General features: G+C 66.3%; 43 protein-coding genes (1 of these 43 running past the window's edge). 20 read left to right on the forward strand and 23 right to left on the reverse strand.

Annotation, left to right across the window (positions count from 1 at the left end; translation table 11 throughout):
* The first annotated feature begins 64 nt into the window (after positions 1–64).
* A protein-coding gene (locus ASE90_RS17970; RefSeq protein WP_156361648.1) for an IS3 family transposase occupies positions 65–1,236 on the forward strand; the annotation gives its coding sequence in 2 pieces (ribosomal slippage) (positions 65–317 and positions 317–1,236; 1,173 coding nt in all).
* Between the two features lie 128 nt (positions 1,237–1,364).
* Here ASE90_RS17970 and ASE90_RS17975 read toward each other — a convergent pair.
* Both ASE90_RS17975 and ASE90_RS17980 read right to left on the reverse strand, forming a co-directional pair.
* A complete protein-coding gene (locus ASE90_RS17975) occupies positions 1,365–2,204 on the reverse strand; it encodes an SUMF1/EgtB/PvdO family nonheme iron enzyme (protein ID WP_056004214.1) in 840 nt (279 codons plus the stop codon).
* Entirely contained in the window at positions 2,201–3,988 is a 1,788-nt protein-coding gene (locus ASE90_RS17980) for an arylsulfatase (protein ID WP_056004217.1), read from the reverse strand. The genes ASE90_RS17975 and ASE90_RS17980 overlap by 4 nt, the downstream gene beginning before the upstream one ends.
* 176 nt (positions 3,989–4,164) lie before the next feature.
* Here ASE90_RS17980 and ASE90_RS17985 point away from each other — a divergent pair, with 176 nt between their 5' ends.
* The 7 genes from ASE90_RS17985 (at position 4,165) to ASE90_RS18015 (ending at position 13,070) form a co-directional block, all read left to right on the forward strand.
* A complete protein-coding gene (locus ASE90_RS17985) occupies positions 4,165–6,549 on the forward strand; it encodes a TonB-dependent receptor (protein ID WP_056004220.1) in 2,385 nt (794 codons plus the stop codon).
* A gap of 442 nt (positions 6,550–6,991) precedes the next feature.
* Positions 6,992–9,391 carry a TonB-dependent receptor gene (locus tag ASE90_RS17990; RefSeq protein WP_200910940.1) on the forward strand — a complete coding sequence of 800 codons (2,400 nt, stop codon included), beginning with the start codon at positions 6,992–6,994 and terminating at the stop codon, positions 9,389–9,391.
* Between the two features lie 19 nt (positions 9,392–9,410).
* The gene (locus ASE90_RS17995; protein ID WP_056004223.1) at positions 9,411–10,094 is read left to right on the forward strand and encodes a Fe2+-dependent dioxygenase; all 684 of its coding nucleotides are present in this window, start codon (positions 9,411–9,413) and stop codon (positions 10,092–10,094) included.
* A complete protein-coding gene (locus tag ASE90_RS18000) occupies positions 10,091–10,720 on the forward strand; it encodes a PepSY-associated TM helix domain-containing protein (protein ID WP_056004226.1) in 630 nt (209 codons plus the stop codon). Before ASE90_RS17995 ends, ASE90_RS18000 begins: the two co-directional genes overlap by 4 nt.
* 21 nt (positions 10,721–10,741) lie before the next feature.
* Positions 10,742–11,230 carry a DUF2271 domain-containing protein gene (locus ASE90_RS18005; protein WP_056004229.1) on the forward strand — a complete coding sequence of 163 codons (489 nt, stop codon included), beginning with the start codon at positions 10,742–10,744 and terminating at the stop codon, positions 11,228–11,230.
* 20 nt (positions 11,231–11,250) lie between these two features.
* A complete protein-coding gene (locus tag ASE90_RS18010) occupies positions 11,251–12,096 on the forward strand; it encodes a DUF4198 domain-containing protein (RefSeq protein ID WP_056004231.1) in 846 nt (281 codons plus the stop codon).
* Positions 12,097–12,113: 17 nt separating this feature from the next.
* A complete protein-coding gene (locus tag ASE90_RS18015; RefSeq protein WP_235531947.1) occupies positions 12,114–13,070 on the forward strand; it encodes an FAD:protein FMN transferase in 957 nt (318 codons plus the stop codon).
* A 349-nt stretch (positions 13,071–13,419) separates the two neighbouring features.
* Here the strand turns inward: ASE90_RS18015 and ASE90_RS18020 are convergent, their stop codons facing one another.
* The 5 genes from ASE90_RS18020 to ASE90_RS18040 form a co-directional block, all read right to left on the reverse strand.
* The gene (locus ASE90_RS18020) at positions 13,420–13,740 is read right to left on the reverse strand and encodes an I78 family peptidase inhibitor (protein ID WP_056004234.1); all 321 of its coding nucleotides are present in this window, start codon (positions 13,738–13,740) and stop codon (positions 13,420–13,422) included.
* 38 nt (positions 13,741–13,778) lie between these two features.
* A complete protein-coding gene (locus tag ASE90_RS18025) occupies positions 13,779–16,238 on the reverse strand; it encodes a S8 family serine peptidase (RefSeq protein WP_162235113.1) in 2,460 nt (819 codons plus the stop codon).
* 983 nt (positions 16,239–17,221) lie between these two features.
* Positions 17,222–19,684, reverse strand: a complete 2,463-nt coding sequence (locus ASE90_RS18030) for a glycosyl hydrolase family 95 catalytic domain-containing protein (protein ID WP_056004240.1) — start codon at positions 19,682–19,684, stop codon at positions 17,222–17,224.
* 177 nt (positions 19,685–19,861) lie between these two features.
* The gene (locus ASE90_RS18035) at positions 19,862–22,486 is read right to left on the reverse strand and encodes a TIM-barrel domain-containing protein (RefSeq protein WP_056004243.1); all 2,625 of its coding nucleotides are present in this window, start codon (positions 22,484–22,486) and stop codon (positions 19,862–19,864) included.
* A gap of 463 nt (positions 22,487–22,949) precedes the next feature.
* The gene (locus ASE90_RS18040) at positions 22,950–23,348 is read right to left on the reverse strand and encodes a VOC family protein (protein ID WP_056004247.1); all 399 of its coding nucleotides are present in this window, start codon (positions 23,346–23,348) and stop codon (positions 22,950–22,952) included.
* Between ASE90_RS18040 and ASE90_RS20390 the strand changes: the two genes are divergently transcribed.
* The 3 genes from ASE90_RS20390 (at position 23,337) to ASE90_RS18055 (ending at position 24,380) form a co-directional block, all read left to right on the forward strand.
* Positions 23,337–23,606: a hypothetical protein gene (locus ASE90_RS20390; RefSeq protein WP_200910941.1), complete on the forward strand. Its 270-nt coding sequence runs from the start codon at positions 23,337–23,339 to the stop codon at positions 23,604–23,606. The genes ASE90_RS18040 and ASE90_RS20390 overlap by 12 nt on opposite strands.
* 96 nt (positions 23,607–23,702) lie before the next feature.
* On the forward strand, positions 23,703–24,023 hold the full coding sequence (locus tag ASE90_RS18050; protein ID WP_056004253.1) for a hypothetical protein: 321 nt from the start codon (positions 23,703–23,705) through the stop codon (positions 24,021–24,023).
* Between the two features lie 84 nt (positions 24,024–24,107).
* Entirely contained in the window at positions 24,108–24,380 is a 273-nt protein-coding gene (locus ASE90_RS18055) for a hypothetical protein (protein WP_235530552.1), read from the forward strand.
* 74 nt (positions 24,381–24,454) lie between these two features.
* Here ASE90_RS18055 and ASE90_RS18060 read toward each other — a convergent pair whose 3' ends face one another.
* Positions 24,455–27,451, reverse strand: coding sequence for a glycosyl hydrolase family 28-related protein (locus tag ASE90_RS18060; protein WP_056004256.1), 2,997 nt, complete (start codon positions 27,449–27,451; stop codon positions 24,455–24,457).
* Between the two features lie 51 nt (positions 27,452–27,502).
* Complete coding sequence (locus ASE90_RS18065; protein WP_056004259.1) at positions 27,503–27,751, reverse strand: response regulator transcription factor; 249 nt, start codon at positions 27,749–27,751, stop codon at positions 27,503–27,505.
* A gap of 262 nt (positions 27,752–28,013) precedes the next feature.
* Between ASE90_RS18065 and ASE90_RS18070 the strand changes: the two genes are divergently transcribed.
* The gene (locus ASE90_RS18070) at positions 28,014–29,366 is read left to right on the forward strand and encodes a gluconate:H+ symporter (RefSeq protein ID WP_056004262.1); all 1,353 of its coding nucleotides are present in this window, start codon (positions 28,014–28,016) and stop codon (positions 29,364–29,366) included.
* 32 nt (positions 29,367–29,398) lie between these two features.
* The gene (locus ASE90_RS18075) at positions 29,399–30,076 is read left to right on the forward strand and encodes a FadR/GntR family transcriptional regulator (protein WP_056004265.1); all 678 of its coding nucleotides are present in this window, start codon (positions 29,399–29,401) and stop codon (positions 30,074–30,076) included.
* A gap of 52 nt (positions 30,077–30,128) precedes the next feature.
* Here the strand turns inward: ASE90_RS18075 and ASE90_RS18080 are convergent, their stop codons facing one another.
* Positions 30,129–30,611 (reverse strand): gluconokinase, encoded by a 483-nt coding sequence (locus ASE90_RS18080; RefSeq protein ID WP_056004268.1) that lies wholly within the window; start codon positions 30,609–30,611, stop codon positions 30,129–30,131.
* A gap of 273 nt (positions 30,612–30,884) precedes the next feature.
* Here ASE90_RS18080 and ASE90_RS18085 point away from each other — a divergent pair, with 273 nt between their 5' ends.
* A complete protein-coding gene (locus tag ASE90_RS18085) occupies positions 30,885–33,848 on the forward strand; it encodes a TonB-dependent receptor plug domain-containing protein (RefSeq protein WP_056004271.1) in 2,964 nt (987 codons plus the stop codon).
* A gap of 40 nt (positions 33,849–33,888) precedes the next feature.
* Here the strand turns inward: ASE90_RS18085 and cobA are convergent, their stop codons facing one another.
* The 9 genes from cobA to ASE90_RS18130 all read right to left on the reverse strand — a co-directional run bounded on the left by cobA (position 33,889) and on the right by ASE90_RS18130 (position 48,093).
* Complete coding sequence (cobA, locus tag ASE90_RS18090) at positions 33,889–34,683, reverse strand: uroporphyrinogen-III C-methyltransferase (protein WP_056004275.1); 795 nt, start codon at positions 34,681–34,683, stop codon at positions 33,889–33,891.
* Positions 34,673–37,261, reverse strand: a complete 2,589-nt coding sequence (locus tag ASE90_RS18095) for a nitrate reductase (RefSeq protein ID WP_056004278.1) — start codon at positions 37,259–37,261, stop codon at positions 34,673–34,675. Before ASE90_RS18095 ends, cobA begins: the two co-directional genes overlap by 11 nt.
* Before the next feature lie 109 nt (positions 37,262–37,370).
* Positions 37,371–37,709 carry a nitrite reductase small subunit NirD gene (gene nirD / locus ASE90_RS18100; protein WP_200910942.1) on the reverse strand — a complete coding sequence of 113 codons (339 nt, stop codon included), beginning with the start codon at positions 37,707–37,709 and terminating at the stop codon, positions 37,371–37,373.
* Complete coding sequence (nirB, locus tag ASE90_RS18105) at positions 37,706–40,207, reverse strand: nitrite reductase large subunit NirB (RefSeq protein ID WP_056004281.1); 2,502 nt, start codon at positions 40,205–40,207, stop codon at positions 37,706–37,708. The genes nirD and nirB overlap by 4 nt, the downstream gene beginning before the upstream one ends.
* A gap of 29 nt (positions 40,208–40,236) precedes the next feature.
* Entirely contained in the window at positions 40,237–41,475 is a 1,239-nt protein-coding gene (locus ASE90_RS18110; RefSeq protein WP_056004284.1) for a nitrate/nitrite transporter, read from the reverse strand.
* 340 nt (positions 41,476–41,815) lie between these two features.
* Positions 41,816–43,027, reverse strand: coding sequence for a CmpA/NrtA family ABC transporter substrate-binding protein (locus ASE90_RS18115; protein WP_056004286.1), 1,212 nt, complete (start codon positions 43,025–43,027; stop codon positions 41,816–41,818).
* Positions 43,027–43,605 (reverse strand): ANTAR domain-containing response regulator, encoded by a 579-nt coding sequence (locus ASE90_RS18120; protein WP_056004606.1) that lies wholly within the window; start codon positions 43,603–43,605, stop codon positions 43,027–43,029. Before ASE90_RS18120 ends, ASE90_RS18115 begins: the two co-directional genes overlap by 1 nt.
* Before the next feature lie 61 nt (positions 43,606–43,666).
* Complete coding sequence (locus ASE90_RS18125) at positions 43,667–45,226, reverse strand: family 43 glycosylhydrolase (protein ID WP_056004289.1); 1,560 nt, start codon at positions 45,224–45,226, stop codon at positions 43,667–43,669.
* Between the two features lie 23 nt (positions 45,227–45,249).
* Positions 45,250–48,093, reverse strand: a complete 2,844-nt coding sequence (locus tag ASE90_RS18130; RefSeq protein WP_056004291.1) for a TonB-dependent receptor — start codon at positions 48,091–48,093, stop codon at positions 45,250–45,252.
* A 230-nt stretch (positions 48,094–48,323) separates the two neighbouring features.
* On the opposite strand from ASE90_RS18130, the gene ASE90_RS18135 reads away from it, so the two are divergent.
* Together ASE90_RS18135 and ASE90_RS20945 are read left to right on the forward strand one after the other, a co-directional pair.
* Entirely contained in the window at positions 48,324–49,703 is a 1,380-nt protein-coding gene (locus tag ASE90_RS18135; protein WP_056004294.1) for a polysaccharide lyase family 1 protein, read from the forward strand.
* Positions 49,700–50,788 (forward strand): ThuA domain-containing protein, encoded by a 1,089-nt coding sequence (locus ASE90_RS20945; RefSeq protein ID WP_056004297.1) that lies wholly within the window; start codon positions 49,700–49,702, stop codon positions 50,786–50,788. Before ASE90_RS18135 ends, ASE90_RS20945 begins: the two co-directional genes overlap by 4 nt.
* On the opposite strand, the gene ASE90_RS18145 is transcribed toward ASE90_RS20945, so the two are convergent.
* Together ASE90_RS18145 and ASE90_RS18150 are read right to left on the reverse strand one after the other, a co-directional pair.
* Positions 50,785–52,317, reverse strand: a complete 1,533-nt coding sequence (locus tag ASE90_RS18145) for a carboxylesterase/lipase family protein (RefSeq protein ID WP_056004300.1) — start codon at positions 52,315–52,317, stop codon at positions 50,785–50,787. The two genes, ASE90_RS20945 and ASE90_RS18145, sit on opposite strands and share 4 nt — an antisense overlap.
* Before the next feature lie 139 nt (positions 52,318–52,456).
* Positions 52,457–53,494, reverse strand: coding sequence for a LacI family DNA-binding transcriptional regulator (locus tag ASE90_RS18150; protein WP_056004303.1), 1,038 nt, complete (start codon positions 53,492–53,494; stop codon positions 52,457–52,459).
* A 118-nt stretch (positions 53,495–53,612) separates the two neighbouring features.
* Between ASE90_RS18150 and ASE90_RS18155 the strand changes: the two genes are divergently transcribed.
* Positions 53,613–54,407, forward strand: a complete 795-nt coding sequence (locus ASE90_RS18155; protein WP_056004306.1) for a 2-keto-4-pentenoate hydratase — start codon at positions 53,613–53,615, stop codon at positions 54,405–54,407.
* Positions 54,408–54,650: 243 nt separating this feature from the next.
* Positions 54,651–55,928 (forward strand): MFS transporter, encoded by a 1,278-nt coding sequence (locus ASE90_RS18160; RefSeq protein ID WP_056004309.1) that lies wholly within the window; start codon positions 54,651–54,653, stop codon positions 55,926–55,928.
* Positions 55,929–56,082: 154 nt separating this feature from the next.
* Here the strand turns inward: ASE90_RS18160 and ASE90_RS18165 are convergent, their stop codons facing one another.
* Complete coding sequence (locus ASE90_RS18165) at positions 56,083–56,481, reverse strand: EVE domain-containing protein (protein ID WP_056004312.1); 399 nt, start codon at positions 56,479–56,481, stop codon at positions 56,083–56,085.
* Between the two features lie 139 nt (positions 56,482–56,620).
* Between ASE90_RS18165 and ASE90_RS18170 the strand changes: the two genes are divergently transcribed.
* Both ASE90_RS18170 and ASE90_RS18175 read left to right on the forward strand, forming a co-directional pair.
* Positions 56,621–57,079 carry a hypothetical protein gene (locus ASE90_RS18170; RefSeq protein ID WP_056004315.1) on the forward strand — a complete coding sequence of 153 codons (459 nt, stop codon included), beginning with the start codon at positions 56,621–56,623 and terminating at the stop codon, positions 57,077–57,079.
* A gap of 83 nt (positions 57,080–57,162) precedes the next feature.
* A complete protein-coding gene (locus ASE90_RS18175; RefSeq protein WP_056004318.1) occupies positions 57,163–57,468 on the forward strand; it encodes a DUF3297 family protein in 306 nt (101 codons plus the stop codon).
* Between the two features lie 37 nt (positions 57,469–57,505).
* Here ASE90_RS18175 and ASE90_RS18180 read toward each other — a convergent pair whose 3' ends face one another.
* Positions 57,506–57,671, reverse strand: partial view of a rhodanese-related sulfurtransferase gene (locus ASE90_RS18180; protein ID WP_056004321.1) — the 3' portion only. It continues 767 nt past the right edge of the window; the window shows 166 of its 933 coding nt (coding positions 768–933); its start codon lies beyond the right edge, outside the window; it ends in the stop codon at positions 57,506–57,508.

Genomic DNA, 57,671 nt, shown 5'->3' on the forward strand with positions numbered 1-57,671 from the left:
ATGACGTGACCCCCTGATTTTCCTCCACGAACGATTAGAGTCTGGCCTGAAGGAAGGACAGACGATGAAGCGTGCGAGGTTTTCAGAAGAGCAGATCATTGGGGTGCTGAAGGAGGCAGAAGCGGGCGCGAAGACCGCTGATCTTGCCCGGCGGCACGGGGTGTCTGAAGCGACGATCTACAACTGGAAGGCCAAGTATGGCGGGCTGGAGGTATCCGAGGCCCGGCGACTGCGAGAGCTCGAGAGCGAGAACGCCAGGCTCAAGCGGCTTCTGGCCGATGCGATGCTGGATCAGGCTGCGTTGAAGGATCTTCTGGCAAAAAAGTTTTGACGCCCGCCGCGAAGCGGGAAGCTGTCGCTCATCTGCAGGCGTGCCACGGGATGAGCGAACGGCGGGCGTGTCGTGTCATCGATGCCGATCGCAAGAGCGTGCGCTATCGTTCCACCCGGGACGATGACACTGCTCTGCGCGAGAAGCTGCGCGGGCTAGCCAACCAGCGTCGCCGGTTCGGCTATCGTCGTTTGCACATCCTGCTGCGCCGGGAGGGCGTGATGATCAACCGCAAGAAGACCCAGCGGCTCTACAAGGAGGAAGGTCTGGCGGTGAGGCGGCGACGCAGCCGCAAGCGTGCAGTCGGCACCAGGGCACCTGCTCCGGTGCTGGCCATGCCGAACCAGCGCTGGAGCCTGGACTTCGTTCATGACCAGATGACTTCTGGCAGGCGGTTCCGGGTGCTCAATGTGGTCGATGACGTGACCAGGGAGTGCCTGGCGGCGGTGCCGGACACATCGATCTCGGGGCATCGTGTCGTGCGCGAGCTGACCCAGCTGATCGCACAGCACGGCAAGCCGGGGATGATCGTCAGCGATAATGGCACCGAGCTCACCAGCAATGCCGTGCTCGCATGGTGCGGCCAGAGCGGCGTGGAGTGGCATTACATCGCTCCGGGCAAGCCGATGCAGAACGGCTATGTCGAAAGCTTCAATGGCCGCATGCGCGATGAACTGCTCAACGAGACGCTGTTCATGAACCTTACCCATGCCCGGGTCGAGATCGCTGCTTGGGTCGAGGATTACAACCGGGAGAGACCGCACTCATCCCTTGGTTATGCAACCCCGGCGGCGTTCGCCGCCGAACTGAATAAGCAATGGCCTGCTTCGCTACGCCCTACGGGCTCCGCTACGCAGCCCATTGCTTCAACCGCGCTGATGCGCAAAACAACCGCCCGGCTCTAATCTCAGCTGGAGGAAAGCTGGGGGTCACGTCACACGGGCTCCGCTACGCAGCCCATTGCTTCAACCGCGCTGATGCGCAAAACAACCGCCCGGCTCTAATCTCAGCTGGAGGAAAGCTGGGGGTCACGTCAAATACGATACGCTACGCGAAACCCGATATGCGATGTCGGAACATCCTGTTCCTGTGCCTGGAAGGCGGCGGGGCGGAAGTTTGCGCAATAGTTTGTGGCGCACAGGAAACTGCCGCCCTTGACGATGCCGACCGGTCCGCTGCCCGAAACCCATTCCCACACGTTACCTACCATATCGTACACGCCGAAGCCGTTGGCCGGAAACCGCGCGACCGGGGCGATACCGGCATAACCGTCTGCGCCAGTATCGGCGATCGGGAAGATGCCTTCCCAGACATTGGCCTGCGCCTTGCCGTGGTCGAATGCCCATGCCATCGGATCGCGCGGGGTCATCTGTCCACCGCGCGCGGCGCGTTCCCATTGTTGGGCGGTTGGCAGGACGCCGCCCGCCCATGCGGCATAGGCAGCGGCATCGGCGCGGTCGACATGGACCACCGGGTCGTGCCAATGTCCGTCTATGGCGCTGCCTTGTCCCTGTGGATGGCGCCAGTCCGCTCCCTTCACGAACCGCCACCAGCGGGCGGCGTTGTCGAGCGGGATCGGCTCGGTCGGCGCGATGAACACTGCCGAGTCACCGTCGCGTTCGGCACGCGTGCGATAGCCGGTGGCAGCGACGAAGGCGGCGAACTGGCGATTGGTCACCTCATGCGCGTCAATGCGGAAAGCGGCGATCCGGGTCGCAACGCCCGGCCGCCCTGCGCCATCCTCGCCCAGCAGCACCACGCCCGCAGGAATGGCAACGCAGCGATCGGTCGCGTTGCATCGCGCGGCGGGATGTTGCGCGCCGGCCGATGCCAACCCCGCCGCCGCCAGCAGCAGCGCCGTCGCCCCCCTCACGGTTTGGCGACCACAGCGGCCTGAACCTCGGCGATGGGCAGCGGCACCACGCCCTTCTCCTTGGCATAGGCGTCGTAGGCGGCGACCAGATCGGCGAGGCGGGCCGGTTCGGCTGCTGCCAGATCGCGCGTCTCACCGGGATCGCGCGCGACGTCGAACAACTGCCAACGGCCTGTGCTGACTCCCTTGCGGGTGTAGCGGTTGGTGCCGGCAGGCAGGTACACGATCTTCCAGTCGCCTTTACGCAGCGCCTGGCGATAGAAGAGTTCGTAGCCGACCGCTTCGTCCGCCGTCCGCACCGCCGGTGCAGCGGCGGTCAGGACGGGGCGCAGGCTATGCCCCTGATGCGGCAGGATCGGCCGGCCGGCAAAGCTCGCCGGCTGCTTCAGCCCGGCATAGTCGAGCAGCGTCGGGGCGATGTCGCGCACGTCGAGATTGGCGGTGGCGATCCGGCCGCCGCCGGCCACGCCCTTGCCCGCGGCGAAGGCGCTGACGCGGATGCCGCCTTCGGCAGGATAGCCTTTTACCAGCCATGACGGCGTCGAATTGGCCTGTGCCCATCCCGGGCCATAGCCGATGTAGCTGGTCGCCGCGCCGATATTGGCAAGCCGATTGTCGATGCCCAGCGACGGATCGACCGGCGTCGGGGCATCGGGATCAACGGGCGGCGCCTTCGGGTCAGCCTCCTTGAAGCGAGGGGAGGGCGCTTCGATGACATTCCCTTCCGGGCCATTGTCCGACAGGAACAGGATGACGGTGTTGTCAAAGCGGCCCTGCGCCTTCAGCGCGGCGATGACGCGTCCGACATTCTGGTCGAGCCGGTCGATCATTGCCGCATAGACCTCCATCTTGCGGGCCTCGATCGCGCGCTCTTCAGCGGTCAGCGAGGCCCATGGGCGGACCTGTTCGGTGGTGTGGGCGACGGCGTCGGCGGGGACGAGGCCGAGTTGCTTTTGACGAGCAAGCCGTGCCTCGCGCAGCACTTCGTAGCCGGCATCGTAGCGGCCCTCGTATTTCGCGATCGTTTCGGAGGGAGCCTGGAGCGGCCAGTGCGGTGCGGTGAAGGGCAGATAGGCAAAGAACGGCCGGTCGTCGCCGGCCCGCTTCGCCTGATCGAGATAGCCGATCAGCCGGTCGGCCAGATAATCGGTCGAATAGCGGCCCGCCGGGAGCGAGGCGGGTTTACCGTCGTCGCGATAGCTGGGGGCGAGGCCGGCCTTTTGCCACGCGGCATTCTGGTCCGCGCCGAAATGGTTCGACAGGCCCTGTAACAGCGCGAAGCTGTGTTCGAAGCCGCGTGCCGCCGGTTCGCGATCGGGGGTGAGGCCGAGATGCCATTTGCCCGCCATCAGCGTCGTATAGCCGCCGGCGCGGAGCAGTTCGGCGATGGAGGCGACACGGTCGTTGAGATAGCCTTCATAGCCCGGCCGGCCGCGCGTCGCGTCGCTGAGCAATTCGGCCATGGTGCCGAGACCCGCCTGATGATTGTCGACGCCGCTCATCAGCATCGAGCGGGTCGGGGAACAGGTCGGGGCGGTGTGGAAGCCGGTGAAGCGCACCCCCGACAGCGCCAGTGCGTCGAGGTTCGGGGTGGCGATCTCTCCGCCGAACGCGCCGAGGTCCGACCAGCCGAGATCGTCGGCGACGATCACCAGGAAATTGGGGGCGTCCTTGGGCGCGACGGCCTGCGCGGCCGGGACGGGCGGGGTGTCGGGGGCGGCGGCGGCGGGGAGCGCGAACAGCAGTGCGGGCAGGGCGGCGGCGATCAGGGGCTTGGCCGGCATGGGCTCTCCGAAGGTGGCGAAGGTTACACGCACGGGCATAGCGCCGTGCTGCGCCACAACAATAAAGATAATCTACCAATATAGTAGGATTTAGTGCGTTCGTTTCGTTGGCGTCCCTATCCTAGCCATGCGCGGTCCGGCGAACGCCGCCGCCATTCGTCACCAAGGGACCATCGATGCCGATTTCGCCAGCCCGTGCCTGCCGCCTGTTCCTGCTTGCCGGAGTGGCCCTGTCCGCCACGCCGGTGATGGCCGATCCGGTGCCATCGGCCGACGAAATTGCCATCGATGCCCCCGAAGACGAACCCGGCGGCGAGGATATCGTCGTCACGGCCCGCCGCCGAGCGGAGCGGAGCCAGGACGTGCCGATCGCGATCAACGCATTCGGTGCGGAACAGATCGAATCGACCCGCACCTATAATCTGCGCGACCTGCAACAGCTGACCCCCAGCCTCGTCGTCACCAACACCAATCCGCGCAACACCAGCATCAACATTCGCGGCCTCGGCAACAACGTCGCGGTCTATAATGACGGGCTGGAGCCGGCGGTCGGCGTCTATGTCGATGGCGTCTATCTGGCGCGACCCGGCCAGAGCGTCTTCGACCTCGCCGATCTGGAGCGGATCGAGGTGCTGCGCGGCCCGCAGGGAACGCTGTTCGGCAAGAATACCTCGGCCGGTGCGGTGGTGGTGACGACCAAGGCGCCGACGTTCGATGTCGAGAGAGGCGGCGACGTGTCGCTCGGCAATTTCGGGTTCCGCCAGCTCCATGCCTATGTGTCGGGGCCGATCACCGACAGCCTTGCCGCGCGGTTGTTCGTGTCCAAGACCGACCGCGACGGCTTTACCCGCAACCGCTTCGACGGGCGGTTCGGGCAGGATTTTCACGACCTGAACCTGCGGGGGCAGTTGCTCTACAAACCGACCGATACGCTCACGCTGCGGGTCATCGGTGACTGGGGGCGGCAGCATTCGTTCACCGCCGGCAGCATCCTGCTCGGCGCGATCCGCGCCTATGACAACGGTACTACCTTCGCGAACAACTATTACGATCGCGCGGCGCGGCTGGGCTATACCCCGGTGCCGGCCGACCCTGCGTTCCGCATCACCGATGTCGATGCCAATCCGCGCTATGCGATGAACCAGCACGGCATCAACGTCACCGCCGACCTCGACCTGGGGGCTGCGACGCTGACGTCGGTCAGTGCCTATCGGGCATGGAACTGGTATCCGCACAATGACGGCGACAGCACCAGCATGGATGCGGGAGCCGATTTTCATCAGAGCAACGAACAGCGACAGGTCAGCCAGGAACTCCGCATCGCATCGAACGGCGACCGTCCGGTCGATTATGTCGCTGGCCTTTATTATATCTATCAATCGATCCGGGCGGAGGCGGTGAACCGATATGGCAACCGCGCCGCCGACTGGTTCCTGCCGCCGACGACCAACGCGGCGGTCGGGGCCGCAGCGCTGAACGATTACAACGTCGTCAGCCAGTCGCGACCGGTGACCGACAGCTATGCCGCGTTCGCACAGACGACGTGGCATGTCGTACCGGGCGTCGATCTGACGACCGGCCTGCGCTATACCTATGAGACCAAGACCGGCTATTTCGATCAGGTCGCGACCGGGCGATCGCTGGCCGGGCTGACCACAGCGCAGCAGGCGGCGGCACAGACGATCCGGTCGCGCTATGGCGTCGCCAATCGTTACGATGCGGAGACCAGCGCCGGGCGGCTGTCGGGACAGGCGACGTTGTCGTGGAAGGTCGTCGACCCGGTGCTGGGGTATGTCACCTATGCGCGCGGCAACAAGTTCGGCGGGCTGAACCTCGCCAACATCACCACCACCGGGCAGTTCGCCGCCAACCCGGTGATCGCGCCCGAGACGATCGACAGCTATGAAGCAGGCCTCAAGACGACATGGTTCGGGGGACGGCTGACCGCCAATGCCGCTGCGTTCTGGACCGATGTGCAGGATTATCAGACGACGATCATCGATATCGAACGCAACGGCGTCAGCTTTTTCACCAACGCGGCGAAGGTCCGCACGCGCGGGTTCGAAGCGGATGTGCGGGCGGCTCCGACGCGGTGGCTCACGCTGTACGGCTCGGGCACCTATGACGATGCGCGCTATATCTCCTATTCCAATGCGCCGTGTCCGATCGAGATCACCGGGCAGACGATCTGCGACCTGTCGGGACGCAAGCTTCCCGGCGTGTCGGAATGGGCGGCATCGGCGGGCGGCGAGGTCCGCGCGCCGATCGCGAACATGACGGGCCGTGCGGGCGAGGTCTATTTCGGGAGCGATTACAGCTATCGCTCGAGCACCAACACTACCGCCAGCCTCAGCCATTATTCGGTGATCCCGGCCTATGACCTGTTGAACCTGCGGCTCGGCTTCCGGACCAACGACGGGCTGTTCGATATTCAGTTGTGGGGTCGAAACGTGACCGACGAAACCTATTTCCTGTCACGCGCCGCAGCCAATACCGGCGCGATCACGGGAACGCTCGGTGATCCGCGGACCTATGGGATTACCCTGCGGACGCGGCTGTAGTGATATTGGTGCCGAATGATTTCCGAGCGAATGACCGGTATGCAGAAGCTGTAGATGCAGGTTGGACGTTCGAAACCGGGGCAATGTTACGGCATCGCAGCCAACATCGGCACCTCGCAGTCATACGTTGGGCACGGTTCGATTTTTCCTGCCGACGCGTTGGGCTTGGAGGCCGTTCGAGAATGTTCAGGGATGGGCGATCCGGCGGAGTGAGCAGCCCCCACCGGGTCACCCGGCGATAGCCGTAGCGCCCGTACTGCTCTGGTAGGGGTCCGGTGTTCTTGGAACTTCGTGTGCGATCGAACGGAGCGTGGATGGGCGCATCTTCCCAGCTAACGCGAACTGCACGTCAACCACGAAAGAAAGAATCTAAGAACACTTCGCATTAGCATTGACTCTGCGACTTACTCGCAATAGCTGCGTTTTCCGACAGGGGGACGACATGATCGAAAAGACGAGTTTTCTGGCAATGACCTGCGTTGGGTTCATTGCCACCGCGCCGGCACTCGCTGCGGAGACGGCGCCCCGTCCCGTGGCGGCGCCGTTGACGGCGCAGGACCAGGTCGACGATCGCGATGTGATCGTCGTCAATGGCCAGAAGGCTGCGGATGCGAAGGTGGAAAGTCCGAAGGCAACGTCGGCGTTGCGCGATACGCCCCAGACGATCACGGTCCTGAACGATCAGACGATCCGCAAACAGAATCTGCAGACACTGCGCGACGCGCTCCAGACCATTCCCGGCATCACCTTCGGTGCCGGCGAGGGCGGCGGCGGATATGGTGATTCCATCAACCTGCGCGGCTATTCGGCGGCGAACGACATCACCGTCGATGGCGTACGTGATTCCGCCCAATATAGCCGTACCGACCCGTTCAACCTGCAACAGATCGAGGTCTATAACGGCGCGAACACCGTCTTCAACGGATCGGGATCGGTCGGCGGCACGATCAATCTGGTGTCGAAGGTGCCGAGCGTACAGGATCTGTCGATCGCGCAGCTATCGGTCGGTACCGACGATTACTATCGCGCGTCGATCGACGCCAACCAGCGCGTGTCCGATCTGGTCGCGGTACGGCTGACCGGTGCCTATCACCATAACGGCGTGCCCGGCCGCGATGTCGAGAAGTTCGAACGCTGGGGCATCGCGCCATCGGTGACGATCGGCATCGGCGGTCCGACCAGCCTGACCCTGGCCTATGTCCATCAGGAAGACCGCAACACGCCGCTCTATGGCGTGCCGTATTTCCAGAGCCCGATCGGCGGCGGCGTCCTGCCCGGTGTTGATCGCGCCGACTATTACGGCATCGCCAATCTGGATCGACAGGACCAGACGGTCGACCGCTTCACCGCGACGTTCCGCCACGCGATCAACGACAGTCTCTCGGTCCGCAACCTGACCCGCTGGCAGCGCGTCGCGCAGGACAGCATCACCAGCGCGCCGCAGGGCACCTATTGCCTCGCCACCACCGGATTGCAGCCGGTCGGCGCGAACGCGGCGGCGACGGTCGGCATCGCCTGTCCGACCGGTCTCGCGCGGGGCAACTGGCGGCCTTCGGGTCCGCGCGGGCTGTCGCGCGATCAGGTCAACGACCTGCTCTACGATCAGGTCGATCTGCGGCATGAGGCGGGCGAGAAGGGCGGCCTGCGCAACGTCGTCAATATCGGCGTATCGGGCGGAATCGAAAGCTATCACATCACCAGCGGCAGCCTGTTGCGTACCGCGGCGGGTGTCGCGGTGACTTCGCCCGACCTTTCCATTTCCAATCCCGACACGCGCTGGACCGGCCCGGTCAACCTGACCGTCACCGCGCAGTCGCGGGCGGAAACCCAGAATCTTGCGGTCTATGCGTTCGACACGCTGGAGCTGAACCGCTGGTTCGAACTGAACGGCGGCATCCGGTGGGAGGTGCAGGACGCCCGGTTCCGCAACCTGCCGCTGGCGATCGTTCCCCCGGGCAGCACGCAGCTGACCCTGGCGCAGCAAGCGGTGCAGCGCTCGAACGAGCGGTTGTTCTCCTATCGCGGTGGCGCGGTGTTCCATCCGGTCGAGGCGGTCAGCATCTATGCCGGGTACGGCAAGTCGAAGACGCCGTCGTCGCAAACGGTACGTCTGGGTTGCGGCGTGGTGTCGGCCACGCCCAACGCGGCCGGTGCCGCCGACCCGTGCGCGGTGGCCCCCGAAACCGCCGAAAATATCGAGGCGGGGGTGAAGGCCGCGCTGTTCGGGCGCAAGCTGGAGCTGACCGCCGCCGTGTTCCGTAACGAACGCACCAATTACCGGGTGCCGTCGAACGATCCGGCATTGCCCGCCGGGTTGCAGGTGCTCGACGGCAAAGCGCGTGTCGATGGTATCGCGGTCGGGCTGTCGGGATCGATCCTGCCGGCGTGGACGATCTTTGCCAACTACACCTATCTCGATGGCAGGGTGCGGCAGTCGATTTCCGACCGGGACCTGAATGCCGGTGTCCGCGATCCGCAGGCGGGGGCGACGCTGGTGCAGACACCCGAACATTCCGGGTCGCTGTTCACCACCTACAAGCTGCCGTTTGGCCTCGAACTGGGCTATGGCCTGACCTATCAGGGGTCGATCGCGCTGAACGTGCCGAATGCGTTCCAGCCGGTGCAGTTCCGTGCGGACGATTATCTGATCCATCGGGCCTATCTGGCCTACACGATCGCGGAGCGGGCGACCTTGCAGCTGAACATCCAGAACTTCACCGACGAGCGCTATCTGACCGGTATTCGCAGCAATGTGAACGCGACGACCGGCGCGGTGACCGGCGGCTGGGCGATGCCCGGCGACCGGCGGCAGGCGGTACTCAGCCTCTACTACAACTTCTGACGGGGACGGGCCGGGGCGGATGCTGATCGCTATTCCCGACGTGCTGGACGAAGCCACCCTCCACCGCGTTCGCGCGCTGATCGAGGGTGGCGAATGGGTCGACGGCAACGTCACCTCCGGCCCGCAATCCGCGCTGGCCAAGCGCAACCGCCAGTTGCCCGAGGACAGCGCGGCCGCGCGCGAGGCCGGTGGCATCGTGCTCGACGCGCTCGGCCGGTCGCCGCTGTTCATCGCCGCCGCGCTGCCGCTGAAGGTCTTTCCGCCGCTCTTCAACCGGTATGAGGGCGGGGAGGCATTCGGGCTGCACGTCGATAACGCCATCCGCATGAAGCGCGGAACCGATTTCCGCATCCGCAGCGACCTGTCGGCGACCTTGTTCCTCGAAGACCCCGCCAGCTATGACGGCGGCGAACTGGTGATCGAGGAGCGCTTCGGTTCGCAGACGGTGAAGCTGCCGGCCGGGCATATGGTGCTGTATCCCGCCTCCAGCCTGCACCGGGTGACGCCGGTCACGCGCGGCGTGCGCACCGCCGCCTTCTTCTGGCTCCAGTCGATGGTCCGTGACGACGGCGAACGCCGGCTGCTGTTCGACCTCGACCAGTCGGTGCAGGCGCTGGGTGGCGATCGGGGGCAGGGGGATGCGGTGGTGGTCCGGTTGACGGGCCTGTATCACAACCTGTTGCGCCGCTGGGCCGACGCATGAGCGTTGCCGCCAAACGCCGGCGCAACTGGCGCGCATGGTGGGCGAAACAGCTGATCGCGTGGCACTGGATCAGCGCCGGCATCTCGCTGGCGGCGATGCTGCTGTTCGCGGTCACCGGCATCACGCTGAACCATGCTGCGACGATCTCGGCCGAACCCGTCGTCGCCGAACGGCAGGGACAACTGTCTGCCAGCCTGCTGCGTCCGCTCGGCAAAGCGGCAGAGGCAAAGGCGACCATTCCGCCGGGGGTCGCTGCCGATATCGAACGACAGGTGGCGCTGAACGTCGCTGCGCATCCCGTCGAATGGTCGGAGGGCGAGGCCTATGTCGCGCTGCCGCGTCCCGGCGGCGATGCATGGGTCAGCATCGACCTGACCAGCGGGGCGATCCGCGCCGAGACGACCGATCGTGGCTGGATCAGCTACCTCAACGACCTGCACAAGGGGCGTAATGCCGGCATCGCATGGTTCTGGTTCCTCGACGTGTTCGCCATCGCCTGTGTCCTGTTCTCGATCACCGGGCTGTTGCTGCTGCAACTCCATGCCAAGCGGCGGCCGTCCACCTGGCCGCTGGTCGCGGCAGGGGTGGCGTTGCCGGTGATCCTCGCCTTGTTCCTGATCCATTGAATGTCCGGGGGAAATAGTCCGATGCGCATCCTGTCACTCGCGGTTCTGGGCGGTGCGACCGTCGCTGCCGCACCCGCGCCGCCCGCGGGGACGATCACCGTCACCGTCCCGCGCCTGTCGGTCGCCGAATATCACCGCCCCTATGTGGCGGTGTGGGTCGAACCGGCGGGCGGCGGCGCGGCGCGCACGCTGGCGCTGTGGTATGATGTCCGCAAGTCCGGGGCGGAGCCGGGGACGAAATGGCTCGCCGACCTGCGAGCCTGGTGGCGAAAGGGGGGCCGCGGCCTGAAACTGCCCGCCGACGGTGTCAGCGGCGCGACCCGCGCCCCCGGTGCCCACACGATCCCGCTTCCCGCCGACCTGCGCCCGGGCAGCTATGTGCTGAACGTCGAAGCCGCCCGCGAAACCGGTGGCCGCGAACTGGTACAGGTACCGCTGACCGTGCCCGTCAGGGCCGCCCGCGCTAGCGGATCGCACGAACTGGGCGCCGTGACGCTCGCCGCCCGCTGACCCTTCGAAGGATGATGCCCATGCCCCGTTTCGCGCGCCACCTGCTTGCCGCCGCCGCCCTGCTTTCCATTCCCACCGTCGTGTCCGCGCATCGCCTGTGGATGCTGCCGTCGGGAACGGTATTCTCGGGCACCGATAGCTGGGTGACGGTCGATTTCGCCGCATCGAACGACCTGTTCTATGCCGACCATCAGCCGGGACGTCTGGAGGGGGTCACGATATGGCAGCCCGACGGCAGCGCCGGGCAGTTGCAGAACGGTGCGACCGGCCGGTACCGGTCGGTGTTCGACGTAAAGCTCGACAAGCCCGGAACGTGGAAGATCGGGACCGAGATGTCGGGCCTGATGGGCAGCTTCAAGGTGAATGGCGAGGAAAAGCGCGTCGGCGGTCGCGGCGGGCCACCGGGACCGGATGGCGTGCGCCGTCCGCCGCTGACCGTCGCCGACATTCCCGCCGATGCGACCGACGTGAAGCTGACCGAAACGACCAACCGCAACCAGATCTTCGTGACCGCCGGGGAGCCGACCCGCACGGTGCTCAAACCGACGGGCAAGGGACTGGAGATCGATTTCCTGACCCATCCCGACGAACTGGTTGCGGGAGAGGCGGCGCGGTTCCGCTTCCTCGTCGACGGACAACCGGCATCGGGATTGAAGGTGACGGTGGTGCCCGGCGGCAAACGCTATCGCAACGCCGAGGGTGCGCGTGAGCTGACGACCGGCGCCGACGGGGTGCTGGCGATCGATTGGCCGGCGGCGGGGATGTATTGGCTGAACGCATCGCACGAGGATGCGAAGCCGAGCGTCGCGCGCGCGACCGCCCGGCGCATGGGCTATGTCACCACGCTGGAGGTGATGACGCCCTGAGCCCGCCGCCGCGCATCGTGCTGCCGACCGAACCATCGGCGGCGGCACTGACAGATCACGATCCGGGCGCAGCCGTCGCGACCCTGTCCGGGGTTGCGATGGGGACGCGCTGGACGGTTACGTGCGCGCTGTCCGAAGGGGCCGACGCGGACGGGCTGCGCGCGGCGATCGATGCCCGGTTGCGCGACCTCGTACTGCAGATGAGCCATTGGGAGCGGGGGTCCGAACTCTGCCGGTTTAACGCGCTGCCTGCCGGGGGCTGGGCCGATCTGTCGCCGGACTTCGCGGCGGTCGTCGACCTGTCGCTGCGGGTGGCCCATGCCAGCCACGGCGCGTTCGATCCCGCGATCGGCCGTCTGGTCGATCTGTGGGGGTTCGGGCCGCCCGGACCGCAGCCCGAACCCGGTATCGCCGCGATCGCCGCAGCGCAGGAGACTGGCGGATGGCATCGCCTGCGGCGTGATCCGGCGGGACGGCGCCTTCGGCAGCCCGGTGGTTTGGCGCTGGACCTGTCGGGCGTGGCGAAGGGCTATGCCGCCGATGCGATTGCCGACCTGCTGGCCGAACGGGCGGTACGGCATTGTCTGGTCGAAATCGGGGGGGAATGCATCGGGCGGGGGATGCGCCCGGATGGTGACCCATGGTGGGTCGACCTCGAAGATCCGCTCGACACGGGGCACCCGCCGTTGCGCCTCGCGCTGCACGAATGCGCCGTCGCGACCTCCGGCAACTATGTCCGCGGTGACCATTCGCTCGATCCCCGGACGGGGCGTCCGGCGACGAACGGGGTCGTGTCGGTCAGCGTCGTTGCCGGGACCGCAGCATTCGCTGACGCCCTGGCAACTGCGATCCTGGTGGCTTACCCCGATAATGGTTTGGTCGAAGAACAGAATATCGCGGCACGTATTTTGGTGACAACTGGTACTTCTGTGAAAGAAATTCTGACGCCGCAGTTTGCGCGTATGATCATTTAAAATTTGTTCGGTAAATTACGTAATAATATTCATAATTCTATAATAATGATCGCACGTGTCTCGAAGAAATTTCGTATTGACAGAGCGCCATTTTAGCGGTCAGTGGTGTGGAAGTGTGGCGCGGCTGCCATAAAAAAGGTGAGTCTGTGTCCGATGGTGAGCGGGGTTTAGCCAAATGTAAACGTAGGTTTCTGGATCCGGTCAGGCGGTCAACCGCTGACCGCTCTCGGATCTGCGACGGCAATAGCGGAAATTCTATAAGGAAGTTGTTAATCTAAATATTTCAATCGACCGGTGATTTCTAACGGCCGGATTACGAGCAGGAAACGGAAATTTATCTTCAGGAAACTTATCCGCATTTTATATCGACGATATAACCTTCGCCGTCCACGATCAGGTTGATGCGATCCTGCACGAAATCCATCGTCGCCATGTCACCCGGCCGCAGGATACGCACTCGCGAGTTGTTGGCAGCCGCCCGGCGGACATTGTCCGAAAGCTTTGCACCGACCTTCACGTTCGCGAGGCCGCATAAGGCCAGTGTAGGACCAAGATCGATGCCGGCACTACGCCCGGCCGGTGTTCCCGGTCGTGGCGGCGGCGATGCCTGAACCGTCATCGCGATCACTCCTGCCCAGATGAAAATCGACATATATCCCTCGATCGACACCGGTGCAGGCAACGCGCCTGCACCGGTGCTGCGTGGTATCAGGCGTACGCGGCCGGCAAATGGGTGCCGTCGTTCATGGCATACACGTAATACCCGTCCTTCATCCCCATATAGACGAGACCCTTCGTCGCGTCCAAGCCGTCGATGGCGACCCGGTCCCCGCTGTTGCCCATATCGAGATTGAGGAGCTTGTTCGTTCCCAAACCGATATAGCCATCGCGGTTGCCGTCGCGGATCGCGCGGGTCGTGTACAACCGGTCGTCCGATGCGAAGTCGGTGATGCGGTCCATTCCAGACGTACGGGCGTTGTCGAAGAAGAAGATGTCCGCGCCTGCCCCGCCGGTAAGGATATCCGAACCGGTGCCACCGTCGAGCCAGTCGCGGCCCGCTCCGCCGTTCAGCGTATCGGCACCCGCCGCACCGAACAGCTTGTCGTCGCCGCGCATGCCATGGAGTTCGTTGGCAAGGCTGTTGCCCGTCACGTTGTCGTTACCGTCACCGGTCACGGCATTCTCGATCACTGTCTTCGCGCCCAGGGTGAATGCGACCGTGCCGTCGAAGCTGTTCTGACCGCCCTTGGCGAGATTGATCGTCGCATCGCCGGAGATCGCCGCCGCGTTGATCCAGTCGGTGCCACCATTCGTATCGATCAGTGCGCCACGCCCGGACTCACCCGCAATCGCCGCCATCGCGAAGAATTCATCGGTGTACGTGTAGACGTCGTTCGCGTCGGCCTTGGCACCATACAGGTCCAACTTGACGCTGTTGATGGTCGTGACCGCCGATGAATAATGCTCCTGAAACTGAAGCGTCCAGGTACCCTCGGTTTGGACGCCACGGAACCCGGCGAAGCCAAACGTAAAGGACTGATCACCCGCAACCGGCGAAGCGAACGCGTTCAGCGTATCTACAAACGCTTCGGTACCGTCGGGCGCGATGAGCTTCAGCTTGAGCGTGCCGAGCGACCCGGGAATGGCACCCCGTCCGGTAAAGTCATACAGGCTGCTGTAATTGATGGACATGTCGACGTGTTCGAGGTCGACATTGCCGTCGATCTTGAAACTGAACGACGTCGGCTTGGTCGAGAAATCGTTGTTTAGAGCGTCTCCGGAATAACTGTCGCCAGCCGCAGCAACCAGATTGACGGCAAGGGTCGGCGTCGACAGCTTCACCTCGTTCGCCGACGTGCGCGCCTCGCCGAACAAACCCCATACTTCCGACATGCGCACCGCGTTATAGGCGTTGACCCCGCCGAAACCGTAATCGGTGGAGTAATGATACGCACCACCGTTCCAGTTGGCGTCGTCGCCGGCCAGCTTGAAGGTCGAATCGTTCAGCACGAAGTCGGTACCGCCAAACTCGTACGTGGTGCGCGGCGTATCGAACGGGACCGGCATCGTCGCCGATGCGGCCAGAATGTTGGAAACGTCGCGCCAACCCAGATCCGGGTTCGCATCGAGCATCAGGGCGACGACGCCCGTCACCATCGGTGCGGCTGCCGACGTGCCGCCGAAATCGTCGGTATAATCGAGCTTGCCGCCCGGATCGCCAACCAGATTATACCCGTCGCGACCCAGAAGATCGGTAGTGACCACGCCATTGCCACCGAGTTCAACAAAGTCGCTCGAGGGTGCGGAAACCAGCAGATGAGCACCGCGTGTGCTATAATAGGACGAGCTGCCGTCCAGATCGCGATAGGCCCCGACGGCGACGACATGCCGATCGGTGGTCGAACCCTGCCCCTCGCCGTCGATACGGTTGTTGCCGGCGGCCTTCACGCTGATCGTGCCCAGCCCGTTGCGCCCTGCTTCGGCAACATAGGCGAACGTCTGTGTTAGCGTATATTCACCCGTATTCTCCGTACCCCGATCGCCGCCGGTGCCATAATAGGCTCCGCTGCCCCAGCTATGATTGACGACGTCGAACTTTGCCGCCTGGTTCATTGCCTGGTAGAAAAGCGTCAGATCGTTGGCATTGACGAAGATGCCCTGATCGAGCTTGCCACCGGAATAGGGGTCGAAGATGTTCGCGCTGCCGATCGTCGCCTCATAGGCGATGCCCACGGTGCCTTCGCCATTGCGTTCCGCGGCGATGATGCCAGCGACCGCGGTGCCGTGCCCCCCCGAAGCCGGACGATAGTCGCCATCGAACCGCTTGCCGTCGATAACGATATCGAGGCTCTTGTCATAGTTGCCGTCCAGATCGGGGTGATCATATTGTACGCCGGCGTCATAGCCTCCGACTTTCACGCCCTTGCCGGTATATTCCTGCCACACCGTATCGAGACGACCAAGCTTGGCCAGATGCCATTGTTCGGCGGCGATGGGGTCGGTAACGCCGCCGATGGCGGCAGACGGCGTATTGGATGTCGATACACCGCCGGTACCGGTCGACGGCATCAGATGATATTTGCCATCTCCCGACCCGATGATCGCGAAATCGGCGTTGTCGGAGATCGTGCCGGGAAGCCCGTAACGAATATTGGTGCTGGCTGTCATGCTGTTCGCCCCCATGGAAGTTTTCAACGGCCGCCAGCTTCGTCCCACGACGAACCTCACTGGCGTAATCGGACCGCAGGTCGGCCCGGACGTCGCACCGAAGCGATGAGGTACATAGTGAAGGCTACTATTAGTATGTCAACATTTTTGTAACCATTTTGTGGGGCGGATGCGAAGGGGTAGGGCACATCGTCCTTTTGGATGTCGCCGATCGTGCGGCGGTTTGAAGCGTCCCGGGTTTTTGGAAGGCTCCTATCGATGAGCAGGCGCGGGGATGGGTGCTGACGTCGATCGCCGGGAAGGTCGGTTGCACGACCGGAACACCGCGCCGTTGGTGCCACGAGCAGGCCAGCCGGCGAGCGGGACCAGCGGCGCAAGCCGCCGATGACCGGGAACGGCTCAGATTACCGGAGCGGGAGGCGAAGGACCTGCGGCGGGCGACCTCTACAAGGCGGAGGGGATCCACAGGTGAGGAACGCCTTAGCAAAGGTATGTACCGAGCAGCGCGTCACGTCGTACGATGCCGAACATCATTCGGCCGTGAACCGCGTCTTCGTTGACGATGTTCAACACCTAGACGCTGCGGGGGGCCATGTGTCGTTCCTGCCTGACGAGCAGTTCAGGCTGGAAGCGGACGGTATCTGCAAACGACCATTGTCTTGCGGGAAAAGAAGTGTGTCAGACCGCTCCGCAGGAAAGAAGGCGACCGGCGCCTCGCCGCTGCGGCCTGCCGCGCTTTTGCGACGTGGCCGCAGGTGAAGCGCCAGCCGGCGTTGCAGTTCAGCTGCTGCCGATCCTGTGTCGCTACCAGTACGACCGTAGCCGGGCCGACTCCGGTCTGCGTGATGGCGGGCGTGGCGATCGAGCTCCGGCAACAACAGCGGGTTGCCGGCGTTCGCCCGCCATCGATCGGCACCATGGCGGGAAGGTTCGCTCCTCGTTTCGCTCCCTCAAAACCGCCGATGCCGTTGGTCAGGCATTTCTCAGATCACGGCGAAATCAAGCTGGTAGGATCGGCCCGCCTGCGCGGTGAAGACCGTCCACGGTCCATCCCGGCGCATCCGGATCGTTGTCCCGCCGTCGCGGATCGTCGTGATCCGCTGCCCCGGCGGCGCGAGAATCGCCTGATCGCCGGTCCGCGATGCGGTCAGCACGGCGTCTTGCACCGCACCCGCGGTCCAGCGCAGGTCGACCGTCGCCCCGCCGCGCGCGCGCAGTCCGGTGACCGCACCGTCCTGCCATGCAGGCGGCAGCGCCGGTGCGAAAGCGATGCCGCCGTCATGGCTCTGCACCAGCATCTCCGCGATCGCGGCGGCGATGCCGAAATTGCCGTCGATCTGGAACACCGGCCGCGGATTGGCGGGGTGGGTGTCGAACAGGTTGGCGGCAAGGCTCTTGCGGACGAACTGGTCGACCGCATAGCCGGCGTGTTCGCGGTCGCCCAGCCGCGCCCAGATGCATGCCGACCATGCCCGGGCCCACCCGGTCTGCGCGCCACCGTTGGTTTCGCGCCGCTGCATCGACACCTGCACCGCCTTCGCCCATTTCGGTGTCTGCCGCGGCGTGAACTCGCCACCGGGGTACAGCGGATAGAGGTGCGAGATATGACGCTGGCCCGGCTCCGGCTCGGCGAAGTCGTGCGACCATTCCTGCAACTGTCCGTACCGGCCGATCTGATAGGGGGCCAGCGCCGCCACCAGTCCGGTCAGCCGCCTGGCGAACGCCGCATCGGTCTTCAGAATCGCAGCCGCCGCCACGCAATTGGCGAACAGTTCGCGGGTCAGCGCCAGGTCCATCGTACATCCGGCGCTGACCGCCGCGCGCTTGCCGTCGGGGGTGAGGAACATGTTCTCGGGCGAGGTCGACGGCGCGGTCGTCAGGTAACCGGTGTTCGGGTCCTTGATCAGCCACGCCGCGCAGAACTCCGCCGCGCCGCGCATCAGCGGATAGGCAGTATCGCGCAGATAGGCGACGTCGCCGCCAAAGGCATAATGTTCCCACAGATGCTGCGCCAGCCACGGTCCGGCCATCGCCCAGTTCGCCCAATTGGGGTCGCCTTTGCCCTCGCCCACCGGATTGGCGATCGCCCACAGGTCCGAATTGTGGTTCACGCACCAGCCCGGCATCCCGAAATAGCCCGACGCGACCCGACGCCCGGCACGCGCGACATGGGTGATGAAGTCGATCATCGGACCATGGCACTCCGCCAGATTGGCGGTCTCCGCGTGCCAGTAGTTCATCTGGATGTTGATGTTGGTGGTGTAGTTGCAACTCCATGGCGGCCGGACCATGTCGTTCCAGATGCCCTGAAGATTGGCAGCCTGCGTGCCCGCACGCGAACTCGCGATCAGCAGGTAGCGGCCGAAGTTGAACAGCAGCGCCGCCAGCGCCGGTTCGGGCACCCCGTCATTGTCGCTGCGGCGGCGGTTGGTCGGCACGTCGTTGCGCGGCACGCCGATCGCCAGCCGGGACCGACGGTACAGGCGGCGATGGTCGGCGACATGCGCCGCCTTCATCGCGTCGAATGTTCTGGTCCGCGCGGCATCGATCTGTCGGGTCGCTGTGGCGACGATCTCCTCGACCGGGCGATCCGGAGCGACGTCGAACGAGCGGAAGCCGGTGCCGGTCGCGATCCGCAGCACAATCTCGCTGGCCCCGGTCACGGTCACGCCGTCGCCCTGCGCGACGAGCGTGCCGCCGGTCGCCGCGACATCGACGATCGCGGCGAACGCCATGCCCTTGCCGGGTGCCGGGTCGTAGATCACGGGGTCGGGCACGTCGCGATATTGCGGCTGCGATACCGTCGGCGCCTTGCCGGTCAGCACGACACGCGAACCCGTCGCGGCCACCGTCCCCTGCAACGGCGTCTTCAGTCCCACGCGGCAGGAGAGCGACCCCGGCCGGTCCGCCGACAGCCGGATCACCATCACCTGATCGGGATGCGACACGAACATCTCGCGTCGATGGCGGATACCGCCCTGCGTATAGCCGACGCTGGCCACCGCCGTATCGAGATCGAGCGCGCGGCGATAGTCGCCGACCGCACCGTTGCCGGTGATGTCGAGGATCAGGTCGCCGAGCGGCTCGTACGCGTTGCTGAACGGGCCCTGCATCTGCTTGCTCAGCCCGTCGGCGCGGACATAGTCGCCCGCGAACACCGCCTCGCGCACCTGCGGCAGCACCGCGAGCGCGCCGGGATTGTCAGGGTTCGACGGCTGACCCGACCACAGGCTATCGTCGTTGAGCGACACGATCTCCCGCGCGACGCCACCTTGGACCATCCCGCCGATCCGGCCGTTGCCGATCGGCAGCGCCTCGATCCATCCATCCGCCGGCGCATCGAACCAGATCAGGTCGTGTTCGCCGATCGTGGCGGGGCCGTCCGCCGGTGCCGGTGCGGCGACCGCCTCTACGACGGTACCGGCCGGTCCGACCATCGCAGCCATGCCGCTTTTCAATAGACCACGCCTGCTCCAACGTATCATGACGTACCTTCTTTCAGAACGATCGTATTTTCATCGAATGCGACAGCTACGCACCAAAAATTAGAATCCGACCTTGTTTCGCGATATATCGTCGATGGACATCATCCGTACGAAGTGCCCGGCGGTGATCGTTTGATATCATGCCGCGCCGTCTGCGCGCATCGTCACCGACATTGCCCGGCCGTTATAGGGTACGTCCCGCGTCGCCTTTTCGCCGGACAGCACGATGTGAAGCTGTCGCAACTGCACCTTTGCCATACGCGAACCGCGCGGCGCGGAGATCGACAGCGTCCGGTCGCGGTCGTTCCACGCGAAGTCGACCCAGGCGAACCGGCCCTCTTCGTACTCATAGCTGGTGCCGTCATCCTCATACAGGCTGAACCGGCCATCGGCGCCGGGATAGATGCGCAGTTCCAGGTCGGCGTTGGTCGCCTGCACCGTCGATTGCGCGACCGGCCCGAGGGGCACGATGCTGCCCGCGCGCGCGTGCAGCGGGACACGGTCGATCGTCGCCGCGACGCGGTGTTCGGTGCCGCCGGCGCGGCGCTCGCCCGTCCAGAAATCGTGCCAGCCGCCCGCCGCCTCGGGCAGGTAGACCGGCCATTCGGTGACGTCGGGCGCCAGCACCGGCGCGACATGGAACGCGTGCCCGAACATATAGGCGTGGCGCTGCGCCATCGCGCGGCCGTCCCGGGGGAAGTCCATGACCAGCGGCCGCAACATGCTGGAATCGCGGTGGGTCACCAGCGCCGCCTCGCTATAGACATAGGGCAGCAGGCGGTATCGAAGCTCGATCAGCGCACGCGCCAGCCCCTCGACCTTCGGGCCGTAGCGCCAGAATTCGGTGTCGGTCTGATAGCCATGGACCCGCTGCATCGGCAGGAAGGTGGCGTACTGGAACCAGCGGATCAGCCGCTCGTGATAGGCGGGGTCGGTATATTGCCCGGCGCCCGGCCGGAAGAACCCGCCGGCATCGACCGTCCAGTACGGCATCCCGGCGGCGGCGAAGTTCAGCCCCGCGGCGACCTGCCGCGCCAGCGTGTCCCAGTCGTTGCCGACATCGCCCGACCAGGTGATCGTGCCATAGCGTTGCTGCGCCGGCGCGGCCGAGCGGGTCAGCGTCAGCACCCGCTTGCCCGGGGCGTCGCGGCGTTGCCCCTCGTATACCGTTCGCGCGACCTGGAGCGGATAGATGTTGCGCACCGTCTCGCCGATCCCGGCCGCGGTCGTGTGGCCGGCCAGCGCATCGTTTTCCGGTTCGACCGCGTCCTGCCAGAAACAGTCGATGCCCAGCGACAGCAGCTTGTCGCGCTCGTTCTTCCAGTAGAAGGCCGCGGCCTCGCCGTTGAAGAAGTCGATCCATTCGGTGCCGGGCACGTAATAGCCGTGCGCGGTCATCTGCTTGCCCAGATCGGTGTCCAGCCCGACCTTCGGCCAGACCGACAGCATCAGCTTCATGTCCAGCGCGTGCAGGTCGCGGACCATCGCGGCGGGATCGGGATAGCGATCGCGGTCGAACACCATCGCGTTCCAGCCGTGCTTGCCCCAATATTCCCAGTCCTGCACGATGATGTCGATCGGCAGCCGCCGCTGCCGGAACTCGCGCGCGTTGCTCAGCAATTCTTCCTGCGTATGGTAGCGTTCCCGGCTGTGGACATAGCCGAACGCCCAGCGCGGCGGCATCGGCGCGGTGCCGGTCAACTGGCGATAGGTCGACACGATCCCGGCGCCGTCGTCGCCCGCGACCACGACGTAATCGAGCGCCTCCGCCACCGGCGACCGCAGCACCGTGTCGTCCTGCGCCGCGCCGAAGAACAGGACGGGCGCGTTCCGGGCATCGCCGATCACCCGCACCCGGTGCCGGCCGGGCGCCAGATCGGCGAACAGGCTGGTCGTCGGCGGCAGCCAGTGATTGGCGAAATCGACCAGCACCGTGCCGTCGATCTCCAGATGATAGCGGTTCGCCATCTCGCTGCCGACGTCGAGCAGCAGCGCGTGGCGGCCGGCATGGGTCGTCTCGAAACTGCCCTCGAACACATTGTCCTGACGGCGCTGCGTGCTGGAGCCGGCGGCGGTCGTCACCGTCTCCTCGCGCCCGGCCCCGGCCGCGGCGGCCTTGGGCAGCGCGACCGAATGCGGCAGGGGGTTGAGGTCGGTCAGCCCGTAATTGTGCCACAACACGCCGTAGCCGGCGCTCGACACGAAGAAGGGCAGGCTGACCTGCGTGTTCACCTGCGTCATCCGCCGCGGCAGCCGCTTGACGTCGAGGAACCCGTCCTGGAACTGGCCGCCGCCGAACAGCGTCTCGCCGGCCGGGCCGACGAAGGTCTGTTCGACCGCCAGCGTCGGCTGGCCCCGTACCGCCGACGGCGCGGCGCGGCCGGCCGGCGCGCGCAGGATCTCATGCCCCCGGGCGTCGGTGAAGGCCAGGTCCCCGGTCGCGTCGTCCAGCGAACAGGTCAGCCGGGCCAGCGACAGGGTCGATGTCCGCTTCGTCCGGCGCACCCGGCAGCGCGGCATCCCGGCGGGCAACAGGAACTGGCTGGCGGGCGCTTCGGCGCCGTCCGGCGACAGGCGGATACGCACCGCATTGTCGCGCAACGGCATGACGCTCAGCACCCCGCCGGGGACGCGGACCTGTAGCGGCGGTGCGGGGGCCTGGGTCACCGCGGCAGCGAGCGGCGGGCCAAGGCCGACGCTGCCACCCACGCCGGCGATCTGCAGAAACGAGCGTCGGTCAACACGGTATGACGGGCTGTTCATATTCCGACCTTCTGGCACAGGTTGCCGCTTATCATCGGCGGCTTGGCCAGGCTATTCGTTATCTGCGGAAGGCGCTCAGGTAAACGCACGCATCGTTCAGCGACCGCCAGAGCCGTTTCCACCGTCAATGCGGCCGCGGCGTGCGGCGACGAGAGTGCACGTGAACCTGTACCGTGGCAGGTTGCCGCCGACCCTCGACGCCGACGAGCAGGATGGCGACATTCTTCGGGAATGGAATGGCGGCTTTTCGATGCGATCGCGTTGCGCCGGGATGGGTGGGACCCAGCGGCCGCTGACGCCGAATGGGCCGATCCATGCCCGGCGGTTCGGGGAAATGCCCAGGCAATGTTGCGCGCGACCTGACCCGCCGGACCTGGTGGACGATCTTCGTCGCGCCGGATCGACCAAGCGCTGCCCGCCCGGAACACGGACGGGGAACACGGCCACGATACGATACGCCGGCTTATTTGGGGAAATGGATCCCGCAAAGCTTGTTGCCGTCGGGATCGCGCACGTACGTCAGTTCGATCGTGCCCATGGACGCCGTGTTGCGCGGCCCCGGCGGCGCTTCGATCGAGGTGCCGCCATTGGCGACCGCGATATCGTGGAACTGCTTCACCTGCTCGGGCGAATCGCACGCGAAGGCGACGGTACTGCCGTTCGCGACGGTTGCCGGTTCGTCGTTGATCGGCTGGCTGACGATGAAGTTGGTCCCGTTGCCGTTATTGTAGATCAGACGGGTATGCCCGCTGTCTGCGATGTTGAGCGTCGCTTCGCCAACGCCCAGGGTGCCGAGCACCGTGTCGTAGAAGCGCTTCGATCGCTGGATGTCGTTCGATCCAATCATCGTGTGAAACAGCACTTTATTCTCTCCTGCTCGGGGTATTTTCCAAACGAACCCGAACCGCGTCCGGTTGCACGGTTGCTGTGGGCGGCCATCCAGTTCCTGCACGCCGCTGCTGCGGTCGGCATAGGCGAACCGGGCGGGAGCGAAGTCAGGGCACGCGCCATCGATGCAGCGGTCGCGGGCGCACAACTTTTCGCGAGGGGCCGATCGGACATCGCGCTCTTCGATGCCACGATTGCCAGCTACCGGGCAGTCGGGCTTCTGCCGGTTTGATTGCAGCTGGGGATTGCTGATCGACAACGTGTTATATGCACGGTGCCGGAACCCGGGTTTGTGCCTGTGCGGATTTGGTGTGCTACAGGCGGGATCATGTCGAAATCCCGAATGAACGCCGGAACCGTTACCGTCGATGGTGCCAGCTATGACTGGCACCTGCACAGCGAACCCCACCAGTCGGATGACGAGGGGTGGAAGGGCATGACGATTGCGCTCCTCCAGCAAGATGCCAAGCGCGAAGCGCTGGTCGAATTTCCGCCGCCCAAGCGGCTGTTGAAGGGTTTGCCGCGCGGTCGGCTCCAGCTTGACGATGCCACGATCGCGCGCTGCGTGCGCTCGGCGGTGTCGGCCGGCTGGGAGCCGATGTCGCGCGGCAGGCCGATCGTGGTCATGGTCGACGCCGAAGGTAATTAAGCCACCTCGTTGCCCGCCAGGAAAGGCCGCCGCACCGGGATTTGCCTTGTCAGGAACTGTCGGGCGGGCCAACCTAATCTCCACATGAAGTTACCACCAATTTCCGATGAATATGCCCGCGGACGACGCGATGGATTGCGCATCGCGTTGTCGATCCTCGAAGCGGAGGAAGCGAAGTGGGAAGCGCGGCTCGGTGAGAGCCCATCCTGGCGGACGAACGCGATGCGGGTCATCCGCCACAAGGCGTATCAGGTCGCACGCAAACGCGTGGAGACGGCGCTTCACCGGCTGCTGCCCAAGTCGGAGGCCGCCTTGCCGGGTGAGGTCGCGGAGATGATCGAACAAGCCGGCCTGTAGGTCGATCCGCCACCTTCTCACGTCGGAACGGGGAAGCAAGAGGGAGGCGTACCGGTTCCGGATCGACGCCCTATTCAGATGCAGACCGCGTACAGGGCGTGGTGCGCGAGGATGTAGAGCGTGCGACGGTCCGGTCCGCCGATCAGCAACTGGAGCGGACGTTCCGGCACGTCGATGCGGCGAACCTCACGACCGTCCTTGTCATAGACCCAGATCTGTCCGTTCGCGACGTAGAGTTCGCCATCGGCACCGCGTGCCACGCTTTCGCCGCCGCGCGGCGCGACGACGCGAAGATCGGTCAGCGCCCCGCCGCGCGTCACCGCGCCGCTATAGGTCAGATTCTCGGACGCGTTGGTCAGGTAGACACGCTCGCCCACGCGCGCGGTTACCAGCCCGTAGCTGTCGAGCGTATCGGACCAGCGCCAGCCCTGATGATCGTCCGGCCCCTGATTCCACACGCGGAATGCGGGGATCGCGACCGACCCGTCGGGCGATACATAGGCCTGCCGCTTCGCTTCGCCCATCTTGTCGGTGAAGAAGGACGACAGGGGCGGGAACGCGTAGGTCTTGCGATCGATGCGGTCGGCGAATTCGCCGTTCGCCCAGACATTGACCGGCAACGCCATCGCGCTGCCCGCGCGCGGCGCGGTGGCGGCGATCGTGCGGACGGCGTCGGGTGCCTTGGGATCGATGCTGTAGACGGTGCCGTCGCGCCCGGCCCCCGACAGCACCAGCAGCCGCCCCGACCGGTCGACGGTCAGGTTCACCGGGTCGAGGCTCGTCTGGCTGACGGTGGTCAGCCCCTCGGACGGCGACCAGCCATGAATGCGTTGGTGGAAGCGGTCGATGAAGTAGAGCTTGCCCTGTGCATCGGTTGCGCCCCCGGCGATCGAGTAGAACCCGTCCGCCAGCTTGCGCACGCCGGGCGTTACCGGAACTCCGACGACGGCAGCCGGGCGGGCGGCGGCGGGCACGTCCAGTTTCGCGAACTCCCGCTCACGTACTTCCTGTCCGGTCGTCAGGTCCTTGATGGCGTTCTCGAACGGATATTTGCTCGCCCGGACGAACGTGCCGCAGCCTTCGGTGTCGCAATGGGCATAGGCGCTTTCGGCATTCACATGGACGTTGCGGAAGCGGATGTCGCCCGAATTGAACAGCCGGACGGCGGTGTCCATCGGCTTGGCGGTGCGGGTGACGCGATAGCCGTGATAGTTGGCGAACAGGATGTTGCGGCTGTCGTGGAACTCGGTCGACACCGCGTAGACGCCGTCGCGGACCTCCTGTTCGGTCTGGGGGGCCAGAAACTCCCAATTCTCGACGTTGCGCAGCACGATCTCGTTCTTGAAATGATGTTCGGCCGACAATTCGTAGACGTGGCCGGGGGTTTTGGTGTCGCTGACATAGAAGCCGGTGGAGGCGAGGCCGTTCGGGGTCCAGATCGCGTTGAACGTGCCGCCGCCGCCATCGGTGACCCAGATGCTGGCCTGCTGCCCGTCCCAGCGCGCTTCGGGATCGATGCCGCCGCCACTGGCCTTGCCCTGATTGTAGATGACCGGGCCGTGGATGCGGACGTCGTTGACCATCGACCGTTCGCCCGCGCGCCAGATCAGGTTGGACGCACGCGGGTTCACGCCCCCGGCATAAAGGCCGAGCCCATAGAGGATCGCGCTGCCGCCCCGCGCACTCTCCACCATCGCTTTCGCGTCGCCGATGCCGGCGAAGCGTGGCGCGTTGTCGGGCAGGTAAAGCTGCGTCTGGTTCGGGTGGAGCGCGATCAGGACGCTGTCGGGGCGCAGCTTCAGCGTATCGGTGATGCGGTAGCGGCCGGTCGGGAGATAGACGACGCGGTGGGCATCGACCGCGCGTTGCAGCGCGGCGGTGTCGTCGGTCTGGTCGTCGCCCTTGGCACCGAGCGTTCTGGCGTTCGCCCATTCGCCGACGGGCGGCAGCAGCGGCAATGCCGGCGCGGGGCGTGCCGGGGCAGTGGCGAGCGGCGTCATGCTGATATCCGTTGCGATCTTGCCCATCTCGCCGACCTTTGCGAGCGTCAACCCGTGCGAAAAGTCGGCGACGCGCCACTGCGCGCCTTGCCCGCGGATCGTCCGGCCGCTCTCGCGGAACTGCGCGAAGACCGGCGTATTTACTCCGACCGCATTGTCGAACCCGATCTGGGTGAAGACGCTTTGTTCGCTGGAGATGACGACGCCGGCGCGGCTGACATTCTCGAACCGGACGTTTTTGCCCCATAGCGAGTCCGAATAGCCGCGATCGATCTCGATCCCGACCGGCGTATCGCGGATCGCAACGTTCACCAGCGTCAGGTCGACCTCATGCTCGCGGATCGCCGCGTCGCGCTGGCCCGAAAACTCCGAATCGATCAGCGTGAACTGCCATGCCGGCGACGTCTTTTCAGTGACGATGCCATAGCGGCCACCGAAGAAGCGCAGATTGTCGGCTTCGTTGCCCGCCTGATAGACGCCGGCAAAGCCCGAGCCGAGGCGGAAATCGATATGGCGCAGAAACCCGTGCTGCGCGACGCGGGAACGTACCGCGACGGCACCGGCATTGCCGTTGCCGATCTCGAAGTCGACATTCGCCAACGCAGAGTAGAAGGTCGTCGAGGTCGCATCGAACACCGCGTCATTGGCCGGAACGCTGGTGGGCGGCGGCACCGGCGGCTTGCCGGCGCTATACTGATCCTCGCCGGTGAAGCTCAGCATGGCCCCGATGCCGGTCGCATAGCCCGGCGTATTGTCGCCAAGGACGAAGACGGGACGTGTCGGTCCGATGCCGAACATCCGCACGCCCGACCGCAGGAACACGGTGCGCGAGATGCGATAGCGGCCGGAGGGCAGGAAGACGACGCCGCCCCCGCCGCGCTGCCGGTCGGCGGCGACCGCGTCGATCGCCTGCTGGATCGCGGCGGTGTCGTCCGCGCGTCCATCGCCGACGCCCCGGACCGTCACCGCGCGCGGATCGTCGGGGGCGGTCAGGAACACCGAGGTTGACTGCGCAAGGGCAGGAACGGGCGCGAGCAGGGTCGCGGCGAACAGCAGGCCGTACACCTTCATGGGGGAGGCTCCGTCAATATGGGGTTCCGGGGCGGGTGCCCCGGACAAGGGTCAGGCGGGGTGCGGCACCAGCGACTGTGCCGCGATCGCGACCTGCGTGCGGTTCTGCACGTTCAGCTTGCGCATCAACGCCGTCATGTGCGCCTTCACCGTCGCTTCGGCGATGCCGAGGTCGTGGGCGATCTGCTTGTTGAACTGTCCCGAACGGACGCCGCACAGCACCTTCACCTGTGTCGGCGTCAGTCGCACCGCCGAGCCGATGTCGCAGCTTCGCGACCTCGTCGTCGTGCGCGCTTCCATGGCTGCCCCTTTCATCGCACTCTCCCAAGTGACATTGCCCCGTGCTGCCGCGTCGGGCGGTCGCAGGGCGGGTGTGTTTCGTTCCGGTTTGCCCGGAATCGGTTGGACAGGTTTCAGTATGTTCGACTATGACGATCATATTCAAGCGGTTTTTTCCGAAAAACCGGTATGATCTGTTGGACAACTCGCACGGCATGACCGCAGCGGGTGCGCTTTGGGGGAGGGTGTCGATGCCGCAGCGAAACATGCTTGGGGTCGCCCGATGACCGGTGTCAGCGACCTGCGGCTGGTCGCAGCCGCGATCGCCGGTATCGCGCTTGCGATCCTGATGATCGTGCGCGGCCGGCTGCACCCGTTCATGGGGTTGCTGTGCGGTGCCTTTGCGGTCGGACTGCTCGCCGGACTGCCGCTGATCGACACCGCAAAGGCCGTGCAGAAGGGCGTCGGCGACATTATCGGCGGCACCGGGCTGGTCGTGGCCCTCGGCCTGTCGCTCGGCGCGATGCTGCATCTGTCGGGCGCGGCGTCGGCGCTGGCCAACAGCGCGCTGCGGCTGACCGGGCCGCGGGCGGCGCCATGGGCGACGCTGGGTATCGCCATCGTGATCGGCCTGCCGCTGTTCTTCGAAACCGGGCTGGTCCTGCTGCTGCCGATCGTGGTCGCGGCGGCCAAGGCGATGGCGGACGGCGCGACACCCGAAGCGCGCGACGCGGCAAAGCTGCGCCTCATCATGCCCGCGCTCGCCGGGCTGGGCGTGGTCCATGCGCTCGTCCCGCCGCATCCCGGGCCGTTGCTCGCGGTCGAAGCGCTGGGGGCCGATCTCGGCCTCACCATGCTGTATGGCGTGGTGATCGCCATTCCGATCGCGGTCCTCGCCGGACCGGTGCTGGCGCGGTTCGTGACCCCCGGCATCCGCCTGACCGAGCCGGTGCTCAGCGATCCGGTGATCGATCTGGCTACGCCGTCGCGGGGGCGGGCGTTGTTCATCGTTCTGCTGCCGATCGTGCTGATCGCGTCGGGCGAACTGGCCAAGCTGGTGCCGGCCCTTGCCGACTCGGCGATCCTTGCCGCCGCCGCCAATCCGGTGCTCGCGCTGCTGATCGCCAACCTGATGGCGTTGCCGCTCCTGTTCGGGCGGCGGTTGAGCGAGGCGGCGATCCAGGAATCGATCTGGCACGAAACCATGGGCGCGGCGGGCGCGATCCTGCTGGCGATCGGTGCGGGCGGCGCGTTGAAGCAGGTGCTGGTCAGCGCCGGACTGTCCGACCTGCTCGCGCGGGTGGTCATGATGTATGCGATCTCGCCGCTGCTGCTCGGCTGGCTGGTCGCAGTCGGTATCCGGCTGGCCGCTGGCTCCGCGACCGTCGCCACCATCACCGCCGTCGGCGTCATGCCCGGCGTCGTCGCCGCATCGGGGGCCTCGCCCGAGCTGGTCGTGCTGGCGATCGGTGCCGGGTCGGTGTTCTTCAGCCATGTGAACGATCCGGGCTTCTGGCTGGTAAAGGGCTATATGGGCACCAGCACCGCCGATACGTTCCGGACCTGGTCGCTGCTGGAAACCGTGATTTCGGTCGCCGGCCTCATCATGGTCGCGGGACTGAGCTACATCGTCTGACTCGATCAGCGTGACGGAGAGGACGGGCAGCCGTGACGGGCGAGAGACTGGCGGATCGCGCCTATACGGCGATCGTGCGGATCATCAACGAAGAGCATTTGGCTGCGGGCGACCGGCTGCCATCGGAAGCGCGGCTGGCCGAGATGTTCGGGATGTCGCGCACCATCGTGCGCGAGGCGCTGGTCCGTCTTGCCGCCGATGGCATTACCGAGGCGCGTCGCGGTGCCGGTTCCTATGTGAAGCGCCGCCCGTCCGAACGGCTCGGCGCGCATGTGCCGCTCGACGGGCTGGCGGCGACGCTCGGTACCTACGAAGTGCGTTTCGTGGTCGAGGCGGAGGCGGCGCGGCTGGCGGCGCAGCGCCGCTCGCACCATGACCTCGACGTGATCGAGAAGCGTCTGGCGGCCCTGCGCGGCGCACTCCTTTCGAGCGCACCGGCGCATGACGAGGATTGGCAGCTCCATCGGGCGATTTCCGAGGCGACCGGCAACGACGCCTTCGTCGCAATCTTCGACCAGTTGCAGGACGGGGTAATGCGGATTCTGCGCGCCGGGGTCGACATCTCGCGCGCTCGCCCGCCGCAGGTGATCGAGGCGATGATGGAGGAACATGACGCGATCGTCGACGCCATCCGCACGCAGGACGGCGACGGTGCGGCGCTGGCGATGCGCTGGCATCTGTCGCAGGGACGCAAGCGGCTGATGCCGTAGCGATCGATCGCGGCAGTCGACCGGATCCGACGGGCAGGGTCAGCCGACCGGCTTACGCGTGAACGTACCGCAGCACGGCCGCCGCCAACCGTTCGACCGGCCAGCAACAGGGCAACACCAGCGCGCGCTCGTCCGGCGCGGGGCGTTCTAGCGTGGCGAACTGGCTGTCGAGCAGGCTGGCGGGCATATAATGCCCCGCGCGCGCGGCCAGTCGTTCGGCGATGGTCGCCCGTTCGCCGTCCAGCAGCACGAACAGCAGCGGCACACCGCTTACGCGACCGAGGTGCTGGCGATAGCCCCGTTTCAGCGCCGAACAGGCCGCGACGGCGAGGCCATCGTCCCGCACCGCCGCCCCGATCGCCGCGCCGAGCCGGTCCAGCCACGGCCAGCGATCCGTATCGTCGAGCGGATGACCGGCACGCATCTTCGCGACATTGGCGGCCCCGTGAAACGCATCGCCTTCGAACGCGGCGCAGCCCAGCCGCGTCGCGAGGTGGTGCATCAGCGTCGTCTTGCCGCAACCGCTCACCCCCATCACGACGATCGCGCGGTGGGCAAGGGCGGCGGGGGGCGATGGTGCGGGCAGGGGGTTCGTCCTTGCTCCCGATCCGGCCGATGTGGCCGGGGCGGTTCGTGCGCGGTTCCTGCCCGTATCTTCCGGTACTTACCATCGCGACCTTGGTCGTGGTCGTACCCATAAACCGCGACCATGGTCGTAGATGTTACCGCGAACATCATCCGCTATGACCGCTGCAACGGTTCGCGCCCTCGACGGGTGACGGATCGATCAAAAAGCTTTGGGGGATGGATGATGGATCGCTTTTCGCCTGATCGCTGCCGTCTGGGCACGAGCCTGTTCGCGCTGGCCTGTGCGCTGGGTGCCGCGCCGGCCTTCGCGCAGACCACGCCTGCCGTGCCGGCCGCTGCGCCACAGGACGCGGCGCCCGAACGCGAGCAGGATGCGGCGGACATCGTCGTCACCGGCAGCCGCATCGTCGCCAACGGGTTCAACGCGCCGACGCCCACCACCGTCATCGGCGAAGAGCAGATCGCCAACAACGCCCAGCCGAACATCTTCAACACGATCCAGCAGCTGCCGTCGTTGCAGGGGTCGACCGGCGCGTCGACCGGGACCTTCAGCACGTCCAGCGGGACGCAGGGGCTCAGCTCCTTCTCGCTGCGCGGACTGCAACCGATCCGCACGCTGACGCTGCTCGACGGCCAGCGCGTCGTCGGTGCCAATGTGACCGGCGTGCCGGATATCAGCATGTTTCCGCAGCTGCTGGTCAAGCGCGTCGACATCGTCAACGGCGGTGCGTCGGCATCCTATGGATCGGACGCCGTCGGCGGCGTGGTCAACTTCATCACCGATACCCGGTTCAAGGGGTTCAAGGCCAACGTCCTCGGCAGCATCACCACCTATGGCGATGACGAGACCGCGCTGGTGCAGGCCGCCTATGGCACGTCGTTCATGGGCGACCGGCTGCACCTGATCGTCAGCGGCGAATATGACCATGAGGGCGGGGTCGGCCCTGGCAATTACGGCACCGACCTTGCCGGCCGCCGCGACTGGCACCGCGCGTCGACGCTGCTGAACTCCGGGATCACCAGCGGACCCGGACCGCAATTCACCTATTCCGATTTCGCACAGCCCTATCAGTACGCCAAATACGGCCTCATCAACAACGGCCCGTTGCAGGGCATCGCCTTTGATGCGAACGGTACGCCGGTCAATTTCAACTACGGATCGGGCGGCACGCCGCTCGGCAATGGCCGCGTGTCGAACTGCTATCCGGGCAATTCTTTCTGCGTCGGCGGTGACCTGTCCGGTGCGCCGGGGTCGAGCGCGTCGCTGAAATCGAAGCTGGAGCGCATGAACGGCTATGGCCGGATCGGCTTCGATCTCGATGCCAGCAACGAGATTTACGGCACGGTCAACATCGCGCAGGTGAAGACCAGCAACCAGCCGAGCCCGGGATATAACCGCCCCAACCTGACCGTACAGTGTGCCAATCCGTTCCTGCCGCAGCTGATCCGCGATCGTTGCGCCACCGCCGGCATCACCTCGTTCAACTTCGGGTCGAGCAACGGGCAACTGCCCAACCAGCTCGTTCAGACCGATCGCGACCAGTATCGCTTCGTCGTCGGGGCGAAGGGCAAGGTCGCGGTCGTCGGGACCGACTGGACCTATGACGCCTATTATCAGCACGGCACGACGAAGGTCGCGATCGATGTCGACCGGATCGTGCTGCAACCGCGCTATGTCGCGGCGACCAATGCGGTGGTGCTGAACGGCGCGATCGTGTGCGCCGATGCGCGCGCCCGCGCGCTGGGGTGTCAGCCGATCAATATCTTCGGCGATTTCCGCCCCAGCCAGGCCGCGCTCGACTATCTCATGCCGCAGGCCGGCCCGCTCCAGCGCACCACGCTGAAGCAGGATGTCGCCAGCCTCAACTTTTCCGGCCAGCCGGTCGATCTGTGGGCGGGGCCGCTGTCGGTCGCGTTCGGCGGCGAATATCGCCGCGAATATTACCGGGTCCGGGGCGACGCATACGGCGCGGGCGTGGCCGACGTCAGTCCCAACAGCGCGCTGTACCCCGCCGATCCTTTGCTGAACGCGGCGCAGGGCAGCAACTGGGCGGCCGGCAACTACAAGAACGGGACGGGCAAATATGACGTCCTCGAAGGGTTCGTCGAGGTCAATCTGCCGCTGGTGGACAGTGACGTGGCCGGTCGCGCCAATCTGAACGCCGCCGCGCGCCTGACCGATTACAGCACGTCGGGAACGATCTGGGCATGGAAGGTCGGCGGCACTTGGGCCACGCCGTTCGACGGGCTGACGTTGCGCGCGGTCACGTCGCGCGACGTGCGTGCCCCGAACCTGTCCGAACTGTTCGCGGCACCGACCGTCACCACGCTGCCCAGCTTCAACGATCCGTTCCGCAACGTCGCGGTACAGGTGTTCCAGAACACCGTCGGCAATCCGAACCTGCGGCCCGAAACCGCGCGCGATACCGAACTCGGCATCGTCTATGCGCGTCCGTCGTGGCTGCCGGGGCTGAGCCTGTCGGTCGACTATTATCAGATCAAGCTGAACGGCGTCGTCTCGAGCCTGTCGCCCGACCAGATCGTGCGCTTCTGTTTCGAAGGGGATCAGACGTTCTGCGGCGGTTTCCAGCTGGACGGGCCGCAGGGCAGCAACTTCGTCAATGTGCAGCCGTTCAACCTCGCGTCGTGGAAAACCAGCGGTTTCAATCTGGAGGCCAGCTATCAATGGCGCCAGCCGCTCGGCCTGCCGGGCAATTTCACGATCCGCGCGCTGGGCACGCATGTCCGTGAATTCATCGTCGATGCCGGAATCGCGGGCGTCGCCAAACGCGACGACGCCGGTGCCAACAGCGGTGCCATCCCCGACTGGAAATGGCTGGCGACGCAGACCTATGACAGCGGTCGGCTGACGCTGACCGTGCAGGAACGCTGGTTTTCCGATGGGGTGTTCAACAACAATTATGTCGTCTGCCAGACCGACTGCCCGGTTTCGACCGGCAATTACAACACCGTCAATTTCAACCGGATGAAGGGCGAATTTTACCTCGACCTCGGTGCGTCGTTCAAGATTACCGACAACGCCGTCCTGTATGGCAAGGTCGACAACGTTATGGACAATGATCCGACCCCGTCGCCGCAGACCAACACCGGCCTCGACGTAAACCCGGCGCTCTATGACACGCTGGGCCGTACCTACCGGGCGGGCCTTCGTTTCACCTTCTGATCCCGATCGGCGTCCGCAATCGCGCGTTCTGCGGGCATGATCACGCCGGTGACGTGACGCAGGTCGATCTGGTGGCCGTACCGGGTTGCGCGGCGACCGGCATCGGCGCGGCGACCGCCTCGCCGATCAACAGCAGCGCGGGGTCGCTGTCGCTGATCGCGTCGACCAGAAAGGCGAGCGCCGACAGCCGCCCACGGATGATCCGTTCGGTCGGCAGCGACACGTTGACCGCGACCATGACCGGCGTGTCGGCGGCGCGGCCGGCGGCGATCAATTCGCGGGCGACCTCCAGCGCGGCGGCGCGGCCCATATAGACGGCCAGCGTCGCATCGGCGGCGGCCAGCGTCTGCCAGTCGAGGTCGAGCGCCTCGCCGGCACGGGCATGGGCGGTGACGAAGGTCAGCTTGCGCGCAAGACCGCGCAGCGTCAGCGAAACGCCGCCCGACGCCGCCGCCGCGCTGGCGGCGGTGATGCCGGGGCAGATGCGCGTGGCGACGCCGTGCGCCGCCAGATGCTCGATCTCTTCGGTCGACCGGCCGAAGATCGACGCATCGCCGCCCTTCAGCCGCACAACCCGCTGCCCCGCCAGCGCGGCGTCGGCGAGCAGGTCGTTGATCGATCGCTGATCCTTCGAATGGCGGCCCGAACGCTTGCCGACCGGGACCCGTGCGACCTGCGCCGGGATCAGGTCGAGCACGCCCGGCCCGACCAGCGCGTCGTAGAAGACGATGTCGGCGGCAGCGATCAGCCGCTCGGCTTTGCGCGTCAGCAGGTCGGGGTCGCCGGGACCTGCCCCGACCAGCCAGACCATGCCGTGCGGGAAATCATGCGGCATGGGTCGATCCTTTCTGGAGCAGCAGCTTGGCGAGCGCGGGGCGACACGAGCCGCAATTAGTTCCCGCACCGATGGCCTTGCCGATCGCAGCGACGTCGGTCAGCCGCTGGTCGGCGATGGTGGTCAGGATGGTATGCAGGCCGATGTCGAAGCATGCGCAGACGATCGGACCACGGTCGACCTGCACCCCCGGCGCACGGCCGGCGAGCAGGGTCGGCGCGGCGCTGGCTTCGGCCAGTTGCGCGACCAGCCAGTCGCGCGGCGGCAGCGATCCGTCGCGGGTGACGAACAGGGCGGCGGCCAGTCGTCCGTCCTGCAGGATCGCGGTGCGACGGGTGCCGCGCGCGCTGTCGATCGCCTCGATCCGTTCGCCACGCGGGAGCAGCACGTCGAGCCGGGCCGCATCGCCGTCGCCAGCCAGATCCCAGACGGTGCCGCAGGGGACCGCGATGCGCGTCGCCCACAGGCAATTGGGTCGCGCCGCTGCCTCGCCGCGCAGGATCAGGAAACCGCGCCAGCCGCACGCGACGGCGGTGATGCGCGCCGGGGTCGCCTTGAACCCCGGCTGGCCCGATACCGGATCGGCCAGCGGGCGGGGCAGGCGGCCGGAGCGGCCACCGGTCGAAGTGCGGTCGGTCCAGTGGATCGGCACGAACAATTCGCCCGGCCGCTGGGTCGGCGTGACCTGCGCGCGGTACAGGCTGTCGCCCTGCGGCGTTGCGACCCGGGCAAGGCCGCCATCGGCGATGCCGAGGCGCTGCGCATCGTCGGGATGGACCTCGACCAGCGGCTCCTCGCGGTGGCGCGCCAGTTTGGGGCTCAGGCCCGTGCGGGTCATGGTATGCCACTGATCGCGATAGCGCCCGGTGTTGAGTGTCATCGGCCAGGCGTCGAGCGTCCCGGCGACCGGTTTCTGCGCGACCGACACCATGCGGGCGCGGCCGTCGGGGGTCGAGAAACGGCCATCGGCGAACGGCGTCTCGTCCCAGCGGAACGGCTGCATCGCGTCATAGTCGGTGTTGCCGCGTGCGGCGTGCCCCGGCAGCGCGAAGCGGCGCGCGCCGTCATTCTGATAGGTCGACAGCCGGCAATGCTCGCGCCAGATGTCGGCGGGCCGATCATAGGCGAAGGCACTGTTCCAGCCCATGCGCTGCGCGACCTGCGATATGATCCACCAGTCGGGCCTGGCGTCGCCGGGCAGGGGCAGGAAGGCACGCTGGCGGCTGATGACGCGTTCCGAATTGGTGACGGTCCCGTCCTTTTCGCCCCACGCAGCGGCGGGCAGGCGGACATGGGCATAGGCCGATGTATCGGTATCGGCGATCACGTCGGACACGACCACGAACGGACAATCGGCCAGCGCGGCGCGGACGCGATCGGCATCGGGCATCGACACGGCGGGGTTGGTCGCCATGATCCATACCGCCTTGACCCGGCCTTCGCCGATGGCGCGGAACAGGTCGACCGCCTTCAGCCCCGGCGCGGTCGCCATCGTCGGCGCGGCCCAGAAGCGGCCGACCCGGGCCACATTGTCGGGCGCGAAATCCATATGCGCGGCGAGCGTGGTGGCGAGGCCGCCGACCTCGCGCCCGCCCATGGCGTTGGGCTGGCCGGTGATCGAAAAGGGCGCGGCACCCGGCTTGCCGATGCGGCCGGTGGCGAGATGGACGTTGACGATTGCATTGACCTGATCGGTGCCGGTCAGCGACTGGTTGATCCCTTGGCTGAACATCGTGACGGTGCGCGGGTTGGCGGCGAACAGCTCGTAGAAGCGGCGCAGGTCGGCGGCGGGCACGTCGCAGGTTTTCGCGACCGACCACAGGTCATAGCCCTCGGCCACCTTGTCCCAGAAACCATCGGGCACCGCGACATGGGCGTCGAGATACGCTTCGTCTAGCGCCCCGGTATCGCGGCACCATGCGAGCAACCCGTTCATCAGCGCGACGTCGGTGCCGGGCTTTACGGGCAGATGCAGGTCGGCTTCGTCGGCGGTCTCGGTCCGGCGCGGATCGATCACGACCAGCTTCGCCCCGGCGTCGCAGCGCGCACGGATGCGCTGATACACGATCGGGTGGCACCATGCGGTGTTCGATCCGACCAGCACGATCAGGTCGGCGACGTCGAGGTCGCTGTAATTGGCGGGAACGACGTCCTCGCCGAACGCGCGCAGATGTCCGGCGACCGCGCTCGACATGCACAGCCGCGAATTGGTGTCGATGTTCGCCGAACCGATGAAGCCCTTCATCAGCTTGTTGGCGACGTAATAGTCCTCGGTCAGCAACTGGCCGGAGACGTAGAAGGCGACGCTGTCGGGGCCGTGCTGCGCGATGGTGTCGCGGAAGCGTTTGGCGACGAGGTCGAGCGCCTTGTCCCACGTCGCCTGCTTGCGGCCGATCATGGGGTGGAGAAGGCGGCTGTCGAGGCCGATCGTCTCGCCCAGATGCGTGCCTTTCGAGCAGAGGCGGCCGCTATTGGCGGGGTGTTCCGGGTCGCCGGCGATCGTCGCGGTGCGTGCGCCGGTCGGCGTGGCAAGGATGCCGCAACCGACGCCGCAATAGGCGCAGGTGGTTCTTATCATAGCCCTCTCCCCCTTGGGGGAGAGGGTTGGGAGAGGGGGAGTGCGAGGCAGTCGTTGCTATGCACGACCCCCTCTCCCCGACCCTCTCCCCTAAAGGAGAGAGGGAGAGTCACGCTGCCACCTTCAGCGCACTGGCGCGACAGAGCAGGACGCGGCCGCCGCTGATCCTGACCGGCACCGTCGGGGTGCAGCCCTTGTCCTCGCCCATCGCCTCGCCGGTCGCGAGCGCGATGCGCCAGTTGTGGAGCGGGCAGGCGACCGCACCGCCATGGACGATGCCCTGGCTCAACCGGCCGCCCTTGTGCGGGCAGCGATCGGCCAGCGCGAAAACCTTGCCCTCGCCGGTGCGGAACACCGCGATGTCGTCGCCGCCGGTGACCTGTACGGTGCGGCTGCCGCGCACCGGGATTTCATCGACCCAGCCGATATCGAGCCATTCGCCGATCATGCCATTTCCTCCGTCGCGCGGGTGGGGGTGAAGGTCGCCATCGGCGCGTGATGTTCGCGTTCGGCCCCGGCGACGCGTGCCGCCCACGGATCGTCCTGCATGAACTGCTGCGAGAACGCGAAGCGTTCGGCCAGCGCGTCACGGCCCGCCGCATCGTCGGCGATCCGCGCACGGACATAATCGACACCGACCCGCTCGATCCACGGCGCGGTCCGCTCCAGATAGCGCGCTTCCTCGCGGTACAACTGGATGAAGGCGGCGCAATACTGCATCGCCTCTTGCTCGGTCGCGACCTTGCACAGGAAATCGGTGGCGCGGACCTTGATCCCGCCATTGCCGCCGACCGACAGTTCATAGCCGCTGTCGACGCAGACAACGCCAAAATCCTTGATCGTCGCCTCGGCGCAATTTCTCGGGCAGCCCGACACCGCGATCTTGAACTTGTGCGGCATCCACGATCCCCACGTCATCCGCTCGACCTTGACCCCCAGCCCGGTCGAATCCTGCGTGCCGAAGCGGCACCATTCGGACCCGACACAGGTCTTCACCGTGCGCAGCGACTTGCCATAGGCATGGCCGCTGACCATGCCGGCGGCGTTCAGATCGGCCCAGACGGCGGGCAGGTCCTCGCGCTTGATGCCGAAGATGTCGAGCCGCTGGCCGCCCGTCACTTTCACCATCGGTGCGTCATATTTCTCGACGACATCGGCGATCGCGCGCAATTCGCGGGGGTTGGTCAGGCCGCCCCACATGCGCGGTACCACCGAATAGGTGCCGTCCTTCTGGATGTTGGCATGCAGGCGTTCGTTGACGAACCGGCTCTGCTGGTCGTCCTTGTAGACGCCCGGCAACGCGCACAGCAGGTAATAGTTGAGCGCGGGGCGGCACGACGAACAGCCATCGGGCGTCGACCAGTGCAGCTTCTGCATGACGTCGGGGATCGAGCGCATATCCTGCGCGACGATCTCGCGCCGGACATCGTCATGGCCGAAACTGGTGCATTTGCACATCGTCTTGGGGCCGGCCTGCACCTCGTCGCCCAGCGTCAGCGCGAGAATGGTTTCGACGAGGCCGGTGCATGATCCGCACGATGCCGACGCCTTGCAGGTGGCGCGCACCGCGTCGAGGCTGTGCGCGCCCTTGGCGATGCAGCCAACCACCTGCCCCTTGGTCACGCCGTTGCAGCCGCAAATCTCCGCATTGTCGGAGAGCGCCGCAACGGCCGACTTAGGGTCCGCCTGCGCCCCTCCCGAAGCGAAGGCCTGTCCGAAAATCAGCAGGTCGCGGATCGCGCCGATATCCTCGCCGCGCTTGAGCAGGTCGAAATACCAGTTGCCGTCGGCGGTATCACCGTACAGCACCGCCCCGACGATGCGGTCGTCCTTGACCACCACCCGCTTGTAGACGCCACGGCTGGCGTCGCGCAGGACGATGTCCTCCGCGCCCGCGCCGCCCGAAAAGTCGCCTGCCGAGAACACGTCCAGCCCGGCGACCTTCAGCTTGGTCGAGGTCACCGATCCGCGATAACCGGTATGTGCGTCGGTCAGGCCATCGGCCAGCGCACGGCACATGTCCCATAGCGGCGCGACGAGGCCATAGACGTTGCCGTCATGCTCGACGCATTCACCGACCGCGAGGATCGCGGGGTCGCTGGTGACCATATGGTCGTCGACCTGGATGCCGCGCCCGACCGCCAGGCCGGCCGCGCGGGCCAGTGCCACCGACGGGCGGATGCCGACCGCCATCACCACGAGGCTGGCGGGGATCAGTGTCCCGTCCTTCAGTCGGACCGCTTCGACATGATCGCTGCCGACGATTTCGGCGGTGTCGGCCCCGGTCAGGATGGTCTGGCCGCGTGCTTCGAGCGCGGATTTGAGCAGCCAGCCCGCCGCTTCATCGAGCTGGCGTTCCATCAGCGTCGGCATGATGTGCAGCACGGTCACTTTCATGCCGCGCAGCGACAGGCCGTGCGCCGCCTCCAGCCCGAGGAGACCGCCGCCGATCACCACCGCATCGCCGCCCCCATTCTCCTTGGCGCGCTCGGCGGCGGCGAGCATGTGGTCGACATCCTTCATGTCGCGGAAACCGATCACGCCGGACAGGTCCTTGCCGGGCACCGGGATGATGAACGGATCGGAGCCGGTGGCGATCAGCAGCCGGTCATAGCCGGTGACCCGGCCCGATCGCGCCGTCACCGTCTTCGCCGCACGGTCGATGGCATCGACCGGATTGCCCGCGACCAGTTCGATCGCGTTCTGCGCGTACCAGTCGGCATCGTTGATGACGATCTGTTCGAACGTCTTTTCCCCCGCCAGCACCGGCGACAGCATGATCCGGTTGTAGTTCACATGCGGTTCGGCACCGAAGATGGTGACGCGGTACCGGCCGGGGTCGCGGGCCAGCAGTTCCTCGACCGCGCGGCATCCGGCCATGCCGTTGCCGATCACGACGAGGTGTTCGCGCGGGTCGCCGCCGGGGATAATCGTTTCGTGTTTCATGACGGTGATCCGTGGCAAGGGGACAGGGTTCAGATCCGGACGCCGTCGGCGGCGGTCCAGTCGCGCCGCCAGCGGCGCTTGACCATGGTCAGTGCGGCAAAGGCGATCAGCGCGAGCGTGGCGAAGATCAGGAATCCGCTCTGGAAGCTGCCGGTCAGCTGCTTGGCGAGGCCGAGCGAGGAAGCGAGGTAGAAGCCGCCGATACCGCCGGCCATACCGACCAGCCCGGTCATCACCCCGATCTCGGCGGCGAAACGCTGCGGCACCAGCTGGAACACCGCGCCGTTGCCGGTACCGAGCGCCAGCATGGCGACGACGAACAGGGTCAGCGCCGCTTCGACGCTATCGGCCTGACCGACGCCGGCCAGCGCGGCGGCGGCGATGACGAACACCACCGACAGCGCCTTCACGCCCCCGACCTTGTCGGCCAGCGCCCCGCCCATCGGTCGCACCAGCGATCCGGCGAAGACGCAGGCGGCGGTGCAATAGCCGGCGGTGATCGTGGTCAGCCCGAACCGGTCGGTGAAGTAGATCGGCAGCGAGGCGGCGAGGCCGACGAACCCGCCGAAGGTGACGGCGTAAAAGCCCATCAACCACCATGCATCGCCTTGCTTCAGCGGACGGAAGTACTCGGTCAGCTTGCGCGCCGGGGGCGCGTTCGGCGCGTCCTTCGCCATCACCATATAGGCGACGAACACCAGCGTCAGCGGGATGCAGGCAAGACCCAGTACCGCGTTCCACCCGAACAGCTTGGCCAGCGTCGGCGCGAACAGCGCGGCCAGCACCGTGCCCGAATTGCCCATGCCGGCAAGGCCCATCGCCTTGCCCTGATGCTCGGGCGGATACCAGCGGCTGGCAAGCGGCAGGGCGATCGCGAAGCTCGCCCCGGCGAACCCGAGGATGACGCCCAGCGCCAGCGTGCCGGCAAAGCTGTTCACCCCCAGCGTCCATGCGCTGAACAGTCCGGCGATGACGATGATTTGGCTGATCGCGCCGGCGCGCTTCGGCCCGATGCGGTCGACCAACAGGCCGTTGACGACGCGCAGCAGCGCCCCGGCCAGCGTCGGCACCGCGACCATGAGGCCCTTTTGCGCCGGGGTCAGCAACAGCGTCTTGGCGATGTCGGGCGCGAGCGGGCCGAGCAGCACCCACACCATGAAGGCGAGGTCGAAATACAGGAATGCCGCGATCAGCGTCGGCGTATGTCCGCTGGACCAGAAGCTGTCCGGTTTGGCGGCGGTATCGTCTTTCCAATAGGCGGTAGCCATGGCAGTTCCCCGAATGCGATGGACAAAAAAAAGCCGCCCCGACGCGGCCCTTGTCGGGCGCATCGGAGCGGCTTCGTTGCCGTGTGGCGATCATCGATCGCCCGACGCTATCGGTCCCGCCATTGGAACCGTTTCGCGCTTATCTCGTGCCCGACGCCATTGCCGGACGCGCACAAGATGACCGATTCGCGATCATCGTGCAAGATGGTTTCGCAGTGCAGCACGATTTGCGACGAACGGAGTGTTAACTCGGTTCGTCGCACTTTTCCGACCTCGGCGACACGCGACACGTGCAACCTTTGCAAACTTCCGGCCATCCGCGCGCCAACGACTCAAATCGTCAGGGCAGGGTGCGCAGATATCCCGCGATATCGTCGGGATCGAACGACCGCCCGTCGAAGAACGGATCGCTGCCCAGCATCAGTCGCCCCTGTGTCGACCCGGCGGCGACGGTGCCGCCGATCGCGCCTTCCAGTTTCGAACTGGCCCCGGGCAGGGGGGCACCCGATCCGGCCAGCGCCGACCGGTAGAGGTCGGGGCGGAACACACCCTGCGCGATCCAGGCTTCGTCCGCCGCGACAGGCGCGCGGTCCCAGCGCACCATCTGCGAATACAGCCACGCCGCCTGGCTGCGCCACGGGAAATTGGCTGCCTCGCGATACTGGAACATGAAGTCGGGGACGTGGAGCGGCTCGGCACCCGCCACCACCCGCACCCGGTCGCCGATGGCACGCGCGATCGGATCGACCGGCGCATCGAGATAGTCGGGACGGGCGAGGATCGCCGCGCTGGCATCGCGCGTCGCCGGATCGATGAAGTGCGCGGCGGCGGCGTGGAGCGCGCGGATCAGCCGCTGCACCACCTCGCCGCGCTCGCCGACCGTCTCCTCGCGCAGCGCCAGCACCTTTTCCACGCCGCGCCGCCAGATCTGGGCGGTGACCAGCGCGATCCGCCCGACGCCGCGATCGACCGCGACGCTGTTCCACGGTTCGCCGACGCAGATGCCGTCGACCTCACCCACCGCCAGCGCATCGGCGGCAAAGGTGGGGCCGATGGTGACGATCTCGACATCCATGTCGGGCCGGATGCCGACCGCCGCCAGCCAGTAGCGCAGCATGTAGTTATGGCTCGAATAGCGATGCACCACGCCGAAGCGCAGCGGCCGCCCCGCCGCGAGGCGCGCCGCCGCCACGACCTTCAGCCGCGCGCCGAGCGTCACCGGATCGCCAAGGCTGTCGCCATCCAGCACCTGTTCTGCAAGCGGCAGCGCCAGCGTGATCGCATTGCCGTTCAGCCCCAGCACGAACGGCACCGCCAGTGGCACCGCCGGCCGCCCGCGACCCAGCGCGGTGGCTATCGCGAGCGGCGCGACCATGTGCGCGGCGTCGGTGTGACCGTACAGCAGCCGGTCGCGTACCGTCGCCCACGTCGTGTCGCGGATCAGTTCGATCTCCAGCCCCTCGGCTTCGGCAAATCCCTGTTCGCGCGCGAGGATGGGCAGCGCGGCATCGACCAGCGGCAGGAAACCGATGCGGATTTTGTCCCGTGCCATCACAGCCCTCCCATCAATGCGTCGCTGGTCAGGATCGCGTCGGCGATCTCGGCGATCCGCCGGTTCGACCGCATCGCCTGTGCGCGCAGCAGCGCATAGGCGGCGGGTTCGTCGATCCCGCGTCGTTTCATCAGGATCGCCTTCGCCTTGTCGATCGTCGTCCGGTCGGCCAGCGCGCTCTTCGCCTCGACCAGTTCGGCCTGCAACCGCGCGAACGCCTGAAACCGGCGGATGGCGAGGTCGAGCACCGGCTTGATCCGCTGCTTGGCGAGGCCGTCGACGATATAGGCCGACACGCCGGCATCGACGGCGGCGGCGGTCGATTCGGCATCGCTCTGATCGACGAACATCGCGATCGGACGCGAAATCGCGCGCGACACCGCAAAGAATTCCTCCAGCTCGTCACGGCTGGGATTTTCGAGGTTGATCAGGATGACCTCGGCGGCCGCCGCCTCGACATCGGCGACCAGCCGGCGGGTGCCGTCGATGACGACGATATCGTCCAGCCCCGCCTCGCGCAGCCCCTCGGAAATGATCGCGGCGCGTGTGGTGCTGGTGTCGATGATCGCGATCCGCATGATCCCGCTACCCCCGAAGCTGACGCGCGGCCTGTGCCCCGCGCCCGCCCGGCGCGTCAAGCTATAGCGCGGTGAAGCGGAAATCGCGGAAGCGCGCGGTGCCCTGTCCCGCCGAATAGAGGCCGGGGCGCAGCATCAGAAACCCGCCGCGCACATTGTGGTGATAGCCCGACACCTCCATGCCGCGGTCGAAGCGTTGCCACGTCCGGCCATCGTCGCTGCTGGTGTGATAGGCGACGATGTGCCGGTCGTTGGTGACGCGCATCCGCATCCGGCGGCCATGGCGGTTGGCGGGCCGCCCGCGCTCGATGCCATATTGGTGGGTGACGAAGCGCTGTTCGTCGAAGCCCAACCCGCAATACAGCTTGTCGTCGTAGAACAGGATCAGCCCGGCCGTCCCGCCCGGTGCGATCTCGATATCGCATTCGAAGCGATAGCCGGTATCGCCCGCGATCAGCAGCAGTGGCGCGCCGTCCGACGGCGCCTTGCCCTTCGCATCGAGCAGCAACGCGCCGTCCTGCACCCGTACCCGCCCGCGATCATCGGGCGCGGGGCGAAAGAAATTCCATTTGGTGCCGAGTGCCAGTGTCGCGAAATCGTCCGACAGCGCCTGCCCATGGCGCACCGCGCTGCCACCCTTGGGCTTGGCGATCGGTTGCGACAGGTCGCCACCGGTCATGCGGAACCAGCCATCGGGCGTCCACTCGACCGGGTCGAGCAATGCCTGTCGCCCCAGCGTCCAATAACCGTTTTCATAGCCATGATAGACGGACCACCAGCTGCCGTCCGGCCCCTCGACCAGTGTCGCATGGCCGCGCGACCACCATTTTTCGGCAAGCGAGGAGGTACGGACGATCGGGTTGCCGGGATGATGCTCCCACGGGCCGTGGATCGACTTCGACCGCGCGGCGATCACCATATGCCCGGTCGGCGGCCCCGCCGTGCCGCCAACGGCGGTGACGAGGTAGAAATAGTCGCCATGCCGCGTGACCTTCGGCCCTTCGGGGCTGAACCCCTCGACATCCCACGTGTCCGGATAGCGCCATGGATCATAGACATGCTCGACCTTGCCGACGGTGCGCAGGCCATCGTCGGACAGGCGGATGCGGTCGCCGCCCGACAGGAACAGCCAGCGCGACCCGTCCTCGCCGACCGCATGGCCCGGATCGATATGATCGGGCAGCTTCAGGTCGATCGGTTCCGACCATGGCCCGTCGATATGATCGGCCCAGATCACCCAGCTGGTCGTCGGGTTCTTGGTGGGCACGTAGAGGTAATAGCGGCCCTTGTGCCTGGTCAGTTCGGGTGCCCACACCGCACCGATATTCGTCGTCAGCGCGGCGGTGCGCGGGGTCCAGTTCACCAGATCGCGCGAATGCCAGATGACCAGCCCCGGATAGGAATCGAAGGTCGAGAAGGTCATGTAATAATCGCGACCATCCTTCAGGATCGTCGGATCGGGATGATCGCCCGCCATCAACGGGTTGAGGAAGCGCCCGTCGCCCAGATCGGCGATACGCTGGTTGTCATACCCGCGCCGATAGGGCGGGGCAGGGGCAGGCACCGCCGCACCCGCCGCGGGCAGCGTGGCGAGCGCGCCGCCCAGCGCCGCCCCCGCCATCACCCCCCGGCGCGAGAAACCGCTCACATCTTCACCCGCGCGCCGACCAGCAGCGTGCGCCCGAAATGGTTGTTCTCGTAATTGCGGCGTGCATCGACGTCGACGATCCGGCGGCGATAGGCGTCGGTCAGGTTCGTCCCCTCGATCGACAGTTCAAGGAAGTCGGTCAGCTTGTACCGGATCGACGCATCGACGTTCGCGATCGAGTCATAGCCTTCGAAGATATTGCCCGTCCCCGATCCGCCATCGACATAGGGACCGCGATACGCGACCGATGTGCGCGCGCTGAACTTTGCGTCTTCATAATAGAGCGTCGCGTTGAACTGACGCTTCGACACATTGTACAGCGTCTCGGTCCGGGTGATCGTCGGCAGCGCGCCGCCGGGCACGGTCGCCGGACCCTGTTGCGTGTAATCGGCGTCGGACCGGACGAACGTCGCGTTCACGATCCCGCCGAAGTTGCGCAGTACGCCGGGCAGGAAGCGGAACGGGGCCTGCAACGCGATCTCGATCCCGTCGAGCGATGCGCCCTGACCATTGCCGGTGGTCGAGATCGTCCAGATGTCCTGCGACTGGAGCGCGGGGTTCAGCGCGGCGGGCGATGATGACACCAGCACCGATGGCGACAGGCCGGTTTCGGTGAAGGTGCCGCTGCGCGAGATCGCGACCGGGAAGCTCGCCACATCCTTGCGGAACACCGCGACCGAGAACGCGGATTGCGGCGCGAAATACCATTCGGCGGCCAGATCGTAATTCGTCGCGCGGAATGGATCGAGGAACGGGTTGCCGCTGGTCACGCGGAAATTGAACCCGTCGGCCGATCCGCCTGGCGTCAGGTTGCCGAGCGACGGGCGGGTGATGACCTTGGCAATCGCGCCGCGGACGATGATGTCGCTGGTCGGATACAGCGCGACGTTCATCGACGGCAGCCAGTCCTCGTAATCGCGCTTCACCGTCACGTTGACGCCGCTGTTGATGCCATAGGACGACTGGTCGGTCCGGACATAGCGGATGCCGGCATTGGCGGCATATTCGAGACCGAATACCGTGCCCTTGGCATCGAATTGCAGATAGCCGCCCTTCGTCTCCTCGACCACGCCGCGATTATTGCCGACATCGAGCGCGAGCGGGCGGTTATACAGGCCGGTAAAGTCGGTCACCGCGTCGAAATTGGGGATCAGCCACTGTAGCGACGTGCCCGACGGCGCGTTCGATCCCTTCAGCGTGAACAGGTCCGACAACGCATCGGTCGCCTGGAACCCATATACCGCGGTCGGGCCGAAGGCGGTGCTGGCCGAACAGGTGATCGTCCCCAGCACCAGATCGCGTCCGCCATTGCCGCACACCGCCGTATCGCGGGTGAAGGCGGTGATGTCATAGTCGTAGCGCCGCCACATGCCGCCGGCGCGGACCTGAAACCCCTCCGCCACGTCCCATTCGGTGCGCAGTTGCGCGGTCTTGAACTGGTTCACCACGTCCGATGGTCGGTCGCGGATTTCGGCGAGCTGGAAATTCGCCGGATCGGTCACGCTGGTGCCGAAGGCGAGCAGCGGCGAGTCCCGGTTCGAATAATCGTAGCGATAGCCCTGCGCATCGCGATCGTCGAACACCAGCGTCGTTTCGACCGGCACGCTGGCGTCGGACTTCGAATAGCCGCCGAGCAGGGTGAAGCGGAACTTGTCGCTCAGGTCCTGATCCCAGGTGCCGCCGATCTGGTAGAATTCGGTCTGCGACTGGCGGAAATAATGCTCGGTGCGAACCCATGCGTCGTTCAGCGTTGCCGACACCATGTTGTTGTTATCGTCATAGGTCGGGTTGAGCACGTCGGTCTGCCGCTCGTTCGACCGCAGCAGCACCTCGCCCCATTTCTCGCGACGGTCGGCGCGGAAGCGCGAATACAGGCCGTCGATCGACACCTTGGTCGCGTCGGTCGGCGACCATTGCACGCTGCCGGTCAGGCCGAGACGCTCGCGGCTATGCTCGACCTCGCCATAGCGCGGGATACGCGGATGGAAGGAGAGGGCGGCACGGTCGCAGGCGGCCCCGGCGATATACGTCCCGCCGCGATTGGGGGCGGTCCAGCAAGGCGTGCCGTCGACCGAATCGAACCGTGCCTGTGCCCAGCGGACGGTATTGTTGCCGATCTCCTTGGTCCGCGTGTCCTGATACGCGGCGGAGATCGATGCGCCGAGCGTCCCGTCGGGTGATTTCCAGCCGACCAGCCCGGCAAAGCGCGGGCCGACCGTCTTCGACAAATCATTGTAATTGGCGACCGCCGAAGCGGCGACGGTCAGCCCGGTCTTGCCCGCCAGCGGGTTGCCGGTGTTCAGGTCGACGACCGCGCCCAGCGACCCCTCGTCGAGATCGGCGGAGGCGGTCTTGTGGACGACGATCGAGCTGAACAGTTCGGATGCGAACACGTTGAAATCGAACGACCGGTCGCGATTGGCCGACGCACCGTCGCTCGACGTCGTGACCGTCTCCAGCCCGTTGACCCGGACACGGGTGAATTGCGCGCCGAGACCGCGGACGGTGATCGCGCGGCCCTCGCCACCATCGCGCTGGATCGCGATGCCGGGAATGCGCTGCAGCGATTCGGCGAGGTTCTGATCGGGGAATTTGCCGATGTCTTCGGCGACGATTGCGTCGACCGCGCCGACCGACTGGCGCTTCACGTTCAGCGCGGCGTTCAGCGACGCGCGAAAGCCGGTGACGACGATCTCGGCTTCGGCATCCTCGGTGGCGACCGGTGCCGGATCGGTTCCGGTCGGGGCAGCATCCTGCGCATGGCCGGTGCCGGCCAGCGTGACCAGCGAGGTGGCGGCCAGCAGTGCGCGGACGATCTGGCGGCGGTGACGAAATTGCATTGCGAACCCTCTCCCTATCGCGATGACACCGGGCGCAATCGTTTCACGCCTGATGTCATCCTCTGGTCGGCAAGGCGGAAAAATCGTTCCGCCGCGCCGTCGAACTCTTTCCGGGACGCCTGTCGGGTCCCGGAAATCCGGTTTTGCCGTTTTCGGCTTGAGAAACCGGTGTCAACGCGACATTGTGCCGACACGACGAAGCTGTCAAGAAGCGCGCGGAGAGGAAAATTATGAACCGACTGACCTGCTTGGCCCTTGGCGGCCTGCTGTCGATCGCGAGCGCGGTGCTGCCGGCGTCGGCGCAAACCGCACCGGCATCCGCGGCCATGACGGCCTTTCCGGGGGCGCAGGGTTGGGCGGCGGTGACCCCCGGCGGACGCGGCGGACGCATCGTCCGGGTGACGACGCTGGCAGCGGACGGGCCGGGATCGCTGAAGGCGGCGCTGGAGGCGAAAGGGCCGAGGATCGTCGTGTTCGAGGTCGGCGGGGTGATCGATCTCGGCCGCACGACGCTGACCATTACCGAACCGTATCTGACCATCGCCGGACAGACCGCGCCGTCGCCCGGCATCACGCTGATCCGCGGCGGCATCGACATTCGCGCGCATGACGTGATCGTCCGCCACCTGCGCGTGCGGCCGGGTCTGGACGGGCAACCCAAGCGATCGGGGTGGGAGGTCGATGCGATGAACACCGTGTCGGCGCACAATGTCATCGTCGATCACTGCACGATGACCTGGGCGCTGGACGAAAACCTGTCCGCGTCAGGGCCGCGCTTCGACGGGGCGACGCCCGACGACTGGCGGCGCGGCACCAGCCACGACATCACCTTCAGCTACAATCTGTTGGCCGAGGGGCTGGCCGATGCCAGCCATCCCAAGGGCGAGCATAGCAAGGGGTCGCTGATCCACGACAACGCGACGGGCATCCTGATCTGGCGCAACGTGTACGCCCATAATGTCGAGCGCAGCCCGCTGCTGAAGGGCGGGGTACAGGCGGCGGTGGTCAACAACCTGATCTACGACCCGGCCAGGCGCGCGGTGCATTACAACCTGATGGCGCTCGAATGGGCGGGCCATGCCTATCAGGAGGGCAAGCTGTCGGCGGTCGGCAATGTCATGCGCGGCGGGCCGTCGACCGACGAAGGGCTGCCGTTCCTGATGCTCGGCGGCGATGGCGACCTGCGCTATCACGGGCGCGACAATGTCGCGGTCGACCGGCACGGCAATCCGCTGCCGATGGTCGGGCGCTATGGCGTGACCCGCGCGAAGCTGATCGAGGTGAAGACGCCGCCGGTCTGGCCGGCCGGCCTGCCGGTGCTGCCCGCGCAGGATGTCGAGACGCATGTGCTCGCCCATGCCGGGGCGCGGCCATGGGACCGCGACGCCGACGATATCCGCGTGCTGTTTTTCGTCGCCGAGGGGCGCGGAAAGGTGATCGACGACGAACGCGAAGTGAGTGAATATCCGCATCCGGTGCCGACCACGGCACCCTTTGTCGAACCGGAATGGGATCTTGCGACGATGGAGCCGAAATCGGGACGCTATCCGGGGCAGAAGGGGCCGATCCAGGAATCGCTGTCGGCCCGCGATCGGGCGATGCGGCAGTGATCCGGCGGGTCGTCGTCGCGGTGGTGGCGCTGCTGTGCGCCATGCCCGCCATCGCCGCGCCGCGCGTGCTGCTGTTCCACCGGGCGACCGGGTTCGTACATGACTCGATCCCGACCGCCGTCGCCGCGCTCGATCGGCTGGCGCGGGAGCGCGGGCTGGAGCCGGTAGCGAGCGACGACCCGGCGGTGTTCGACAAGGCCGTGGACTATGCCGCGATCGTGCTGGTGTCGACGACGACCGATCCCAAGCGTCCCGAGACCGAATGGTTCGTCGGGCCGCGCCGCGATGCGCTGCAACGCTATATCGAGGGCGGCGGCGGGGTGGTCGCGATCCATGCCGCGGCGGACTCGCACTATAACTGGCCATGGTATGCCAAGATGATCGGCGGCCGCTTCGCCCAGCATCCGCCGGGTGTGCCGGAGGCGGAGGTGAAGCGGTCGGCCGGGCGCCACCCGGCGATCGATGCGCTGCCCGACCGGTTCCGGATTCCCGACGAGTGGTATGGCTTTCGCGATTTGTCGACCGATCTCGATTCGCTGCTGACGTTCGATCCGCAGTCGATCGGCGCGAGCGACGTGAACCCCAAGCCGCTGGCATGGGCGCATCGTGTCGGACAGGGGCGCGTTTTCTATACCGGGCTGGGCCATCGCAAGGAAAACTGGGCCGATCCGCGGCTGCTGGCGCATGTCGCCGGCGCGCTGGACTGGGCGACCGGGCGGGCGAGGGCACCGGCGATGATCGTGATCGACGAAGCGTCGACGCGCGTGCGCGAGGCACCGCCGCATGGCGCGATCGGAACCGGCACGGCGTGGCGGATCACCGACCGGGTGCCGGGGCGGACGATGGAGTTCCGTCGCCGGACGCTAGACAAGGGCGCTGCGATCGGGCCGCACCGGATCGACCATGACGAGGTGTATCAGGTCGTAACCGGCGAAGGCGAGGTGACCAGCGACGGCGTTACCTGTCGGGTTGGCGCGGGGACTACGGTGTATCTGTACAGCGGGGCGTCGGTCGGGATCGCCCAGCGTGGCACCAGGCCATTGGCGCTGGTCGTCGCCTATCCGTTGGCAGCGCCGGTGCGTTAGGTCCCCGGCTGGATATAGGGGAACCGGGCGAAGAGTTCGCGTTCCCAGCCGCGGGGATTGTCGACGACGCGGCTGACGGTATCGAACAGCATCGTCTGGCGGCGGGGCAGGGTGTAGCGCGGCCAGTTCGCCCCAGGGTTGCCGTGCCGTGCCAGCGATGCGAAGGCGGCCTGCATCCGCCGGGACAGCGCACGGGCGGCGGGGCCGGTGCCGCTCATCGATCCGGGCGCGTCGAGCGTGCCGAAGACCAGCGGAATGTCGTCGGTATGTGCCGCGCGACCGCCGGGCCGGACGGGCGAACTGTAATCGAGCTGATAGACCCAGGCGGCGGCACTGGCGGCGGCGCGGGTCTCCGCCTCGATCACCTGCCCCGGCCAGCTGCGCCCGGCGGTGGTTGCGCGGTACAGGACGTCGTTCGGCGTCATCGCCGGGAATCGCGCGCAATACTGCGCGACGACCCATTCCGGCGGGGCGTCGACGCGCAGCTGTGGGGCGATGCGCGCCGCCAGATTGGTCCAGTTCAGGTCGGGCGGCGGCGCGATGAAGGCGCGGGTTTCCTCGCGGGTATTGCCCAGAATCAACGGAATAGCGCGACCTTGCGGGTGCGCGTCGGGCCAGAAGGGATGGCGGTGCAGCGACCGCATGTCGAGCACCGGCCCCATATACACGCCGCCGCCAAGGATCGGGTCTTCGGCATCCAGCGCGTCGATCAGGCGGGCCACGGGAAGGGTTGCGGCTTGTGCCGGCGTGGCTTTCAGGCGGGTCAGGAACGCTTCAGCGCGGCGGGTGGCGTTGAGGGGGCCGGAGGCGGTGACCTGTTGCCCGCTCATGGTCGCGGCGGCGTGGAACAGGCCTTTGGCATCGGGCATCGCCATGAGGGTCGCGATCTTCGCGCCGCCGCCCGACTGGCCGAACAGCATGACGCGGTTCGGGTCGCCGCCGAAGTTGGCGATGTTGCCACGTATCCATTGGAGTGCGAGCAATTGATCGCGTTGTCCGACATTGCCGCTGTCGGGAAAGCGCGGGTCGAGGCGGGCGAGATAGAGATAGCCGAGCGCATTCAGCCGGTGGTTGACCGTCACCACCACGACGTCGCCCGATGCCGCCAGATGATGGCCGTAGACCTGCGGTTCGACGACGGTACCGTTCGAATAGGCACCGCCGTGGAGATAGACCATGACCGGCCGGTTCGCACCGGCGCGGGCGTCGGGTGTCCAGACGTTGAGGAACAGGCAGTCCTCCTGCTGGTCGCCGATGTTGGCACGTTGCGGACAGGAGGGGCCGAATGCCGTTGCCGCCTGTATGTCGCGCAGGGGAGCGGGGGCGGTAACCGGCTGGAATCGCTGGTGGCTGGCGTCTGTGCCGTAGCGGATGCCGCGAAAGACGTGGATGCCAGCTTCGGCCGTGCCGCGCCAGCGGCCGGCGGGGGCGGTGACGACCGGATCGGCCGCGGCAGCGCGGGCCGGGCGAACGAGCGCGAGGGCGGCGGCACCGGCGATCACGTCGCGGCGAGTGGTCGATGGGGTCATGGGGCCTCTCCTTCGTCCGAAGCCCGGGACCGTTGTGGCGGTGCTTCGATACGGGTCTTCGACTTCGCTCAGCCCCTACTCAGCACGAACGGGGATCGCGTTCAGATGCAGGGTAATCGGTGTCATTCGTCGCCGCAAGTCATGGCTGCGGCTTGCCGACCGAGGCGCGGCGGATCAGCGTCGAGACGAACATCGTCGGTTCGGCGGGTTCGGCAGGATCGGTGGCGTCCTCGTTGTCCTCGCCGATCAGTTTCAGGGCAGCGGCGCGGGCCATGGTCGCGATTGGCCAGCGGACGGTGGTGAGCGGCGGCCAGAGGTGCGAGGCGATCGAAGTGTCGTCGAAGCCGACGATCGACAGATCCTCGGGCACGTCCAGCCCGCGCTGGCGGGCGATATGCAGCGCGCCCGCCGCCATTTCGTCGTTGGAGGAAAAGATCGCGGTCGGGCGCGGCGACAGGTCGAGCAACCGTTCGGCGGCGCGCATCCCCGATTCGAACTGGTAATTCCCCTGCGCGATCCACGTCCGCTGCACGCCGAGACCGGCGGCCTCCATCGCTTCTTCATAGCCCTGCTGCCGTTCGAACGCCGAGCGGAAGCCGTGCGGGCCGGCGATCATGCAGATGCGGCGATGGCCGGCGGCAAGCAGATGTTCGATCGCGCCCCGCACCGCCTCCCGATCGTTCGACGACACCATATGCGCGGGATCGTCGAATGCGGCCGAGCCCATGCGGACATAGCGACAGCCGATCTGCGTACAGAGTTCGGCCAGCGCGTCGTTTTCGGAAATGGGCGGCAGCAACATCACCCCGTACGGGCGCTGCCGTTCGAGAAAGCGGCGGATTTCGTCGCGCATATCGGGCGCGCCGCGATCGACCGGGTGGACCAGCAGTTCGAATTCGGTGTCGCGCAGCACCTCCAGCAAACCCTGCTGCACGCGCAGCACCATTTGCGCATTGGGATTGTCGTGGATCAGCGCGATCAGGAAATTGCGGCGCAGCGCAAGGGCGCGCGCCTGCGGATTGGGGATGTACCCCAGTTCGGCGATGACGGCCTGTACCTTTTCGCGCGTATCGTTGTTCAGCAGCGGCGACTGGTTGATGACCCGGCTGACCGTCTTTTTCGAGACGCCGGCTAGTCGGGCGACGTCGTTGATCGTCGGTTGGCCGCTTTTCTTCATGTGCCAGCGATAGCGGGGGCCGGGGCATCCGCCAATGTCCCGCCCGGACGATTCTTCCCGCTTGTGACTGACACCGGTTTCCATTACGCCTTTGGCAGCAACAGGAGAGGCAAGTCGCATGGATAATCGCGATCGGATCGCGCACGCTTTCGTTGGCGCGCGGCAGCAGGCACAGGGCCTGCCGACCTATCCGGGCGAGCGGCCGACGACCCTGACCGATGCCTATGCCATTCAGGACCGGGCGATCGCGATCGATGGCCGGCAGATCGTCGGGTGGAAGGTCGGACGGATCAACCCGCCGCTCGACGCGACGCTGGGGAGCAACCGGCTGGCCGGACCGATTTTCGCCGAACAGGTGGTGGGCACCGAGACCGAGGCATTGCCGGTGATCGCCGATGGCTTTGCCGCGGCGGAGGCGGAATTTTGCGTGCGGATCGGCCGAAGCTCGGCGGGGCTAGGCCGGCTGACGCCCGAACAGGCGCTGGAACTGGTCGACGCGGTGCATGTCGGGATCGAGATCGCCAGCTCGCCCTATCCGGGGATCAATGCCGATGGGCCGTTGGTGACGATCAGCGATTATGGCAATAATTTCGGGCTGTCGATCGGTCGGGAAGTCCCGGGCTGGCGCGACCTGTCGTTCCTCGACTGGCCGGTAGAATCGCGGATCGACGGCGCGGTCGTCGGCCGGGCGACGGCGCGGACGATGCTCGACGGGCCGATCGGAGCGGTGGCGTTCCTGATCGATTGTCTCGCGGTGCGCGGGTTGACGCTGGAACCGGGACAGTGGGTGTCGTCGGGCGCGGTGACCGGCGTGCATGCGATCGCGCCGGGGCAGCGGTTCGAGGCGGATTTCGGCCAGCTGCGCGTTGCGTGCGGGATCGTCGCGGCCGGGGTTCGGGCAGTGGCAGGGTGAGATTTGTTGGCGGGATGCCGCTGGACGCAAACGCTTCAATACCCCGGATCACGTCGGGGCCTTTACGAAAGTCGTGTGCTTAGCCACCAATCCGCCGTATCCCCGCCTTCGCGGAAGTACGGCAAGGAAGTCGAAACGCAAAACGCCGGTCGTCGGCCGTCGAACCAATGGAATGAGACCCTTTCCAGAGGGCGGAACAGCAAGGTCGACAAGGATCGGCCACCGGGAATGTGGAGGCGAGGAATGGAAGGTGACGGCATCGAGCGCGCGGTACGCCGGGCGGGGCGGTATCGCTGGGGGATCGTCGCGCTGTTGTTCATGGCGACGGTCATCAACTATGTCGATCGGCAGATGATCGGCGTGCTGAAGCCGACGCTGTCCAAGGATCTCGGCTGGACCGAGACCGACTTCGCCAACGTCATCTTCTTTTTCCAGATGGCCTATGCCATCGGCTATATCGGGTTCGGGCGGATCGTCGACGTGATCGGCGCGCGCATGGGCTATGCCGTCGCCTTCGTCATCTGGCAGGTCGCGCATATCGCCCATGGCGGGGCGTATAGCGTGACCCAGTTCGCGATGGCGCGGTTCGGGCTGGGCATCGGCGAGGCGGGCAATTTCCCGGCGGGGATCAAGGCGGTGACCGAATGGTTTCCGGCCAAGGAGCGTGCCTTTGCGATCGGGGTGTTCAACGCCGGCGCGAATGTCGGCGCGATCATCACCCCGCTGGCGGTGCCGGCGCTGACCGTCGCCTATGGCTGGCGCATGGCGTTCGTCGTGACCGGCGTCGTCAGCTTCGTGTGGCTGGTCGCGTGGCTGGCCTTTTATCGTCGCCCTCGCGAGCACCAGAAGGTGTCGTCGGGCGAACTGGCATGGATCGAACAGGACCCGGCCGATCCGGTGCAGCCGCTGCCGTGGCGACGGCTGATCGCCAAGCGCGAGACATGGGCCTATGCGCTCGGCAAATTCTGTATCGACCCGATCTGGTGGTTCTTCCTGTTCTGGCTGCCCGGCTATCTCGGCGACCGCTATGAGCTCGACCTCCTAAGCTTCGGGCCGCCGCTGGTCGCGATCTATCTATTGTCCGATCTGGGCAGCGTGGCCGGCGGGTGGCTGTCGTCGCGACTGATCGCGCGCGGGCGGACCGTCAACTTTGCGCGCAAGGTGACGATGCTGGTCTGTGCGTTCGCGGTGTTGCCGGTGCTGTTCGCGCAGTCGATCGACAATCTGTGGGTGGCGGTGCTGGTCATCGGCATCGCGACGGCGGCGCATCAGGCGTTTTCGGCGAACCTCTACACGCTGCCATCGGACCTGTTTCCGCGCGCGGCGGTCGGATCGGTGGTCGGGATCGGCGGGACGGTCGGCGCGGTCGGCGGCATGTTGATGGCGAAATATGCCGGCTATGTGCTCGACGGGATCGGCAGCTACGCGCCGTTGTTCTTCGTCGCAGGGTCGGCGTATTTCGTGGCGCTGGCGTTGGTGCACCTGCTGTCGCCAAGGTTGGCGCGGGTGGAGGGGGCGTAACGATCCGCTGCGGATCAGTCCCATCCGTTCGTCCTGAGTAGCCGCTGAGCTTGTCGAAGTGGCGTATCGAAGGACCGGGGCAGGTGCTTCGATACGAGCCTTCGACAAGCTCGAAACTGCTCGAACCGAACGGAAGGGCCGGGGGTGAGCGGGCCTATTCTCCCGCCAACCCCATTACCACCTCCCACTCCGCATCGCTGACCGGCGACACCGACAGCCTTGACTGGCGCAGCATCGCCATGTCCTTCAGCGCACCCTCCGCCTTCATGGTCGCCAGCGTCACCGGGCGGGGCAGGGGGTGGTCGGGCTCGATCCGCACCGACACCCAGCCTTCGTCGCCATCGGGCTGCGCCGCGCGCGCGATGCGGGCGATGCCGACCGCCGCCTTGTCCTTGCCCGAATGGTAGAAGAGCGCGCGGTCGTCGACCGCCATCGCGCGCAGGTGCTTCGCGGCGGCATGGTTGCGCACGCCGTCCCATTCGGTGCCGCCGTCGTTGACCAGATCGTCCCAGCCATAGCTGTCGGGTTCGGATTTCAGCAGCCAGTACGCCATGTCGGACCCCCACGATAAACCGCGGGTGAATATAGCATTCCGCGTGCGTTCAGTCGCTGCCTGCCATGACCCGATCATCGGCGCAGGTGCGTCGACGTGGACAGGGGCGGCACGGCCCCACGCACTGGAGGAGATTGGCATGAAGACCTTGCTGACCAAGGCGGGCCTGGGGCTGTCGCTGGCGGCGACCGCGCTGACCGCCGCTGCTGCCCCGGCCGAGGCGCAGTGGCGTCGCGGATATGACCGTGGATATGACCGGGGATATGATCGCGGTTGGGACCGTGGCCATGATCGCGGGTGGAACCGGGGCTGGAACCGTAATCGCGGCAATGGCGGCACGGCCGTCGTCGCCGGCATCGCCGGCCTGGCGATCGGCGCGGCGCTGGCATCGAGCGCGAACGACCGGCGCTATCGCGAGCGCAATTATCGCGATCGCGGCTATGCCTATAATTACGACGATCGGTTCTATCAGCAGCGCGGATTTTATCCGAACGACGGCTATTATGCCCAGCGCTACGATGACTATCAGCGGTGCTGGGTCGAACGGCGCTACGACCCCTATTACGACCAGATGGTTCGCGTCCGGGGCTGTAACTGATCGCGGGGGCGGGGGGCAGGCCCTTCCGCCCTTCCGCCCTTTGCACTTGGCGCGCGGGGCGTTTTGCGGCATGGGCCGCGCCCATGACTGATACGCCCCCCGATCGCCTCTCGATCAATCCGCGCAGCCCGCATTTCAACCAGCCCGTGCTGGAGCGCGGCATCGGCATCCGCTTCAAGGGTGCCGAGCGCACCGATGTCGAGGAATATTCGATCTCCGAAGGCTGGATCCGCGTCGGGCTGGGCAAGAAGGTCGACCGCAAGGGTCAGCCGCTGACCATCAAGCTGACCGGGCCGGTCGAAGCCTATTTCCAGACGCCGGCCGAGGGTGAGGAAGCCGCGACCGACGACGCCGCGGCGGAGGACGACAAGGCCGACGGGGCGGCGTAACCTTCGCCGATGCCCCTTCCTTGACGGGGAGGGGTGGTCAGCCGTCCGGCTCCATCCGCTTGCCGACATGCTGTTCGCCGCGTTTGGCGGCCAGCGTCACCTGCCGGTGGCGTTCCGCCTTGGCCGCGAGCGTCGCTGCGTCGCGGGTGCCGGCGCAGGCAGGGCATTGCACGCCTTCCTCGAACAGCGGCGAGGCGCGGTCC

Origin of the sequence: Sphingomonas sp. Leaf67 (assembly GCF_001421965.1) — a bacterium.
Taxonomy (GTDB): Bacteria; Pseudomonadota; Alphaproteobacteria; order Sphingomonadales; family Sphingomonadaceae; genus Sphingomonas.

Excerpts from the sequence above, each read along its gene's own strand:
- ASE90_RS17980 (WP_056004217.1), bottom strand. The coding sequence starts at position 3,988 with ATGCCGGCCAAGCCCCTGATCGCCGCCGCCCTGCCCGCACTGCTGTTC.
- ASE90_RS17985 (WP_056004220.1), top strand. The coding sequence starts at position 4,165 with ATGCCGATTTCGCCAGCCCGTGCCTGCCGCCTGTTCCTGCTTGCCGGA.
- ASE90_RS17990 (WP_200910940.1), top strand. The coding sequence starts at position 6,992 with ATGATCGAAAAGACGAGTTTTCTGGCAATGACCTGCGTTGGGTTCATT.
- ASE90_RS17995 (WP_056004223.1), top strand. The coding sequence starts at position 9,411 with ATGCTGATCGCTATTCCCGACGTGCTGGACGAAGCCACCCTCCACCGC.
- ASE90_RS18000 (WP_056004226.1), top strand. The coding sequence starts at position 10,091 with ATGAGCGTTGCCGCCAAACGCCGGCGCAACTGGCGCGCATGGTGGGCG.
- ASE90_RS18005 (WP_056004229.1), top strand. The coding sequence starts at position 10,742 with ATGCGCATCCTGTCACTCGCGGTTCTGGGCGGTGCGACCGTCGCTGCC.
- ASE90_RS18010 (WP_056004231.1), top strand. The coding sequence starts at position 11,251 with ATGCCCCGTTTCGCGCGCCACCTGCTTGCCGCCGCCGCCCTGCTTTCC.
- ASE90_RS18025 (WP_162235113.1), bottom strand. The coding sequence starts at position 16,238 with ATGACAGCCAGCACCAATATTCGTTACGGGCTTCCCGGCACGATCTCC.
- ASE90_RS18030 (WP_056004240.1), bottom strand. The coding sequence starts at position 19,684 with ATGGCTGCGATGGTCGGACCGGCCGGTACCGTCGTAGAGGCGGTCGCC.
- ASE90_RS18035 (WP_056004243.1), bottom strand. The coding sequence starts at position 22,486 with ATGAACAGCCCGTCATACCGTGTTGACCGACGCTCGTTTCTGCAGATC.
- ASE90_RS18050 (WP_056004253.1), top strand. The coding sequence starts at position 23,703 with ATGTCGAAATCCCGAATGAACGCCGGAACCGTTACCGTCGATGGTGCC.
- ASE90_RS18055 (WP_235530552.1), top strand. The coding sequence starts at position 24,108 with ATGAAGTTACCACCAATTTCCGATGAATATGCCCGCGGACGACGCGAT.
- ASE90_RS18060 (WP_056004256.1), bottom strand. The coding sequence starts at position 27,451 with ATGAAGGTGTACGGCCTGCTGTTCGCCGCGACCCTGCTCGCGCCCGTT.
- ASE90_RS18065 (WP_056004259.1), bottom strand. The coding sequence starts at position 27,751 with ATGGAAGCGCGCACGACGACGAGGTCGCGAAGCTGCGACATCGGCTCG.
- ASE90_RS18070 (WP_056004262.1), top strand. The coding sequence starts at position 28,014 with ATGACCGGTGTCAGCGACCTGCGGCTGGTCGCAGCCGCGATCGCCGGT.
- ASE90_RS18080 (WP_056004268.1), bottom strand. The coding sequence starts at position 30,611 with ATGGGGGTGAGCGGTTGCGGCAAGACGACGCTGATGCACCACCTCGCG.
- ASE90_RS18085 (WP_056004271.1), top strand. The coding sequence starts at position 30,885 with ATGATGGATCGCTTTTCGCCTGATCGCTGCCGTCTGGGCACGAGCCTG.
- cobA (WP_056004275.1), bottom strand. The coding sequence starts at position 34,683 with ATGCCGCATGATTTCCCGCACGGCATGGTCTGGCTGGTCGGGGCAGGT.
- ASE90_RS18095 (WP_056004278.1), bottom strand. The coding sequence starts at position 37,261 with ATGATAAGAACCACCTGCGCCTATTGCGGCGTCGGTTGCGGCATCCTT.
- nirD (WP_200910942.1), bottom strand. The coding sequence starts at position 37,709 with ATGATCGGCGAATGGCTCGATATCGGCTGGGTCGATGAAATCCCGGTG.
- nirB (WP_056004281.1), bottom strand. The coding sequence starts at position 40,207 with ATGAAACACGAAACGATTATCCCCGGCGGCGACCCGCGCGAACACCTC.
- ASE90_RS18110 (WP_056004284.1), bottom strand. The coding sequence starts at position 41,475 with ATGGCTACCGCCTATTGGAAAGACGATACCGCCGCCAAACCGGACAGC.
- ASE90_RS18115 (WP_056004286.1), bottom strand. The coding sequence starts at position 43,027 with ATGGCACGGGACAAAATCCGCATCGGTTTCCTGCCGCTGGTCGATGCC.
- ASE90_RS18120 (WP_056004606.1), bottom strand. The coding sequence starts at position 43,605 with ATGCGGATCGCGATCATCGACACCAGCACCACACGCGCCGCGATCATT.
- ASE90_RS18125 (WP_056004289.1), bottom strand. The coding sequence starts at position 45,226 with ATGGCGGGGGCGGCGCTGGGCGGCGCGCTCGCCACGCTGCCCGCGGCG.
- ASE90_RS18130 (WP_056004291.1), bottom strand. The coding sequence starts at position 48,093 with ATGCAATTTCGTCACCGCCGCCAGATCGTCCGCGCACTGCTGGCCGCC.
- ASE90_RS18135 (WP_056004294.1), top strand. The coding sequence starts at position 48,324 with ATGAACCGACTGACCTGCTTGGCCCTTGGCGGCCTGCTGTCGATCGCG.
- ASE90_RS18145 (WP_056004300.1), bottom strand. The coding sequence starts at position 52,317 with ATGACCCCATCGACCACTCGCCGCGACGTGATCGCCGGTGCCGCCGCC.
- ASE90_RS18150 (WP_056004303.1), bottom strand. The coding sequence starts at position 53,494 with ATGAAGAAAAGCGGCCAACCGACGATCAACGACGTCGCCCGACTAGCC.
- ASE90_RS18155 (WP_056004306.1), top strand. The coding sequence starts at position 53,613 with ATGGATAATCGCGATCGGATCGCGCACGCTTTCGTTGGCGCGCGGCAG.
- ASE90_RS18160 (WP_056004309.1), top strand. The coding sequence starts at position 54,651 with ATGGAAGGTGACGGCATCGAGCGCGCGGTACGCCGGGCGGGGCGGTAT.
- ASE90_RS18165 (WP_056004312.1), bottom strand. The coding sequence starts at position 56,481 with ATGGCGTACTGGCTGCTGAAATCCGAACCCGACAGCTATGGCTGGGAC.
- ASE90_RS18170 (WP_056004315.1), top strand. The coding sequence starts at position 56,621 with ATGAAGACCTTGCTGACCAAGGCGGGCCTGGGGCTGTCGCTGGCGGCG.
- ASE90_RS18175 (WP_056004318.1), top strand. The coding sequence starts at position 57,163 with ATGACTGATACGCCCCCCGATCGCCTCTCGATCAATCCGCGCAGCCCG.